This window comes from Streptomyces exfoliatus, from assembly GCF_000725545.1.
Classification (GTDB): domain Bacteria; phylum Actinomycetota; class Actinomycetes; order Streptomycetales; family Streptomycetaceae; genus Streptomyces; species Streptomyces exfoliatus.
In genome coordinates this window covers 1-56,094 of the sequence record NZ_JNZP01000030.1, presented here as the reverse complement: position 1 = coordinate 56,094, position 56,094 = coordinate 1, and the positions used below count along the sequence as shown (strand labels likewise).

Below are 56,094 nucleotides of genomic sequence, written 5' to 3'. Positions count from 1 at the left end.
GCCGACGACGAGGTGGCGCGGAGCGCCTGGCGGGCCGCGGTCCTGCTCGTACCGGAAGGCGAGGAGGCCGCTCTGGCCACGGTGCTCGCGACCCAGCTCGGGCGCGGTGAGCGGGAGACCCGGCTGAGTCTCAGCCGGGCGCTCGTCGCCCTGGGCGACGTCGTCGTCCCCGCTCTGCGGGCCGCGGCGACGGACCCCGACCCGCGGGTGCGCACGCACGCCCTCGCCACCGAACAACTGCTGCAGGAGCCCGACATGGGCTTCGAGTCCGCGATCGAGGAGGCGAAGCGCGTCGTGGCCCTCGACGGGTGGGGTCAGGAGGGAAAATAGAGCGTGTTGATCGGTGAGGTGGCGCGGCGGTCCGGGGTCAGTGCCCGCATGCTCCGGCATTACGAGTCGCTCGGTCTGGTGCGGCCGTCGGGCCGTACGGGCTCGGGCTACCGGGAGTACTCCGGCGCGGACATCCGGCGGATCTTCCACATCGAGAGCCTGCGGTCACTGGGGCTCTCGCTGCGGGAGATCGGGCGCGCGCTCGACGATCCCGGCTTCACGCCCTCGGCGCTCGTCGCCGACCTCATCCGCCAGACCCGTGAACGCCTCGCGGCCGAGACGGAGTTGCTCACCCGGCTGCGCCGGATCGACGCGGCGGACCCCACCGGCTGGGAGGACGTCCTGCAGGTCGTCTCGTTCCTCCACGCGCTCCGCTCGACGAGCGCCGACGCCCGCCAGCGCGCGGCGCTCTCCTCGGTCGACGAGGTTCCGGTGCCCGTGGAGGCCCTGGCGGAGGCCGTACTGAGCGAGACGGACACGAACGTCGCCGGAGCCCTGCGGTGGGCGCTCGCCCGATCGGGCGAGGACGCCACGGCCCTGCTCGCCGAGGGCCTCGGCTCCCCGGTGGCGGCGGTGCGGCAGCGTGCCGTCGTGTCCCTCGCCGAGTTGCCCGGCGCCGAGGCCACCGCCCGGCTGCGGGAGGCCCTCGCGCACCCCGACGTCGTGGTCCGCGGGCATGCGGCGCTCGCGCTCGGAGCGCGGGGAGCGGCCGACGGGCTGCCGACGCTCGTCGACATGATCGTGGCGGGAAGGAACGACACCGACGCGGCCGACGCGCTGGCCTCGCTCGCGAGCGACCCGGCGACGGCGGAACGGATCGCCGCCCGGCTCGTCGGCCTCCTCGCCGAGGACACCACGGAGGCACCCGCACGCGTGCGGCTGACCCAGGCCCTGGCGGACATCCCGGGGCCCACCGCGTCACGGGCCCTCGTGGAGCTGTCGCGGGACCCCGACCGTGCCGTCGCGGTGACCGCCGTCTATCTCGTTCGGCTGCGCGAGGCACGGTGACGAGGCACGGTGACGGAGCGGGGCCCGCCCGCTCAGCCGGCGTGGAGGGTCCGGAAGCGGTCGGGGTCGGCGGGGTCGCGGTCGACGACGTGGACCGGCGCCCACGCCCACTGCCAGGCGCTGATCCCCGGCGTGCGGGAGAACCGGATCTGCCCGCGGGTGCCTTCCACCACGACGCCCGGCCAGGACACGGCGGTGCCCGCCCCTCGCGTGCGCAGGACGTCGGCGAGGACGACGACCGTGTCGTACCCCTCGAAGGCGACGAACGAGGGCGCCTCGCCCAGCCTTTCGCGCAGGACCGTCTCGACGTGCGCGCCGAGTGGCCCGAGGTGCTCGGGCCGGTAACGCAGGAACGGGATCGCGGCGCCGTCGTCGCCCAGTGCCGCCGCCCATTCGTGGAACTCCGGCTGCCCGGCCGGAGCACCGATCAGGACGTCGGAGAGTCGCGGGTCGTGGCGGACGGCCTTGACGACCGGTACGGCGGGCTCCGGGTGGCCGACCAGGAGCAGGAGGGCCGTCGCGCGGTGGTCGACGAGTGCGTCGCACACGGCCGCGGGAGAGAGCGCGCGCATGTCGAGTCCGATGACGGTGCCGCCGCGTGGGGCGAGGTGGTCCCGCAGGATGCGGGTCCCGGACGCCCAGTAGACGCTGGGCTCGGCTGCCACGGCGATGCGCCGGTGACCGGCGCCGAGGAGGAAGTCCGCGTAGATCCGCCAGCCGTGGGACTGCGCCGGCGCGATGCGCGCGACCTGGTCCGTCGGCTGCTCGGTGAGCGCGTCGAGGACCGCCGACGAGCAGAGGTACGGCAGGCCGAGGGCGTCGGCCCTGGCGGCGGCGGCACGGGCGACGACGCTGTGGTACTCCCCCGCCACGGCGGCGACGCCCAGGCGGGCCAGTTCGTCCACGGCCGCCGCGGCCTTCTCCGGATCGGCCGCGGTGTCCCGTACCACCAGCTCAAGCGGTCTTCCGGCGACCCCGCCGGTGGCGTTGACCTCGCGAACGGCCAGTTCGAGCCCGGCGAGCAGGTGCCGGCCCGCCTCGGCCCAGCCGGGCCGGGTCAGCGGAACGAGAGCGCCGATCCGGACGGCCGGCTCCTCGGCCCGCTCCGCTTCACCCGGCGATGACGGCGTGCGCACGCGTCGCCCCTCAGGCCTCGGCGTCCTGCGGGTACCAGCGCAGCTCGACGGTGTTGCCGTCGGGGTCCTTGACGTAGACCGACTGCGCCGAACCACGGGCGCCCCAGCGCGGTACGGGGCCCTCGACGACGTCGAACGTCCCGGAGGCGATGACCTCCTGCCAGTCCAAGGGGTCGACGACGAGGCAGATGTGGTCGACGTTCGACTCGCCGCGCGGGCGGGAGAAGAGGTCGATGACGGTGCTCTCGTCGATGCGCACCGACGGGAAGGGCACCTTGCCGGCCCGCCACTCCTCGACGCGCTCGGGTGCCAGGCCGAGGGGGCCCGTGTAGAAGTCGAGCGCCCTGTCGACGTCGGTGACGTTCAGCACCAGGTGGTCGAAGGCGGTGACGCGCATGGTGGGTCCTCCCCGGTTCTCGGACAAGCGGCCTCGGAGACCGCCGCGGCCATTCTGACCTGCGGGACTGACACCTGGTCAAGTGGGTTGTCCACCCGTGCGGGGAAGGGGAGTTCGACCGGGCTCCCGTGCTGGGTCCCCGTCTGAGCCGAGCGCGCCCGATCCGGCGCGTCGCGGGCGGGCCGGTCCTACGCCAGGCGGCGGTAGCCACCCCGGAAGTAGGCGAGCGACCAGCCGTCCTCCGAGGGCAGGCCCGCCGTCAGGACCCGGCCGATCACGAGCGTGTGGTCGCCGGCCACGACACGGTTCTCGGTGCGGCACTCCAGGGTCGCGAGCGCCCCGCCCATCAGCGGCGCCCCGCTCTCCTCGCCCCGCGTGTACGGGAGGTCGGCGAAGAGGAGCCGGTCGGAGACGCGGCCCTTCGTCGCGAAGCGGCCCGCGACGTGCCACTGGCTCTCGGCGAGGACCGAGACCCCCCAGACCGGGAGCTCGGTGAGCAGGCCGTCCATGCGGGAGCCGGTGCGGAGGCTGACCAGGACGAGCGGCGGGTCCAGGGAGACCGAGAGGAAGGAGGTGGCCGTCATGCCGACGTCCTCGCCGTCCGGGCCGTCGGTGGGGTTGTGCGCGGTCACCAGGACCACCCCCGCGGCGAGGCGGGACATCGCCGCCCGGAACTCGTCGTGGCTCACCCCCTCGCCAGGGGGGATGGCGAGGTCGGTGACGGTGGGCACGGTGGGGGTCTTCTGCAGCACGCTCGCACGCTAGCCCGAGGCCGGTCGGCGCCGCATCGGGCCCACGGACCAGGAGGCCTCCCACGACAGACCTAGGTCTTCCGTCCACACGACCCCCGCCGCCATACGCAATTAGTTGAATAAGTGTCTGGGGGGCTATGGTCGTGCCGCAGTCGTCGTCCCCGTCCTCGGCGTCCACCGAAACAGAGGCCATGCCATGCCCGGCGCACAGGTTCCCTTCTCGCGGTACGTGGCCCTCGGCGACAGTCAGACCGAAGGCGTCGGCGACGGCGACGACGTGGCGGGGCTCCGCGGCTGGGCCGACCGCCTCGCCGAGCACCTGGCACGCCACAACCCCGGCCTGCGGTACGCCAATCTCGCCGTCAGGGGCCGGCTGGCCGGGCAGGTCCACGCAGGGCAGCTCGGTCCCGCGCTCGCCCTGCGGCCGGACCTGGCGACGGTGGTGGCCGGCGTCAACGACCTGCTGCGGCCCCGCTTCGACGCCGACGAGGTCGCCGGCCACCTGGAGGCGATGTTCGCCGCGCTCACCGCACAGGGCACGCGCGTCGCCACCCTCACCTTCCCGGACGTCGCCCGCATCACCCCGCTGGCCCGGCCGGTCAGCCACCGCGTCACCGCCCTCAACCACCGCATCCGCGAGGCCGCGCACCGGCACGGCGTCGCCGTCGCCGAGACCGGCCACCACGCCGTCGTCACCGATCCCCGCCTGTGGAGCGCTGACCGCCTGCACGCCGGCCCCCTCGGCCACGAGCGCATCGCCGCCGCCGTCGCCCAGGCGCTCGCCCTGCCCGGCAGCGACGACGCCTGGACCCGTCCCCTGCCCACCCCCGCGCCGCCGCGGCCCGTCGGCCTGCGAGCCGGCGCCGTCGAACTGCGCTGGGCCGCCGACTTCCTCGGGCCCTGGATCACCCGCCGCCTGCGCGGCCACTCCTCGGGCGACGACCGCACCGCCAAGCGCCCGGACCTCGCACCCCTGGAGCTCGCGCCCCCGTGGCGGGAGCCCGCCCAGGAGGCGTGACTCCGGCGCGTTCCCACCGCGCCGCGACTCCCTCCCGACGCCCGGCTCTTGGCATGCTGAGGGCCGACGGCCCCGACCGCGGGTGTCGGTGGCCGCGCTTCACCCGGACGAGGAGGGTGCACAGTGAGCGACAACCCACAGCCCGGAGGAGAGTCCGCCGCGGCGGTCTTCGACGAGGTCGGCGCGCGCTACGAGGAGGTGTTCGCGGACATCCCCGGCCAGCTCGCCGCCCTCGACTGGCTCAAGGAGCGCCTCACGCCCGGTGCGCGCGTCCTGGACGTGGGCAGCGGTACGGGACGCCCGACGGCCGAGGTCCTGACGCGGGCCGGCTTCGGGGTGACCGGGATCGACGTGTCGGGCGAGATGGTACGACTGGCCGGGGAGCGGGTGCCCGGGGCCGCCTTCGAGCAGGCCGACGTGCGGACCTACCGGCCCCCCGCCGGGGGGTACGACGCGGTGTGCGCCTTCTTCCCGCTGCTGGTGATGGACCAGCCCGACGTCGCGGACTCGCTGGCACGGATGGCCTCGTGGGTCGCACCGGGCGGGTCGTTCGTCATGGCCACCGTGCCGGGTGACATCCGGCTCCTCGGCATCGAGTGGATGGGGCACGAGGTCAGGGTGAGCAGTCTGGCGACCGAGGACCAGCTGCGCGTCCTCGAAGACGCGGGACTGGAGGTGGTCCACCACTCCACCGCCCTGTACCGGCCGCACGGGCCGGCAGCCGAACCCGAGCAGCACCTGTACGTCCACGCCCACCGCCCGCTCATGGCCTAGGAACCCCCGCCCGCCCTCGTACGCAGCGCCTCCACCGCGCTCAGCATCAGGTCGAGGGCGAAGGGATAGCCGCTGTCGCGCATGTCGGCGGCGAGCAGGGGGAAGGTGGCGGCGATGTGCGGATGGGTGTCGGCGGGCAGCTTGCCGTACACCGCGTGCCAGACCGCGGCATCCTTCTCCCGGGCGGCGGGCGGCAGGGAGAGCGCGGCGGCGTCCTGGGCGGCGAAGGCGAGGGCCTGGTCGACGAAGGCGTGGTAGATCCGCACGGCGAGCGCGTCGGGGAAGCCGGCGGTACGGAGGATGCCGAGGATCCGCTCCACGGCCCGGGTCTCGTGGAGGCGCCCGGTGGTGCGGTACGCCCCGAGGACGGCGGCCTGCGGATGGGAGAGGTAGCAGGCGTGGATCCGCAGCCCCATCGAGCGGAGGTCGCTGCGCCAGTCGCCCGTCGCCGTCCAGCCGTCCTGCGCCTTTCCGATCAGCTCGTCCGCGATCGCGAGGAGGAGGGCGTCCGTGTTGCGGAAGTAGCGGTAGAGCGCGCTCGGGTCCGCGCCGAGCGCGGCGCCGAGCCTCCGTACCGAAAGGGCTTCGGCGCCGTGCTGGGCGACCAGGCGGAGCGCCGTGTCGACGATCAGCTGCTCCGAGAGCACGGCGCCCCGCTTGGTGGGGCGGCGGCGCTGCCGGCTTCCTTCGGGTACCACGCGCTCTGACATGGCCGGGACCTTACGTCAACGCCATTGACGTGTAAACGGCCTTGCCGCTTCCATAGCGCCCAACCACCCCTCCGCCTCACGTTCTGGAGCATGCGCATGGCCAAGGCCGATCTGGTCTTCACCCGCGGTCCCGTCTTCACGGTGGACCCTGCCCGTACCCGGGCGAGCTCGCTCGCCGTCGTCGGCGACCGGATCGCCGCCGTCGGTCACGACGAGGTCCGCGAGCTCATCGGCCCGGACACCGAGGTCGTCGACCTGACGGGGAAGCTGCTGATCCCCGGTTTCCAGGACGCCCACGTCCACGCGGTGTTCGCCGGGACGGAGCTGGCCCAGTGCGACCTGTCGGGGACCGTCAGCGTCGACGAGTACCTCCGTCTGGTCCGTGCCTACGCGGACGCGAACCCGGACCGTGAGTGGATCTCCGGCGGCGGCTGGTCGATGGAGAGCTTCGAGGGCGGTCTGCCGACCCGGCAGCTGCTCGACGCGATCGTGCCGGACCGGCCGGTCCTGCTGGTGAACCGTGACCACCACGGCGCCTGGGCCAACACGCGGGCGCTCGAACTCGCGGGGCTCACCGCCGACACCCCCGACCCCGCCGACGGCCGCATCGAGCGGGAGGCGGACGGCACCCCCAGCGGCATGCTGCAGGAGGGCGCCTCCGGCCTCGTCGGCCACCTGGTGCCGCCGAGCTCGGACGCGGACCGCCTCGCCGGACTCCACCGCGCCCAGTCGCTGCTGCACTCCCTCGGTGTCACCGGCTGGCAGGACGCGATGCTCGGCGAGTTCCACGGGCAGCCCGACCCCTCGGACGCCTATCTGACGGCCGCGCTCGACGGCACGCTCACCGCCCGGGTGACCGGAGCCCTCTGGTGGGACCGGGAGCGCGGCTCCGAGCAGATCCCGGAGCTGGTCGCGCGGCGCGAGAAGCTGAACGCCGGCCGGTTCCGCGCGACCTCCGTGAAGATCATGCAGGACGGCGTCGCGGAGAACTTCACCGCCGCGATGACCACTCCGTACCTGGACGGCTGCGGCTGCGCCACCGCCAACTCCGGTCTGAGTTTCGTCGATCCCCAGGCGCTGCGCGGGTACGTGACCGAGCTCGACGCCCTGGACTTCCAGGTCCACTTCCACGCCCTGGGCGACCGGGCCGTGCGGGAGGCGCTCGACGCGATCGAAGCCTCGGTCGGCGTCAACGGCCGACGCGGCAACCGCCACCACCTCGCCCACCTCCAGGTCGTGCACCCCGAGGACCTCGCCCGCTTCGCCGCGCTCGGCGCCATCGCGAACATCCAGCCCCTGTGGGCGGCCCACGAGCCGCAGATGGACGAGCTGACGATCCCGTTCCTCGGCTCGGAGCGCTCCGCCTGGCAGTACCCCTTCGGCGATCTCGTCCGCGCCGGGGCCACGCTCGCGGCCGGCAGCGACTGGCCCGTCAGCAGCCCCGACCCGATCGCGGGCATTCACGTGGCCGTGAACCGCCGGGACCCGGAGTCCGCCGACGCGCCGGTCTTCTACCCCGAGCAGCGGCTCGACCTCCCGACCGCGCTGGCCGCCTACACCGCCGGCACCGCCCATGTGAACGGTCACGACGACGCGGGCAGCCTGCGCCCCGGCAACCTCGCCGACCTCGTGGTCCTGGACCGCGACATCCTCACGGGTCCGCCGGAGGAGATCGGGCAGGCCCGCGTGGAGCGGACCTACGTCGGCGGCAGGCTCGTGCACGCGAGCTGACGGGCCCTGGGGTCTTTCGTTCGGATCAGGCCAGACGCCGCGGCCCCGGCCATGATCCGCCGGACACGACCTGGTCGTGCCTCCGCACCGAGGACGCCCGTACGTCGAGGCGGGTAGGGACGAGCGTCCCGGACGGCTCGCGGCTGCCGTGTTCCAGGACCTTCACCAGGTGGTCGATGCCGGCCTCCGCGATCGCCTCGGGCCGCAGGCTCAGCGTGGTCACGGGCGGCTCGGTGTGCTCGGCCGTGGCGTCCTCGCTCACACAGACGAGGAGCAGGTCGCCGGGTACGTCGTAGCCGTGACGGCGCGCCGCCTCCAGGACGAGGGGCGGGCTCGCCTCGGCGACGACGAGCAGGGCGTCGGGTCGGTCACCGCCGCCCGGCCGGTCTCCGCCGGCCGCCGGATCACCGTCGGCCACCGGGCCTCCCGCCAGGGCGGTCTCGACGGCGCGGACCACCGGTCCGTTGCCGGGTTCCCCTGCCCGTACGACCCGCTCCGGCAGGCCGTGCTCCGCGCACCACTCCCGGTGGGCGGCGAAGACCTCGGCATGGAAGCGGGTGGTGCTGTCGGGCACGACGAGGACGGGCCTGCGGGCACCCTGCTCCCGGAAGTGGTCCAGGACGGAGCGCACGGCGGAGTCGATGTCGACGTCCACCCAGTGCGCCCCCTGCCGCCCCTCCACGGAGCGGTCGCTGAACACCGGGATCCCCGCGGCGAGGACGTCGTCGACGATCCGGTCGTCGGCACCGGGGTCGGTGACGACCACGGCGTCGAGCGGCAGGTCGGCCCACTCGCTCTGCAGGGACCCGGAGGGCAGCAGGACCAGGGCGTAGCCGCGTCGCAGCGCGGTCGCCGCCGTGGCCCCGGTCAGCCGGGCGAAGTACGGAGATTCCAGGAAGACCGAGGGGGCATCGGCCGCCTCCCCGACCACGTAACCGATCAACTTGGCTCGGCCCGCGCGTAGTTGACGCGCGGTGGCATTGGGGCGGTAGCCCATTCTGCGCGCGGTCTCGCGGGCCTTCTCCCGTACGGCGGGAGAGAGCCTTCCGGTGTCGTTGAGAGCCGCCGAGACGGTCGTCTTGGACAGGCCCGCCTCGCGGGCGACGTCGACTAGTCGGACGCGCGGGGTGGGTTCCGAGCGCTGCCCGCCGTGCCGTGATCCAGAGGTCATGAACCGATGGTGCCATCGTCCTGACCTTTGCAAAACCGTTCCCGCAGGACCTTGTGCGGGAACGTTCCCGCATCAATACTCGCTCCATCCCCCCAGCGCCCGTCACTACACCCGTAAAGGGGTGGGTCTGCATGCGCATGTCGAGAACCATCGCGCTCCTCACCTGTACCGCCGCCCTCGCCGCCACCACGGCCGCCTGCTCCGGCGCCACGAAGCCCACGGCCGCCCCCGGCGGCGGGCCCGGCTACGAGGTCACCCCGACCTCGCCGCCCGCGAAGGGCACCCTGGACTCGTTCACGTGGTCCCTGTACGCCGAGCCGTACACGCTCGACTACGCCCTCGCGTACGACTACCCGCCGAACACCGTGCTCGCGAACGTCTGCGAGCAGCTCTTCCGGGTCACGCCCGACATGAGGATCGAGCCGGGACTGGCCGTCTCGTACAAGCAGCCCGATCCGCGCACGCTGATCTACACCCTGCGCTCCGGCGTGAGGTTCCACGACGGCACGACCATGACCGCCGACGACGTGGTGGCCTCCCTCAAGCGCCACATGGACCCCGAGACCGGCTCGCCGTGGGGCTCGGCCTTCAAGAACGTCGACACGATCGAGAAGAGCGGACCGCTGGAGGTGACCATCCGCCTCGGCAAGGAGGACGTCCTCCTGCACGAGCTGATGGCCGCCTCCCCCGGCACCGTCGAGAGCGCCGCCTACCTGGCCAGGGCCGGCAAGGACTACGGCACCCCCAAGGGCGGTGTCAACTGCACCGGCCCCTTCGCCCTCGACTCGTGGGACCGGGGCGCGGGCATCACGCTCAAGAAACACGGCGCCTACTGGGACAAGAAGCTCTCCCCCAAGTCCCGGTCCGTGAAGTTCACCTTCATCGAGGACTCGGCGGCCCGCACCAACGCGTTCCTCTCGGGCACCGCCGACGGCGGCTACATGATCCCGTCGAACTCGTTCGACAAGCTGCGCTCCAGCGGCAAGGGCTCGCTCGTCTTCGGCCCGAACACGGCCGCGTCGAACATCGCCGTGCTCGAGTTCCGCGGCCCGCTCGGCAACCTCAAGGTCCGCCAGGCCCTCTCCATGGCCCTCGACCGCAAGAACATCATCAAGGCCGCGGCCGGTGGTGTCGGCGTCCCCGCCAAGGCCCCCGCCGCGCGCGGTGCCTGGGCGCTGGCCCCGGAGAAGACCGCCGCGCTCTACGACACGCTGCCCGAGCCCGCGTACGACGTCGAGGCCGCGAAGAAGCTCGTCCGGGAGGCCGGGGTCGCCGGACGCACCATCACCCTGGCGACCAGCACGCTCGCACCCGAGATCAGCGTCGTCGCCAACGCCGTCCAGGACGCCGGCCGCCGGATCGGCCTCGACGTCCGGCTCAAGTCCGTCGCCCCCGAGGCGTACAGCAACATCTTCGTCGACCCGGACGCCCGCGCCGGGCTCGACCTGGTCATCACCCAGGGCTACGACAACACGCCGGACCCGCTGGAGTTCTACCAGTACCTGCGCACCGGGGACTTCGGCAACTACGGCAAGTGGTCGAACGCCGAGTTCGACGTCGCGTTCGACCGCGCCAACGCGGAGCCCGACCCGGCCAAGCGCGCCGACAGGACCGCGGAGCTCCAGAAGATCGCGATGCGCGAGCTGCCGATCCTCCCCGTCTACGAGGCGCCCTACTCGGTCTTCCTCGGCAAGCGCATCACCGGTGCCCCCACCGGCATCGCCCAGCTGTACTACCCGTGGGCCGCGACGATCGGGGCCGCGCAGTAATGACCCGCTACCTCGTCGGCCGGCTCCTCGGGCTGGTGGCAGTGCTGTTCGTGACCTCGGTCGTGGTCTTCGGCGCCCTCCACCTGGCCCCCGGCGACCCGGTGACCTTCCTGCTCCACGGCCGCCCCGCGACGCCCGAGGCCGTGGCGGCCCTGCGCACCCAGCACCACCTGGACGACCCGCTGGCCGTCCAGTACGCGAAGTGGCTCGGCGGCTTCCTCAGGGGCGACTTCGGCTCCTCCGCCCAGTTCCACCAGGACGTGGCCGGCCTCATCGCCTCCCGGCTGCCCGGCACGGCGCTGCTCGTCGCCTACGCGGCCCTGCTCGTCGCCCTCATCGGCGTGGGGTCCGGGATCCTCGCCGCGCTGCGCCCCGGTCCCGTGGACCGGACGGTGCTCATCGGCACCGGTGTCGCCACGGCGACCCCGTCCTTCGTGACGGCCATCGCGCTCGTCTCGCTCTTCTCGGTGCAGCTGGGCTGGTTCCCCGGCCCCGGCGGCACCCCGGTGGGCCTCTCCCAGCAGCTGTACCACCTGACCCTGCCGGCGTTCGCCCTCGCGATGACCTTCGCGGGACTCCTCGCCCGGGTCACCCGCTCGGCGATGCTCGACGAACTGGGCCGGGAACACGTCGAGGTGGCGCGGGCCCGCGGCGTCGCGGAGCGGACCGTCGTCCGCCGGCACGTGCTGCGCAACGCCCTGGGTCCTGTCGTCACCGTCGGCGGCACCATGCTCGCCGGACTCCTCATCAGCACGTCGATCGTCGAGACCGCCTTCGACGTGCCCGGCCTCGGCTCCCTGCTCGTGGCGTCCGTCACCGCCCAGGACTTCGCCGTCGTACAGGCGATCACCCTGCTCAGCGTGGCCGCGTTCGTCCTCGTCAACCTCGCCGTCGACCTGCTCGCCCCCCTCATCGACCCCCGTCTCTCGCTCCACGGGGAAGGCTCCTCATGACCACCACCACGTCCCCGGCCCCGTACCGCAGGCCCGGCCTGCGCCGGCTGCGGGTCCTCGGCCAGGGCCCGATGTTCGCCGTCTCGGTCGCGGTGCTCGCCGCCCTCGTCCTGGTCGCCCTCCTCGCCCCCGTACTCGCCCCGTACGACCCCGAGGCCCTCGACCTCGCGTCGAGCCTCGTCGGGACCGGCGCCGACCATCTCCTCGGCACCGACCAGTCCGGGCGGGACGTCCTGTCCCGACTGCTCCACGGCGCACGCACCGGACTCCTCGGACCGCTGCTCGTCGTCACCGTCTCCACCCTCCTCGGCACCCTGATCGGCGTCGTGGCGGCCTGGCGGGGCGGCTGGGCGGACACGGTCCTGTCCCGCTCGATGGACATGGTCTTCGCCATCCCCGGTCTGCTCCTCGCCATCCTGCTCGTGACCGTCGTCGGCTCGGGGATGACCGCGCCGGTGATCGCCATGGCGGTGGCGTACACCCCGTACGTCGGCCGGCTCGTCCGCGGCATCGCCCGCCAGGAGAAGGCCCGCCCGTACATCGAGGCGTACCGCGTGCAGGGCTGGTCAGGCTGGACCGTCTCCGTGCGCCACCTCCTGCCGAACATCGCCCCCACGGTCCTCGCCCAGTCCGCGATGAACTTCGGGTACGCGCTGATGGACCTGGCCGCTCTCTCCTACCTCGGCTTCGGCGTGCAGCCCCCGACGGCCGACTGGGGCGCCATGATCAACGAGGGGCAGTCGGCCGTCCAGCAGGGGGCGATGCTGCCCGCCCTCGCGCCGTCCGCGTGCATCGTGCTCGCCGTGGTGGCGTTCGGCATCGTCGGCGAGGGACTCGCCGACCGGATCGCGAAGCGTGAGCGGTGAACGGCATGAAGGAACAGAGGGACACCACTCCCGTACTGGACATCGACGGGCTCGACGTCCGGCTCCCCGAGGACCGTGCGGGCCGGCCGATCCTCGACGGGATCGGCCTGCGGGTACGGGCCGGGGAGAGCGTCGGCCTGGTCGGCGAGTCCGGCTCCGGGAAGTCCGTGGCCTGCCGGAGCGTCCTCGGGCTCCTGCCGGCGGGCGCGCGCACCAGCGGCCAGGTCCGGGTCGGGGGCCGGGACGTGCTCGCCATGAACCGTACGGAACTGGCCGCCCTGCGGGCCCGGCAGGTCGCGATGGTCTACCAGGACCCCCGGGCCTCCGTGAACCCGCTGCGCCGCGTGGGGGACTTCCTCACCGAGGGGCTGCGCGCGTCCGGCACACCGGCCGGCGCGGCGACCGCGCGGGCCCTGGAACTCCTCGACGCGGTCGGCATCCGCGACCCGCGAGGCGCTCTGCGCCGCCGTCCGCACGAGTTCTCCGGCGGCATGCTCCAACGCGTCGTCATCGCCGCCGCGCTGGCGGCCGAACCCGCGCTGATCGTCGCCGACGAGCCGACCACCGCCCTGGACGTCACGACCCAGGCGGAGATCGTCGCGCTCCTCGGCCGGCTGCGCGCCGAGCGCGGGACGGGGCTGCTCTTCGTCACCCACGACCTCGAACTCGCCGCCTCGGTCTGCGACCGGGTGTACGTGATGTACGCGGGCAGGATCGTGGAGACACGCGGCACCGACGAGCTGTTCGACCGGCCGCGCCACCCGTACACGGCGGGCCTGCTCGCCTGTACGCCGAGCATCGCGGCGGGCGCGCCCTCGCCCCGGCCCATCCCCGGGCGTCCCGTCTCCCTGGCCGAGTCCCCGCCGGGGTGCGCCTTCGTCGCGCGCTGCGCCCACGCGGTGCCGCGCTGCTCGGAGGAGAAGCCCGTTCTGACCCGGCACGGCGACGGACTCGCCGCCTGCCACCGCGCCGCCGAAGGGATCACGCTGTGACCGTCTCAGCGAAGGAGCGCACCGCCGTCGGAGGCCCGGTCGTCCCGGGCCTGGTCGTCGAGGGCCTGCGCAAACGGTACGGGGACCACACGGCGGTCGACGGCGTGTCCTTCTCCTTGGCGCCCGGGGCCTCCCTGGCGATCGTCGGGGAGTCGGGCTGCGGCAAGACCACCACGGTCCGGATGCTCGTCGGCCTGGAACGCCCGGACGGCGGGACCGTCCGCCTGGACGGCCGGGACCGTTCCGCCCTGCCCCGGGGCAGGGCGGAACGGCTGGCCAGGGCCCGGGAGATCCAGATGGTCTTCCAGGATCCGTACCTCTCGCTCGACCCCCGGGTGACCGTCTCGGGATGTCTGGACGGGGTCCTGCGTCTCCACAGCGGCCTCGGCCCCGCCGGCCGCCGGGCCAGGGTCGCCGAACTCCTGGACCAGGTCGGCCTCGGCGCGCGCGAGGCCTCCGCCCTCCCCCGCGGCCTCTCGGGCGGCCAGCGGCAGCGGGTGGCCATCGCCCGGGCCCTCGCCGTGGAGCCCAGGGTCCTCGTCCTCGACGAGGCCGTCGCCGCGCTCGACGTGTCGATCCAGGCGCAGATCCTCGAACTCCTCGGCGCGATCCGCCGGGAGCCGGGCATCGGCTACCTGTTCGTCACGCACGACCTGGCGGTGGTCCGGCACATCGCCGACGAGGTCCTCGTCCTCAAGTCCGGCCAGGTCGTGGAGACCGGCCCGGCGGCCCGGGTCCTGGACGCCCCGCAACACCCGTACACCCGCCTGCTCCTGGACTCGGTCCCCCATCGGGGCCGCCCGCTGCCGGGCCGGTGACCGACGTCAGATGTCGCCCCGTACGAGCGCGTGCAGGTGCTCGTCGTGCCATCCGTCCGCGTGCAGCAACGCGCTGCGCATCGTGCCTTCGAGGGAGAACCCGGCCTTCTCCGCCACCCGGCAGGACGCCGGGTTGGACACCGAGTGGCACAGCCGCAGGCGGTGCAGGCCGAGGTCGTGCAGGGCCCACTCGCTGACGCGTCTCGTGGCCTCGACCGCCACACCGGCACCGCGTGCCGAGGGGAGGATCCAGTAGACGACCTCGGCGCTGCCACCGCCGAGGTCGATGTCGCCCCAGCCGATCAGTCCCATCGCCTCCTCGCCCGGCCGCGCGATGGCCCAGATCGCGCTGACCTCGGCACGCCAGCGCTCGTGCATGCGCGCGATCCGCTGCCGGGCCTCCTCGGGTGTCGCCACGAGCAGGCGGTTCCAGTGGCGCACCGCGGGGTCCCGGCCGCCGGCCACCAGCACCTCGGCGTCGGACATCCGCCAGGGACGCAGTTCCAGGCCGCTCGGGAGGCCGAGAACCGGCTGGTCCCACGCGGCCATCCGACCCGCGGGAACGACGGCCGGTATGCCTGAGCTGGAGATCATCCCGGCATCCTGCCACAACGCCCGGAGGGGGCGTCCGGTACGGGCCGACGGCCGCGCGCCCCGCCGCCGTACACTCCTGCCGGGCCGGGCAGGTCCGTTCGAACACGGGGGAAACGTGATCGCGTTACCGCGACAGGAAGTCCGAGAGCCGCAGGAGAGCGGCCACATGGTGGTCTGCGGCGACGACGGGCTCACGCAGCGGCTGGCCACCGAACTGCGGTACGTCTACCACCAGCGGATCGTCGTCGTCGCTCCCGGCGACCAGGAGGAAGCGACCGAGACGGGCGCCGTACCGTCCCGGGTGGCACGGCTGCTGCGCCGCTCCGGTGGTCCCGTCGCCCAGGACACCCGCTGGGGACCCGTACCGCCCTCGTGGCACATCGCGTCACACGCCCCCACCGAGGCGGCGCTGCTGCGGGCGGGCGTGGAGCGGGCGGCGGCTCTGGCGCTGCTGTACGAGGACGACGAGACCAACCTGCGCGCCGCGCTCGCGGCCCGCAGGCTCAACCCCGGTCTGCGGCTCGTGGTCCGCATGTACAACCGCAAGCTCGGGCAGCACCTGGAGGAACTCCTCGACCAGGCCGCCCTCCTGAGCGCGCCCGGCACCGACCGGGCCCTCCTCGACGCCTCCACCACCGTCCTGTCCGACGCGGACACCGCGGCCCCCGCGCTGGCCGCCTCCGCCGTCGCAGGGACGAGCAAGGTCGTCCAGGCCGACGGCGTCCTCCTGCGCGCCGCCGAACGCACCCCGCCCGGACGCGGCGAGACACCGGACCCGGGCCTGTGCACCCTGGCGCTCCTGTCGTCCACCACCGCCGACCCGGCGGGTGCCGAGGGCTCCGACGCCAGCGGCAGCCACGGTCCTCTGCTCCTGCCCGACGACCGGGCCGTGGCGAGCGCCGCCGGACGCGGCAGCGTCGTCCTGGAGACCGTCAGGTACGCCGGTCCCGCCCTGTCCGCCCGACGCCTCGCCCGGCGCGGGGCGCCGCTTCGCGCGCTCTTCTCCAGCCGCCTGCGCTGGGCGCTCGCCTGCATCGTCGCCTCCGTCCTCGGCCTCACGCTCACCACCATGCTGCTGACCGAAGCAGACCTCCTGCACGCCGCGTACGTCACGCTCCTCGACCTCTTCTCCATCAACGATCCCGCGATCGGCGCGCCGGTCACCCACCAGATCCTCCAGCTCCTGACCGGTCTCGTCGGCCTCGCCCTGCTGCCGCTCCTGGTCGCGGGAGCACTGGAGGCGCTCGGCACCTTCCGCGCCGCGGGGGCCCTGCGCCGCCCGCCCCGGGGCCTGGCCGGCCACGTCGTGCTGCTCGGCCTCGGCAAGATCGGCAGCCGTGTCCTCGCCCGGCTGCGAGAGCTCGACATCCCCGTCGTCTGCGTCGAGGAGGACGCCGACGCCCGCGGCATCCCGCTCGCCCGCAGCCTCGGCATTCCCGTCGTCCTCGGTGACGTCACCGAGGCCGGCGTCCTGGAGGCCGCCAAGATCCACCGGGCGCACGCCCTGCTCGCCCTCACCAGCTCCGACACCACCAACCTGGAGGCCACGCTCTACGGCCGTACGGTCAAGCCCGACCTGCGCGTCGCCCTGCGGCTGTACGACGACGACTTCGCCACCGTCGTCTACCGCACCCTGCGCACCGCCCACCCCGAGGCCCTCACCCGCAGCCGCAGCGTCACCCACCTCGCCGCGCCCGCGTTCGCCGGAGCGATGATGGGCCGCCAGATCCTCGGCGCCATCCCGGTCGAACGCAAGGTCCTGCTGTTCGCCGCCCTGTCCGTCGCCGACCACCCCCCGTTCGAGGGCCGGACCGTCTCCGAGGCGTTCCGCCCGGGAGCGTGGCGGGTCCTCGCGCTCGACACGGCGTCCCCCGCCGCGCGCCGCCCCGACCTCGCCTCCGCGCACCAGGACGGGGAGCGGCCGCAGCTGCTCTGGGACCTCCACCCCGGCTACGTGCTGCGGCCGGAGGACCGTGTGGTCATCGCCGCCACACGCGGTGGCCTCGCCGAACTCCTCGGCGGACGTCGGACGGAGGCCGGCCAGTGACCGCTGACCGCCGACCGCCGGGGATCCGGCGTCACCGGCCGCCGAACACCGCCTCGACGAGCCGCTCCTGCGTCTTCTGGAACGCCTCGGCCAGGGACAGCGCGGCGTCGTCCACGTAGTTGAGCGCGGCGGTCAGGGTCCTGCGGCCGTCGGGCGTGCTGTACATGAGCGCCGCGTGGCCGCTGTGGCCGCCGTTGTGGAAGAGGACGGTCTCACCGCCGTCGCCCACCTCCTGCACGCGCAGCCCGAGGCCGAAGCCGCTCGAGGCGTGCGGCGTGCGCATCTCGGCGAGGAGAGGGGCCGGCAGGAGCCTGCCGGACGCGAGCGCGGAGATGAACGTGTGGAGGTCCTCGGTGGTGGAGATCATGTCGCCGCCCGCGGAGATCCAGGAGGGGTTGTGGCAGGTGACGTCGACCGTCTCCTCGCGGCCCGCGTCCTCGTACCGGTAGTAGGCGCGGGCGTGCGGTGCGGGGACCTCCGGCGAGGTGCCCGGCACCACGGTGCCCGACAGGCCGAGCGGCTCCAGGATCCGCCGCCGCGTCTCCTCGGCGCACGAGCGGCCGGTGACCTTCTCGACCAGCAGCCTGGCGAGTACGTAGTTGGTGTTGGAGTAGCTCCAGCCGGAACCCGGTTCGAACCGCGCCGGCCTGGACAGCGAGAGCCGTACGAGCTCCTCGTCCCGGTAGGTGTGGAACCGCTTGTCGACCCACTCCTTGCCCGCGATCGTGGAGGGGATCCCCGGCACGATCGTCCCGTCCGCCTCGTACTCGCCGGTGTGGTTGAACACCCCGCTGGTGTGCTGCAGCAGCATCCGCACGGTGATCCGCCGGTCGAGCGCGAACTCGGGCAGGTAATCGGCCACCGGGGTGTCGAGGCCGATCCTCCCCTCGGCCACCAGTTGCAGCACGAGGGTCGCGGTGAAGGTCTTGGTGTTGCTGCCGATCCGGAAGTGACCGTCGGTGGGCGGCTCCGCGGTCCCGCCCAGCTCGCTCACCCCGGCGCTGCCGACCCACCGGCCCCGCTCGTCCTGCACGCGCAGCTGTACTCCCATGACTCCGGAGTCGACGATGTCCTGGAGGGCCTTCCGCAGCTCCGGACGCCCGTTTCCGGCAGCGGAGTCGGTGGTGGTGGTGTGGAGGGACTCGGTCATGGTCGTTCCTCGCCTCGTGAGGGTGGGTGTGCGGCGCGCTGCGGCCGTACGAGGAGCGTGCACCCTGACCCAAGGTCAACCTCAAGCCCCGTTCCGGGAGAAGGGGTGACGTGCCGGAAGAGGGGCGCGCTACCCTCGCCGCGTGATCACCCGCGACCCGTACCCGAAGGCGGCCGACCTGCCCGCCCGTGCCCTGACCGCCCTCGATACGGAAGGGTGTTGATCCCATGGCGGGCGGACTCACGATCGGTCAGGCGGCCGCGTTCGTCGGCGTCACCGTCAAGACGGTGCGGCACTACCACCGGCTCGGCCTGCTCGCCGAGCCGGAACGCGACGGCTCCGGCTACCGGCGTTACGGGTCGGGCGACCTGCTCCGGCTGATCCAGGTCCGGACGCTGGCCGGGGCGGGCGTGCCGCTGGCGGAGATCGGTGATCTGCTCGACGCCGACCCCGAGCGGTTCGCCGCCGCCCTCGACGACGTCCACCGTCGGCTCACCGAACGGATCGAGGACCTGGTCGCGCGCCGCGACACCCTGCACCGGCTCGCCCACGGCGACCGGGTCCTGCTGCCCGACCGGGCCTGCGCCGTCCTGGAGCGGCTCGCCGGTCTCGGCTTCACCTCCGACTACGTGGCCGGTCAGCGAGAGGCCCTGGTGCTGGCCCGGGCGCTGGTTCCGGAGATCTTCGACAGCTTCCTGACCCGGCTCGAGCACCTCCTCGACGATCCCGAGCACGTCGAACTGACCAAGCGCGGCTGGGAGGCCGCTTCCTGGGATCCGGACGATCCGCGGATCGACGAGCTGGCGTCCGCGCTGTCCGAGAAGCTGCTGGCGGACCGCGCGCTGCTCGCCAGGCCCACCGGGTTTCCGAGCCGGTCCGACGCGGCCTCCCGGTACGGGCTCGTCAACCACCACCGGGAGGACGAGGCACCGGCCGTCGCCCGGCTGAACACCCTGATCGAGGCGAACCTGCGCGCGGCCGGCATCTTCGTCCCGCGTCAGTGACGGCATCCCGCCTGGGGGACGGCCGCGGGGCGGGCCCCCGGTGGTCGGGGACGGCCGCGGGGCGGGCCCGGTGGTCGGGCCCGCCGCGCTGTTCCGTCATTCAGTCGCAGCAGTCACAGCAGCACTTGCACGGGTTGCAGCAGCCTCCGCCACCGCCGCCGCAGCCGTCACCCGAGCCGCCGCCGGAACCGCCGGAGCCGCCGGAGCCGCCGGACCCCTGACCGCCGCCCGAACCGCCCCATGACCCGCCGGAGTTGCCGCCCGAGTTGCCGCCGCCCTGGCCGCCCCAGCCGTCACGCCCGGAACCGCCCTGGTTCGAGCCGCCGCCGGTGCCGCTGCTGGACCCGCCGTCACCGAACTCCAGGGGTTCCCCTTCGTCGGCGTCGCAGTTGCAGCAGTTGAAGCACAACCGGCAGTCCCTGCACAGCCGGCGCCACTCGCCACACCGCCGGCACTGCCCCTCCTGCGGCCGGTCCTGCGCCCTCGCCGCGCCCTCGGGAGCCACGCCCCCGAGCGCCCCGACGCCGCAGGACGGGCCCGTGGCGGTGCCGGTGTCCGCGGGCGTCTCCGTCGCCGTACGACGCCCCAGCCAGGGCAGTACCCGCAGGGTGCGCGCCTGCGGACGGTGGCGGTGCTGCGCGTGCCGGGGGTCGAAGACCCGGTCGACGGCACGTTCCAGCTCGACACCCAGGAGCGCCCGCACCAGGCTGTCGTCGACGAACTCGGCGTCGGACAGGGCAAGTCGGATGCCGTGCACGGCGTCGTCGCAGAGCCGGCGCACCTCGGCGCGGTCCGCACCGGTCACGGCGACCGGGTTCCACGCGCCGGACGCCTTGTCCGCGTCCAGGTCCTCCACCGCGTCCAGCAGGTGCGCCAGGCGGCCGAACAGTCGGCCCGCCTCCGTCAGCGGTTCGGTGTTGCCGGGGCGGCCGGCGAGCACGGCGGTGTACGCGAAGGCGGCGGCGGTCGCCGTCTCCGTCGGCTCCGTGACCGTCAGGAGCGAGCCGCCGGGACCGGTCGACCGCTCGATCTCCGGCTGGCGTTCGACCGCGTCGAGCAGCAACGCGGTGTCGAAGCCCAGCCGTTCGCCGCCCACCGCGCCCGCGCGGTCCCAGCCCTGGGCGATCCGGCGGGCCGCGAGGGTCACCGGGCGACGCCCGAGCAGACCGTCACCGTCGGCCACATGGTCGCGGATCTTCGCCGCGGCCAGCACCAGCGACACCGTCGCCGCCAGCCGCGCCCCTTCGCCCTGCGCCACGTCCGCGGATCGCATCCCGCGCAGCGGACACGGCCCGGCGCCCCGACGCCAGTCGCCGCTGCGCTCCGACTGCGCTTCGGTCAGGACCGAGACGATCAGACCGTCGTAGTTGGTGGCCACCCTCGCGAACTGCCCGTACTCACTGCGCAACGACAGGCACAACCCGCACAGGTGCGCCATCCACTCGGTACGCAGGCCCTCGCCCAGGCGATGCCTGCACGGCCTGATGATTCCGAACACCGAAGTTCTCCCCCGTAGATACAGCTGCCCGCATATGCGGCCGACATCCTAAGCCGTCCCAGGGGCCGTCGCGCCGTGGCCGTCGAGGACGGCGTGGAGCGCGCGAGCCGACATGTGACTCAGGTCACATTCTTTTCCTGTCAGGAATCGGGGTGCTGTTCCGCTCAACCACCGAGAGCAAGCGAACCGACAGACCGACAGGAGCAGCACATGAAGCACCGCATCGTCGTCCTCGGCGCCGGCTATGCCGGGGCCTACGCGGCCGGCACCCTCGCCCGCCGGCTGTCCCCGGAGGACACCGAGATCACCGTGGTCAACGCCGAGCCCGACTTCGTCCAGCGGCTGCGGCTCCACCAGCTCGCGGCCGGCCAGGAGATCGAGGCTCCGCGACTCACCGAGGTCTTCGCGGGCACGGAGGTACGACTCCGCCTGGCCCGTGTCACCGCCATCGACCCCGACCGCCGGATCGTCGCCCTGGCCGGCGCCGACGGAGACGGCGAGCTCGACTACGACACGCTGCTCTACGCCCTCGGCAGCCACGTGGCCCACAGCGGCGTACCCGGTGCGGCCGAGCACGCCTTCGACGTCACCGGCCGGCCCTCGGCGCTGCGCCTGCGCGAACGACTGGACAGCCTGGAGAGCCCGGACAGGCAGGGCGGGCCGGGAGAGGGCCGCAGCGTGGTGGTGGTCGGCGACGGGCTGACCGGCATCGAGACCGCCACCGAGATCGCCGAATCCCGGCCCGGCCTGTCGGTCACGCTGATCGCCCGGGGCGAGCTGGGCGCCCCGCTCTCCCCCGGAGCCCGCGCCCACCTGCGTCGGGCCTGCGACCGGCTGGGCGTCACCGTCGTCGAGCACACCACCGTCGAGGCCGTGGAGGCGACGCGGGTGCGGTGTGCCGACGGCACCGTCCTGACGTCCGACGCGACCGTGTGGACGGCCGGGTTCGCGGTCGCGCCGCTCGCCGCCGCCGCCGGTCTCGAAGTCACCGGGAACGGCCGGATCGTCGTCGACGACACCATGCGGTCGGTCTCCCACCCGAACGTCTACGCCGCCGGGGACAGCGCCCACGCGGTCGGCGACAACGGGAGGCCGCTGCCGATGTCCTGCGCCTCGGCCGGATACACCGGCAGGCAGGCCACGGCCGCGATCGTGGGACGCCTGACCGGCCGCGAGATCCCGAAGAGCAAGCTGGAGTACGTGGGCAACCACATCAGTCTCGGGCGGCGGGACGGGATCCTGCAGATGGTCGACGGCGAAGCGCGGGCGAAGCCGAAGTTCATGGGCGGCCGGAAGGCCGCCCGGATCAAGGCGGGCATCCTCGGCATGTCGCTGTGGGCCACCTCCCACCCCACCTTCGGTCTGCCCAAGCGCAGGAACCGCCTGGCCACCGCCCCAAAGGCCGCTGCGGAGAGGGCCGTTGTCTAGGGTGGTCCGCATGGACAGCAGGACCGACGACGACCGCTTCGACACCCGCCTGTTCGAGGCCGGCCGGAACCGGCTGGCCTCACTGGCCTACCGTCTCCTCGGCTCGGCCGCCGACGCCGAGGACGCCGTGCAGGACGCCTTCCTGCACTGGCAGGCCGCCGACCGGCGGCTGATCAGGGCACCGGAGGCATGGCTGACCAAGGTCGTCACCAACCTCTGCCTCGACCGGCTGCGCTCGGCACAGGTCCGCCGCGAGCGCGCCGTCGGGGCCTGGCTGCCCGAACCGCTCCTCGACGGCGATCCGATGCTCGGCCCCGCCGGCACCTTCGAGCAGCGCGAATCCGTCTCCCTTGCCGTGCTGACCCTCATGGAGCGTCTGTCGCCCGTGGAGCGTGCCGTCTACGTCCTGCGCGAGGCGTTCTCCTACAGCCACGCCGAGATCGCCGAGATCCTCGACGTCTCCGAGTCCGCGAGCCAGCAGCACCTCCACCGGGCCCGACGTCACGTCACCACCGAGCGCCGCCGCGGCGGCGGCGAACTCGACCCTGCGGCCGCCCGCAGGATCGTCGAGGAGTTCCTCGCCGCGGCCTCCTCGGGCCGCACCGAACGGCTGGTGGCGATGCTCACCGACGACGTGACCGCGATCTCCGACGGCGCCGGTCTCGCCGAGAAGCTGCTGCGGTTCGACACTCCGCAGCGTGTCGCCTCCATCGCGCGGGCCGGCTTCAAGTCCACCCCCGCGAAGCGGCGGCTGGCCGGGGGCGCGCTCGCCGTCCACTACCAGCTCGTCAACGACGCCCCCGCCCTCCTCTTCGTGCTCGACGACCAGGTCGTCGGCTGCGTGACGTTCGACATCGTCGACGGCAGGATCGCGACCGTGCGCGGCATCGCCGCCCCCGCCCGCCTCGTACGCCTCGCCGAGGCGTGGCGGCGGCACGAACCGGAGACGCCGCTCGTCGCCGAGTGGTGACCCGCCGACGCCCGGCCGGCCCGCTCGACGGCCCGGCCGGGCCGGGGTCAGGCCAGCCGTGCTGCGCCGAAGGAGACGTCGAAGCGGTCGCACCAGATGCTGACGCTGGTGAGGCCGGCGAGGTCGACGCCGGCGGGCACGGCGTAGTTCTGATCGCCCTTGTTGCCCTTCAGCTTGCCCAGGCTGACGTACGTCCCGTCGTCGAAGACGTGCCAGCCCGCCCTGCCCTCCTTGACCGGGGCGTCGGTCAGCCAGACCCGCAGGTCGGGCCCGCTGCTGGTGTCCAGGTTCTCCAGGCGCACCACGCGCGAGCCGTCGGGCAGCCGGACGAGCTTCACCGTGCCGGTGGTGGTGTGCTCGTGGCTGACGAAGGTGCCCTGCGCCTCGGTGGTGGGGCCGGCCGGCGGCACGGTGGCCGGTGCCCCGCTCGGATGCAGAGAGGACGGCGCCGCAGAGGACGGCGCCGGGGACGCGGTCGCGGACGGCAGCGCCTCGTTCACGGTCTCGTCCACCCACAGGGCCCAGGGCTTGAACCACACGAGACCGGCCACCACGACGGCCAGGACCAGCACCGCCGCCCCGGTCCACCACCGCTTGCGCACGACACGCACCACGCCGTTCCTCCTCCACCCGCTGTCTCTTCCGCCGCCATCCAACGCGATCGGGTGTCCGCGCGCGAGACCCGGCACGATGACAGAAGTCTCACGGCCCGGCGTGGACCGCGCCGTGGCGGGGGTCCGGGCCGTAGCGTCCCCGCCGGGCGAGATGGCGACGGCCCTGGCCCCGGCGCTCGCCGACGTCAAGGCCCAGGGGCTGCTGACGGACGAGGAGTTCGCGGCCGACAAGGCACGCGTACTGCACTCCTGACGGCCTCGGACGGGACCGGGGAACCCGAACCCGGGTCCCCCGGTCCCCGGTCCCTGGTCAGCGGCCCCCCGGAGAGTCCCTCATACCGGGGGCGCCGCGCTCTCCGAGGGAGCCTCCTCGTCGGACGTCGCCGCCCCTCCCGCGCCCAGGAACTCCACCACCGCGAGCGCGAGGAGCAGCGCGAGGGCCAGGCCGACGACCACCCAGCCGGTGGGGTAGGACCACAGGAGGTAGACGACCAGCGCCACCACGACCAGCGCCCACACGATCCAGGTGCGGTACCGGCGGACGAACGGACCCACCGGCCCCGTGCGCAGGCCGGCGCGGTCGGCGGTGGAGCGGACGGCGCCGATGCCCGAGGTCCACAGGCCCCTGACGAGACCGGCGCGCCGGCCAGGACCGGTGAGCCAGGCCGCGAGGGCGACGACGACTCCCAGGGCGACGACCATTCTGACCATGGTCTGCAGCAGATGGGTCATGGTGTCGTAGACCGCTCCGGCGGCCTCCGGGGAGACTCCCGCGGGCAGGGCGTCGAGGTAGATCACCCGGAAGATCCGCAGCCCGATGCCGAGCAGTCCCGTCGTGACGGCCACCGCGAGGGCTCCCGTCACGAGGGCCCTACGACGCCGCTGCGAGAGGAGGACACCGCCGGCCACCAGGAGGACGGCGAGCACCGGCAGCCAGTTGCCGAGGATCTGCAGGAGCCGTACGTAGGTCTTGACCTTGCCGATGTCGTCGGACCGTACGAGCGTGAAGTCGGTGTGGATCTCCGGGATCCGTCCGGCGACCTGCATCCCCTCGTCCACGAGACGCTGCTTCACGAGCTCGACGACGGGACCGAGGTCGAGGGTGACCGTGTCGTTCTCCAGGCGCACGGCGCCGCCGCCGCTCCCGGTGAGGGCCTTGTTCACGGAGGCGTGGATCTTGCGGTTGGCCTCCGTCCAGATGGTCTCGAAGGCGTCCGAGGCGGCGATGGCCCGCGCCTTGTCGTGGACGAAGCTGCGGACCGCGCCTTCCAGGGAGTCGCCCAGTTTCCCCAGCGCCTTCTCCAGGCGCGGCCGTTCCTCCGGGGCGGCGTCGGACAGCAGGGCCGACAGGTCGAGGCGCGTCATGAGCGCGTCGGTGACCCTGTTGGCGACGGCGTCCTGGACGTCGGGGTCCGAGGCCAGCGGGGCCACGGTCGCCACGTAGCGGTCGGTGTCGCCCACCTCGTCCGCCGCCCAGGCGGAGACGACGCTGAGCGGCGCGAGCACACAGCCGAGGATGATCAGCACGGCGGCCAGGAGGGACTTCATGCGGTGCTTCGGCGGCCGCGTCCGTTCCGCTTCGAGGGTCGCCACCCGGCCGCGGAGTTCCTGGAGCTCGTCCCGCTCACCGTCCCGCGCGGCCGATCCTTCGTCCGACACCGGAGCCTCCTCGTTCGGAATGATCGCTCTCGTGTCCCAGCCGACCCGCATTCGTCCGCGTGCGCGAGCAGGGTGACCCTTTAGAGGGACCTCGTTCCCGGCCGCGTCGGCGCACGGCCCGTCAGGTCGTCGGACTCCGCTCGACGCCCCCGTCTCCGCCGTCGCTCCCGTCTCCGCCGTCGCTCCCGTCACGGGGAACAGTGCGCCCGACCCTTCCCACGTACCTGTTCAGCGGCGGCTCGTCGGCGAGCACCGCGCCGATGGTCACCGCGAACGTGATGGCGCCGCACACGGCGATCAGCCAGGACAGCACGACGAGAACGAGGCCGAGGGATCCGTACTCCTCCAGAGCCCTGTTGAGCGCCGTCGGCATGTAGATCCGGGCGGTCAGGCCGAGCACGCTGGTGGCGGTGGCGGCGAGCACCGCGCCCGGCAGCAGCGCGGGCCAGGGGACTCGTTTGGCCAGGAGAAGGCGCTGGGTCCAGAGCCACACGCCCGTACCCAGCAGGAAGTAGAGCGCCGTGCCGACAAAGAGGCCGGCGCCGAAGCCGTTCCGGATCGGGCCCTGCAGCACGACGACCACCAGCATCGCCAGGAGCCACACGACCCAGCGCCAGGCCGCGATGGTCGACTTGGCCCTGGGCAGCCCCCACGCCCGCTCGCAGACCCGGGACATGGCCCGGCTGAAGCTCGTGGCCGACACCAGCGCCACCACCGCGCCGACGATGCCGGTCGTCTCCCGCAGAGCCTCGTCGGCCGAGCCGTACAGCACCTGCTGCAGTTCGTGGTCGGACTCCCCGCTGAGGCCGAACATGGCGCGCAGCGATTCCCGGAGCTGGTCGCGCACGCCGATCGGGGCGAAGGCCGCGAGGGCGAAGAGCAGGGGGACGGACGCGAGGAAGGCCTGCGCGGCGAGCCTGGTCCCCGCGTCGAGGAGGTTAGAGGACAGCAGCCGGGCCGTGAGCTCGGTGAGGACGGGGAAGCGTCGCTCGGCACCGGTACGCAGGTGCTGCAGCCGCTTCTTCCACTCCATGCAGTCCGTCGCCGCCTCCGCCGTCGGGCCCCGGCCAGGCCCGTTTCGTGAAGTATCGACGTCTCGACACGTTGTCGCGATTCGGAGGGACGTGCCTCACGGCTGGGACCGGATCACCGCGACGCAGCACAGTGCCGCGAGCGCCAGACTCGCCGCCGCCGGGCCCGCGAGGGCCGCCGCGGCGGAGGCGGGAAGGACGCGGTCGGTCGGGGGCACGGCGTCCTCCGGGTCGAAGACCATCGTGAGGTGTTGGCCAGGACGGGCGTCGGCGCCGCAGCCGCGCCAGGCCTCGGTCGGGACCGGGGTGCCGTCGAGGAGTCGTACCGAGCAGGAGTTCTTGACGTAGTTCCGTCCTTCGTAGCGGTGGACGTGGACCTCGGTCACCACCACCGTGCGGCTCTCGCCGCGCGCCGCCAGGACGGCCTGCGCGGTCTGGCCCGGTATCCACCAGGCGAGGACGCCGCCGAGGAGGGCGACCGCGCCAACCAGGACGCGTCCCGCGTTCGTCGCGAAGAGGTACCCGGCGGAGGCCAGGGCCACGACGACCCCGACCACCGTGCCGACGGTGCCGAAACCGGTCAGCACACCCGCCACCGCGGCGCCCGCGACCAGACCGGCCGTCACGACACCCACGACGACGCCCTCCACCACCAGCCGGGCGGGCGGCCGTCCGGAGAAGTTCGCCGGGCCCCACAGGAAAGCCCCGTCGTAGGACATGCCGCTCCCTTCGCCGTTCAGGTCTCGGTCGTCACCCGCACCGTCTTGACCTCGGTGTCGACCGCGTCCGGTACGACCATGCCGGCGTCGGCGCCGCCGCGGAGGTACTCCAGCACCTCGGCGTTGAGCTTCTCCCCGGGGAGGGCCGCCGGGATGCATCTCCGTGACCCACGCGTGCCCGTCACAACGGGAGAATCCCCAGGGGCCGACGCGAGGGCCCGCGCGGCGCCGGTGGCGCCGCGCGGGCTCGTCCTGCTGTCGAGCGCCGTCAGTGCTGGTCGGCCACGAAGGAGGCCATCCAGGTGAGCGCGGAGTTCCAGTTGATGGTGAGTTCGTTGGTCGACCAGGACTGGATGTCGTCGATGAAGCAGAACTGCCCGACGCAGCCCTGGAGTTTGCTCTGCGCGAGCGGGTCCTGGATGCTCGAGTTCGGGCCGCCGGACAGAGAGCCGACGGGCGGGCGGGGCAGCTTCGGGTCGAGCTGGCGGGCGTACCAGCGGCTGTGCTGGTTCTCCGCGCTGACCTCGCCGTAGCCGGTGACGTACGAGATGTTCAGGGCGTTGCGGCCCAGAATGTAGTCCATGCTCTGGACGGCCCCGTCGCGGTACTTCGCGCTGCCGGTGATGTCGTAGGCGGTGGCCAGGACGACGGCGTTGTTGAGCGTCTGATGGGTGGAGCCCCAGTCGTACTTATGGCCCGCGGGGGCGTACGGCATGCCGTACGGGTGGGCCTTCAGCGTGGCCAGGTAGCGGTCGGCTCCCTCGCGTACGGACTGGCGGACCTTGTCGCGGCCGGGCAGCCGGTTCGGGACGGTGGCGAGGTCGAGCCGGGCGGGGACGGCCGTGCCGGCCCAGTCGAAGCTGATCGGCTTGAAGATGTCGGCGCTGTGGACCGGGGACTTCAGGATGTGGTCCTCGAACTCCTTGGCACCCGTGGTCAGGTACAGCTCGGTCGCCGCCCAGTAGAACTCGTCGCTGACCTCACGGTCGGCGTAGGTGCCGCCGCCGATGCCGTCGCTCTCGGAGGCGAGGACGTCGGGGTGGGCGAGGGCCGAGGCCCAGGCCTTGCGGGCCGCGGCGAGCGCGGTGGCGGCGAACCGGGTGTCGTACGGCTTGTACAAGCGGGCCGCCTGGGCGGCTGTCGCGGCGAGGTTCAGGGTGGCCGCGGTGGTCGGCGGGTGCAGTTCGCGCTTCTGCGGGTCGGCGGAGGGCATCAGCGGCAGGCCGGTCCACTGCTCGTCGTGGATCTTGTGGTGGGCCATGCCGGCGAGGGGCTTGCCGTCCGGCACCTGCATCTTGAGCAGGAACTCCAGCTCCCAGCGGGCCTCGTCGAGGATGTCGGGGATCTTGTTGCCGCTCTCGGGGATGTTCAGCGAGCCGTCCCCCAGTTTCTCGGCCTGCCCGGTGCGGGCGAACTTGGCGCGCTCGTAGGTGCTGAGGAGCTGCCAGACGGAGATGCCGCCGTTGACGACGTACTTGCCGTGGTCGCCGGCGTCGTACCAGCCGCCGGTGACGTCGAGCGTGTAGTCGCAGACGCCGGGCTGGCAGGGCACGTTCCCGTCGCCCTGGTTGGGGGCGATGTCGACGTGACCGGCCTCGCGGCCGTACCCGGGCCGCAGGTCGTCGCGGATCGGGTTCCCGCTGCGCTGGGTGTAGTAGAACTTCGCGGCGTCCAGGCGGAGTTTCTCGTAGGCGGCGGTGCCGATGTCGAAGGGCCTGCTGGTCTCGCCGTCGGCGACCAGGGTGAGGCCCGTCCCCGCGGTGCGGTGGTCGCTGAAGTGGATCGAGTGGACGTTCTGCCCGGAGGAGGGGTCCACGCCGCGGGGGACGCTCCAGCCGCGGGCGACGACGGCGCCGGAGGCGTTCTTCAGCTGCCACGGCTGCCGCACGGTCGCGTCGGTGACGAGGGTGGCGTTCTTGGGCCCGCCGGGCAGGTAGCCGACCTGGTTGACCCGGACCCGGGGGCCGGTGTCGGGCTCGTACCGCTCCGGCGGCACCCCGCCCAGGAGTGACACGTCGTCCAGACAGAAGCGCCAGGGGTCGGCGGCGCCGCCGAGCTGGAAGGCGACCTGCGCCTGGGAGGTGTCGACGGGGGAGGCGAAGGTGTAGGTGTACGTGTTCCCGGAGACGCTCAGTTGCGGTGTGACCTCGTGGTAGGCGTCGTACGGCGAGACCTGGAGGCCCACGACGGCACGGACCGAGTTGCCCTCGGGCGTGCCCGTCGCGCTGAAGCTGAACCGGTAGGTCTCCCCCTTGACGAGCGTCAGGTCGTTCTGGCCGACGCCGGCGTCCCACCGGTTCACCGTGCCGCCCGGCACGTCGGCGCAGACCCTGCCGTCGGAAAGCCCCAGGGTGACGTTGTCCGACCACCATCCGTCGGTGGTCGTGTCGAAGGTGCCGTTCCTGATCTGCTCGACCTCGTCCGCGCCGGCAGGGGCGACGGGCACCGCGGTCAGTCCCGCCGCCATCAGGGCGGTCAGGGAGAGCAGGGCCGTTCTGCGTCTGTTCACGTCTGGGCTCCTCGGTGGGGGCGAGCGGCTCGCCGACATGGGAGCGCTCCCATGCCGGCGGTGGCCATATTCGCGGCACCGGTGCGGTGCCGTCAACGGCCCGGACAGGATGCGATGACCGAGGCGCCACCTCGCCGCGGAACACGCCCGGAACGGACCCCGCCGCGATGGGTTGTCAGGTACACCCTCAGCTCCTACAGTGCACCGAGCCAGGGGTGGGAGCGCTCCCAAAAGGCCTGTCGACGTTCCTGGCCCGCTGCACCGCTCACCGCGCGCCCTTTCGGTCACCCCGTCCAGGGCCCGCCCGGAGCCCTTGCCTCACCTCTTACCTCACGCCTTACCTCACCACTTCGATCACTTCGTCCATCACTTCTTCGATCACCTCTTGAGAGAGGCCCGACATGCGAGCGTCACCGAACCGGCTCAGCACCCCGCGCGGCATGCTCGCCGCGCTGCTCGTCGCCCTCGCCACCGTCGCGGCACTCATGACCGCCGCGCCGGCGGCTCGGGCCGACACGCTGATCTGCGAGCAGTACGGCTCGACCACGATCCAGGGCCGGTACGTGGTCCAGAACAACCGCTGGGGCACCGGTGCCGCCCAGTGCGTCACCGCCACCGACACCGGCTTCCGGGTGACGCGGGCCGACGGCGCCGTGCCCACCAACGGCGCCCCGAAGTCGTACCCCTCGGTCTTCAACGGCTGCCACTACACCAACTGCTCACCGGGGACCAAGCTCCCCGCCCAGGTCAGCGGCATTGCCACGGCACCCAGCAGCATCTCGTACGGCTACGTCGGCGACGCGACGTACAACGCCTCGTACGACATCTGGCTCGACCCCACGCCCAGGACCGACGGGGTCAACCGGACCGAGATCATGATCTGGTTCAACAAGGTCGGCCCCATCCAGCCGATCGGCTCACAGGTCGGCACCGCCACCGTCGGCGGGCGCGGCTGGCAGGTGTGGACGGGCAGCAACGGCTCCAACGACGTCATCTCCTTCGTCGCCCCGTCGGCCATCGCCGGCTGGGACTTCGACGTCATGGACTTCGTCCGGGAGACCGTCGCGCGCGGCATGGCCCAGAACAACTGGTACCTGACGAGCGTTCAGGCCGGCTTCGAGCCGTGGCAGAACGGCGCCGGGCTCACCGTGAACTCCTTCTCCTCCGCCGTGAACCTCGGGGCCCCCGGCACGGGCGAGCCGGGCCCCGGCGAACCCGGCCCGGCGACGGCCTGCAAGGTGACGTACGCGCCGAACGTCTGGACCGGCGGTTTCACGGCCGAAGTCACCGTCGCCAACACCGGTTCGGCCCCGGTGGACAACTGGACGCTGTCCTTCGTCCTGCCCTCCGGGCAGCGCATCACCCAGGCGTGGAACGCCACCGTCCCCACGGCCTCCGGGACCGTGACGGCGACCGGGCTCGCGCACAACGCGCGGATCGCGGCCGGCGCCAGTCAGACGTTCGGCTTCCAGGGCACGTACAGCGGCGCGTTCGCCGCGCCCTCCGGGTTCAGCCTGAACGGCACCGCCTGCGCGTGACGTGATCCGCGGCCGGTCGGCGCCGCGCCTCCCCAGATCGCCTCGCCCCTCCGGCGGAGCCCGTCCCCGGAAGGGCGAGGCGCACCACCGCACGACACACAAGAAACCGCACCGCACCGCAAGAGGAGAACACCGACCTCGGAGCACTCCCCACCCACCCACACACAGGAGACACAATGGCTGGACGCAAGAGACGACTTGCCTCCCTGGCCGCGGTACTCGCGACCCTGCTCGGTGGAATCGGCCTGACGTTACTGGGCCAGGGCAGCGCGCAGGCGCACGGCGTCACGATGACGCCCGGGTCCCGCACGTACCTCTGCTGGCTGGACGCCAAGACCAGCACCGGCGCTCTGGACCCGACGAACCCGGCGTGCAAGGCGGCGCTCAGCGAGAGCGGCCCGAACTCGCTGTACAACTGGTTCGCCGTACTCGACTCCAACGCGGGCGGACGCGGAGCCGGTTACGTCCCCGACGGAAAGCTGTGCAGCGCCGGTGACCGGTCGCCGTACAACTTCACCGGCTACAACGCCGTCCGCTCGGACTGGCCCCGTACGCACCTGACGTCCGGGAACACGATCCAGGTCAAGCACAGCAACTGGGCCGCGCACCCCGGCTCCTTCCGGGTGTACCTCTCCAAGCCCGGCTACTCGCCCAGCACCGAACTGGGCTGGGACGACCTGGAACTCATCCAGACCGTCACCGACCCACCGCAGTCGGGGTCGCCCGGCACGGACGGCGGCTACTACCACTGGGATCTGAACCTGCCCGCGGGCCGTTCGGGTGACGCGGTGATGTTCATCCAGTGGGTGCGCTCGGACAGCCAGGAGAACTTCTTCTCCTGCTCCGACATCGTCTTCGACGGCGGCAACGGCGAAGTGACCGGCATCCGCGGCTCGGGCGGCACGCCGACCCCTACCCCCACCCCGACCCCCACTCCTACTCCCACGCCGACCGACCCGCACACCGGGTGCATGGCCGTCTACAGCGTGACCAACTCCTGGAGCGGCGGCTTCCAGGGTTCCGTCGAGGTCATGAACCACGGCACGACAGCGCGTGACGGCTGGGCGGTGAAGTGGACGCCCGGCGCGGGCACTCGGATCAGCAGCCTCTGGAACGGCGGGCTGAGCACCGGATCCGACGGCACGGTCACGGTCAAGAACGTCGACTACAACCGGACCATCCCGCCGGACGGCAGCGTCACCTTCGGGTTCACCGCGACATCGACCGGCAACAACCATCCGGTCGGCTCCGTCGTCTGCGTCAACCCGTAGAACCATCGGAGCGAGGCGCCGGTTCCCGTCGGGGGGAACCGGCGCTGCCCGCCTCGTGGCGCGGAGAGCCGCCCGACCGTCACGCCGGGACGACCTGCGGAAACTCCCTGCGGGAGCGCTCCCATTCTGGAATCGTGACACGAATGAAGACTGAGACGAAGCCTGAGGCGAAGACCGAGTCGTTCGTCCGTCGCTACCGGCCGTCGGACCGGGCGGCTCTCGCCGACATCTGCGTCAGGACGGCCCACGAGGGGGGCGACTCCTCCGACCTGTACGCCGATCCCGAACTGATGCCCTCGATCTTCGCCTACCCCTACGTGGAGTTGGAGCCGGAGTTCGCCTTCGTCCTGGACGACGGCGCGGGCCGGGCGGTCGGATACGTCCTGGGGGCCGCCGACACGGACAGGTTCGCGCTGCGGTTCCGTACCGAATGGCTGCCCAAGGTCGCGGCGCGCCATCCGGAACCCGCCCGTGAACCCGCCACTCCGACCGAGGAGATGGCCAGGCTGCTGCACACGCCGGAGCGCATGGTCCGCGACGAACTCGCCGCGTACCCGGCGCACTTGCACATCGACCTGCTGCCGTCATGGCAGGGGCGAGGGTACGGGCGCGCCCTGATCCGCACGCTGCTCGCGGAGCTGCGGGCCGCGGGCGTGCCCGCCGTCCATTTGTGCATGGTGCAGGCGAACACGAAGGCCCGCGCGTTCTACGACCGGCTGGGATTCGCACCCCTCGCGGTCCCCGACCCCGGACCCGTCTGGTACCTGGGCCGGCCGACGGAGGCCGACCCACTGCTCGGCGCCTGACGGAGGCGAAGACGACGACACACGGCTGTCGGTGCCCTCGGGTAGGTTCCCGTCCGTTCGGCCCGACGGGTGGGCCGCCGAGCCGAGGGACTCCCCGCAGTGAGCATCCACCTCCACTTCCGCGCCGTGGCCGAGTCCGGGATACGGGATGACCACACCTGGCTCGCCGCGTTCATGTCCGATGCCTGGGAAGACCACGGCGACGAGTACGCGGCGGGCGTCACCTGGTCGATCAACAAGGGCTGGGACTCGGTCAACGACCTCTACGCGGCGGCCGATGCGCTCGGTACGGACGCCGGCGAGCCCTGGACACTGCCCATCTACGGCGGCCGCCCCGTGCCACACGGCACTGACGCCGACCCGTCGGATCCCCCGCTGATGCTGCTGGAGCCGGCCGGGGTGTCAGAGGCGGCGCGCTTCCTCGCGGCTGTCTCCTTCGACGAGCTGTGGAGCATCACCGGCCCCAGGTTCAGCGCCCGCGGCTGGAGCAGGGAGGAACTCCTCGCCCACCACAGGAACCTCCGGGGCTTCTACGGACGGGCGGCGTCGGCGGGCCACGCCGTGGCCAAAGCGGTGTGGGCCTGAGCCGCGGCCCCCGGACGGCCCCCTGCGGCCACCCGGGGTGCGGCGGGCCCCGCCCGGCCGCACCCTGAACCCATGACCGACCGCACCACGCCGACGGGACCACCCCCGGGGCCGCAGTGGGGACAACCGATCCAGGGCTCCACGGGCGGCCGGCGCCGTTCCGTGCTCACCCACTCTCTCGCGGCCCTCGGCGGGCTCGCGGTGGGCGTCCTCCTCGGCATCGTGGGCACCGGCAACGGCAGCGACAGCGCCGGCTCGCAGCCGCCCGCCTCCCCGACCACCACCGAGTCCCCTGCGGAGCTCCCGCCGCCCGCCCGTACGACCCCCGAGGCGGCCGGAACGGCGAAGACGGCCGTACGAGAGATCCCGGGAGACGGCACCTTCCTGGTGGGCCAGGAGGTCCGGCCGGGAACGTACCGCAGCACCGGCCCCACCGATTCGTCCTGCTACTGGGCCCGCCTCAAGGGCACCACGGGCGACTCCGGCGAGATCATCGCCAACGGGGCGAGCAAGGGGCCGTCCACCGTCACCGTCCTCGACACCGACAAGGCGTTCCAGACCTCCGGCTGCCAGACCTGGAAGCACATCGGCTGACGCCCCACCGACCGATTCCCCCCGCAGGCCCAACGGGTTTCGTCATCAGACAGGATCACTCCGGCCCAGGGCCGGTCAGCGGGGCCCGACAGCCCGGGAGCGGCGGTGGGCCGCGACTCGTTCTCGGGTGGCGCATCGGCGGGAGCAGTAGCGGCGTTCCGGGCCGCTGCCCGGGGTGATGAAGACGTTCCCGCAGCTGGGTGACGCGCAGATCCGGCCGGGCGGGCGTTGACGGTCCCAGACGAGGACGGTCAGCGCCATGCAGGACGAGGCGAGGAGCCACTCGTCCCAGGGGGCGTCGTCGTCGCTGTCGAGGTGGGGGTGCCAGGGCGTTCCGCCGCCGTGCGACGTGAGGCGGAGCGGTCCCGTGTGGTCCCGGAGGAGGCGGTTGAGGGTGGTCGCGGCGCCGTCGGCGTCCTCGGCGGCGAAGACCTCTCGCAGGAGCGAGGCGGCGGTACGCATCGCGGCGACATCGGTGGTGGTGAGCTCGACGGGGTCCGGCTCACCGTAGGCGCGGAGCACGTCGGCGACGTCGGCCGGGGCGGGGCGGTCGTCGGCGAGTGCGTTGACGAGGGCGGCGGTCCGCCGCGCCGTGGTCAGCACGGAGTACTGGGAGGATCCGTGGTCGCTGGGGGAAGGCACCCGGCGAATGTAGCATCTTGCTCACTTTTGAGTTACCTCCGTAACGTCTCGCTGATGAGAAAGCGTTACCCGCTCCGCCTCTATCTCGCCGGAGCCACGGCAGCCCGCGCCGGGGACGAGATGTCGGGCCCGGCGCTGCTCCTTGCGGGGTTCGCCCTGACAGGGTCGACCGTCGAGGCGTCGGCGCTGCTCGCGGGGATCACGGTCTCCGCCGCGGTCGGAGGGCCGGTGCTCGGGGCGCTCCTCGACAGAGCGGGCCGGCCGGGAAGCCTGCTGGCCGCCGCCCTCGTCCTGTACGCGGCAGGGCTGGGGGCGATCGTCCTGGGGCTCGACCGCCTGCCGTTCGCGGTCACGCTCCTGATCGCGGTGGTGACGGGACTGTCGGGACCGGCCCTGTCGGGCGGGTGGTCGGCCCGGCTCACCGATGTGGCGCGGGGGGACCGTCTGCCCCGGGCGAACGCGCTCGACACCATGACGTTCGGGGTGGCGGGTCTGGCCGGTCCGGCTCTCGCCGGCACAGTGGCGGAGGTGCTGGGAGCCCCGGCGGCCGTGGTGGTCTCCGCGATGCTCATCGCCTCGGCGCTGCCGTTCGCGTGGCTGCTGCCCGCTCGTCCCGCTCTGGCGCGGCGCGCGCGGACGACCTCGGTGATCAGCGACCTCGCCGCCGGAATGCGGTTCATCGCCGGACGGCCGGCGTTGGCCCGGGCGACCGTCGCCTCGGTCGTCTCCTGCGTCGCCCAGGGCATGCTGACGGTGTGCCTCCCCGTTCTGGGAGTACGTGTCCTGGGCGGCGCCGGCCTCGGCGCGGTGCTGCTCTCCTGCGCGGCGGTCTCCGCCCTGGTGGCCACCGCCGTACTCGCCCGGTTCGCGCGTTCGGTCTCCCCCGACACGATCATCTGGGCCAGCGTCCTCGTCCAGGCCGCCGCGGTGGCCCTGGCCGCGTGGGACCGGCCCGTGGTGCTCGTCGTGGCCGTACTCCTGGCGGGGATCGGTGAAGGCCCCCAGCTGGCCGCCCTGTTCGCGGTCCGCCACCGGGAGGCCCCGGAACACCTGCGCGGCCAGATCTTCACCACCGGCGCCAGCTTGAAGATCTCGGGGTTCGCCCTGGGGGCGACGGTCGCGGGACCGGTCGCGGCCTGGTCCCTTCCCGGCACGCTGGCACTCGCGGCGAGCGTGGCGGTCCTCGCGGCCCTGGCCTTCTTCGCGATCCCGGACTCATCCGTCCGGAGTCGCGACCGGGAGTCCTCGCGTCGCCAGGCTTCCTGACTCGGCGCCGAAGCGGTGCCGATGAGTTCTCCGTCCTGGACGGGTCCACCGGTCGACACGACCGGTCGACCTTCCCCGACGACATGCCCTGGGGACAGCGCGTCGCCCACATCCGGGACCCCGACGGCAACCCGGTGAACCTCACACAGCCGATTCCGGCTCGTTGACGCCGCCCCCGCTCCCCCGACCCCCGATCCCCCGATCCTCTCTCCGCCCTCTACTCCGCCGCTCGCTCCGCCGCTCGCGGGCGGAGCGCCAGGGCCAGCAGCGGACCCGCGGCCAGCAGGGCGGCGAGGGCCGCGTAACCGGTGGTGAGGGTCGCGAAGGTGGCGACGCCGGCGACGAGGAGGGGGCCGCCCGCGTCGCCGAGTTCGCGGCCGAGTTCGGCCGAGCCCATGGTCTGGCCCATCCGTTCCTCCGGCGTGGAGGCCGCGAGGGCCGCGAAGCCGAGCGGGGTGATCAGTCCGGTGCCGGTGCCGATGAGGGCGGCGGCCAGGAGGACCCCGGCCAGGCCGGGGAACATCGCGGCGGCGAGACCCGCCGCGGTGACGAACAGGCCGGTGAGCAGTCCCGTACGGGTGGTCAGGCGTCCGGCGTCCAGGGCGCGGCCCGCCGTGGGCTGGACGACGGCGGCGGTCGCGGCGAGGACGGAGACGGCGGCACCGGTGGCCACGGTGCCGAGGCCGGCGGCGGCTCCCGACACGGGCAGGAAGCCGACGCCCACGGAGAGCGCGGCGGTGGCGGCGGCGAGGGCGGCGGTCGGGGCGAGGAAGGAGCGGTCCGCCAGGCGGCGTGCGAGGTCGGCGACCGTCTGCCGCTTGCGGGGCAGCGGCGGCACGACGGGCACGGCGAGTGCCGCCCACACGGCGACGGCGGCCGCGCACAGGGCCATGACCGTGAACAGCAGGCGCAGGCCGCCCGCCCAGACGAGGACGCCGCCGAGGAGCGGGCCGAGGGTGTAGCCGATGGACTTGTAGAAGCCGTAACTGCCGAAGGCGCGGCCCCGCTTGGCCGCCGGGTTGAGGCGGGCGACGAGCGCGGAGGCCGAGGGCGAGAACGCGGAGGCGGCGGCGCCCTGGCCGAGACGGGCCGCCCACAGCCAGCCGGGGCTGTCGGCGATCGCGTACAGCGTGGACGCGGCGGCGAAGGCGATCAGGCCTCCGAGCAGGACCGGCTTGCCGCCGATCCGGTCGGCGAGCGAGCCGAAGACGGGCTTGAGCAGGACCTCGGCGCCGTCGTACAGGGCGAGCAGTCCTCCGAGGACGAGGAGGGAGGTGACGGCGTCCTCGGAGAAGCCGCCGAGGTTGGCGGCGATGCCGTGGGCGCCGAAGGCGGTGGTGAACCCTGCGGCGTACAACGGCCACATGGCCGAGCGCGGGGCGGCCGGGGCTATGGGCGCGGTGCTCATGGCGTCTCCTCGTCACTCGTGGGGAGCGCGTGGAGGGCGGCGAAGACGCGCTCGGCGTAGTCCTCGCAGACGGCCGCGCACCACTTGAGCCGTATCGCCGCCTCGGCGGCCTCGGGGGCGCCGAAGACGTCCCGGGCGGTCAGGTCCCGGTGCCGGCGCCGCAGCCGTGCCAGGCTCTGTTCCTCTTCCTCCAGCTCGGCCAGGGTGAACGTGGCGATGCGGATCTCCTTGGCGATCTCCGCCTCGAACTTCCCGCAGTCCGCGAGGAACTCGGCCCAGTCCGCCGAGCGGGCGGCGGCGAACATCTCCCGGAACCGGGCCGCGTCCTCGGCGGTACGGCCGGAGGCCTGGAGCGTCAGGCCCTGGCCGCCGGCGCCGTCGGTGAGTTCGAGGGCGCGCCGTACGCCGTCCGCGAAGACCGGCACCTCCGGTACGGCCCAGATGCCCTGCCCCAGCGAGAGGGCTCCGATCCTGCGCAACTCCCGCCATACGGCCACTCGGTGGCGGGACGGGTCCGCGGGCAGTCTGATCACGAGGATCAGCCACCGTGTGGCCTGCCCGACATCTGTCACTCGGTCGAATGTAGCAGGCGTCACATCACCGGAAGAGGCGCCGCATCGTCGTACGCGGCGAACAGCCCGCTCGACACGGAGCGCCTCGCGAGCGGTCTCGGACTCGACGGGCCGTCGGGCGGGGCGTGACCGACCGGGTGTCGTGCCGTACCCGTGAGCACCTCGACCGTAAGGTCGGCGGCAGTCGTGGTGTACGCGCCGCCGGACGAGTGCCGCGGCACGAGGAAGAGGGAGAGACCGGCATGGCGATCCAGCGCATGGACAACGTCGGCATCGTGGTCGACGACATGGAGGCCGCCATCGCGTTCTTCCTGGAACTGGGTATGGAGCTGGAGGGCAGGACGCAGGTCGAGGGCCTCGTCGCCGACCGGTGCACGGGACTCGACGGCGTCCGCTGCGACATCGCGATGGTCCGGACCCCGGACGGTCACAGCCGGCTCGAGCTGGCGAAGTACCGCAGCCCCGAGGCGATCAGTGCCGGGCCGCGCGACCGGCCGCACAACATCCTGGGGACGCACCGGGTCATGTTCGCCGTCGACGACATCGAGGACACCGTCGCCCGGCTGCGCCCTCACGGGGCCGAACTCCTGGGCGAGATCGCCCGGTTCGAGGACAGCTTCCTCCTCTGCTACGTGCGCGGCCCGGAGGGCATCATCGTCGGTCTCGCGGAGGAGCTGCGCTGAGAACGAGGAGCCGAACGTGCGGCTCGCCGGGGCGCCCCTGGCGAGGCGCCCTCCGACCTTCATGTGGTGCTCGTCACAACCGCTTGAACCTCACATGGGTGTGAGCTCTTAGCGTGGGGTCATGACGAACACGGAACACCCCCTCTCCCTCTACGGTTTCCTGCGCCCCAGGGCGGAGCACGCGGACGAGGTCCGGCGCGCCCTCTCCTCCTTCGTGGAGCCCACCCGCCGGGAGCCCGGAAACCTGCAGTACCACCTCCACGAGCACGAGGACGGCCGCTTCTTCCTCTACGAGGTCTGGCGCTCCCAGGAAGACCTGGACCGGCACAACGCGACACCCCCGCTGCGCGCCTTCCTGGAGAACCTGTCGACCTACCTGGAGGAAGCCCCGGAGGGCTACTTCGACACGATGCTCAGCCCGTACCCCGAGACCGAGCCGGTTCCCGACTGAGGGAGCCGCACGGCTCTCCTTCCTCCCGTCAGGGCCGGACGAGAGGACTCACTTACGGCCGGGACACCGTGGCGATACGCGTCGGAAACCGACCGTCCCTATTTCTGTCGAACGACAGGAATTCGCAGGAGCACCTCTCGCGACAGGGGACAGCCATGACCGTGACCACCGACCCCACTCCCCCGGCGACCCCACCGCCCGGCCCCACGGAAGGCGGTTCGCTCGCCGCCTTCGGTTACGACCAGCAGCTGCGGCGCCGGATGGGGCGGTACGCGTCCTTCGCCGCCGGGTTCTCCTTCATCTCCGTCCTGACCACGGTCTTCCAGTTCTTCGCCCTCGGCTACTCCTTCGGCGGGCCGCTCTTCTTCTGGACCTGGCCCGCCGTTCTCGCCGGGCAGCTGCTCGTCGCCGCCTGCTTCGCCGAACTCGCCGCGCGGCTGCCCATCGCCGGGGCTATCTACCAGTGGGCGAGCAGGCTCGGCACGCCGGGCTTCGGCTGGTACGCGGGCTGGATCATGGTGACCGGGCGGATCGTGGTGGTGGCGGCCGCGGCCCTCGCACTCCAGGTCGTGTTGCCCGCCGTCTGGTCCGGGTTCCAGCTCCTGGGCGGCGACCCGTCTCCCACGTCGACCAGCGGCGCCGCCAACGCCGCCGTCCTGGGCCTGATCCTCCTCGCCTTCACCACGCTGCTCAACGTCCTCGACAACCGCGCCCTGTCGGCGGTCAACACGATCGGCGTCACGGCCGAGATCGCGGGCGTCGCCCTGATCGTCACCCTCCTCGCCACCCACGCCGAGCGGGACCCCGGCATCACCCTGCACACCGGCGGCGAGGGCGGTCCGATCACGGCGCTCCTGGTGGGCTCGTTCACCGCCGCGTACGTCCTCATCGGGTTCGAGAGCGCGAGCGAGATGAGCGAGGAGACCGTCAACCCCCGCCGCACGGCGCCGCGCACGACGCTGAGCGCGCTGACCACCTCGGGAGTCTGCGGCGGACTGCTGCTCCTCGGCGGGCTGCTCGCCGCCCCCAGCCTCACCGACGGCAGGCTGGCGACGGAGGGCCTGGGGTACGTGCTCACCAGCACCCTCGGCGACGGCCTCGGCAGGGTTCTGCTCGCCGACGTGGCGGTGGCGATCTGCGCGGCCACGCTGGCGATCCAGACCTCGGCGACCCGCATGCTCTTCTCCATAGCCCGCGACGGCGCCCTGCCGCGCTCGGCGCGGCTGGCGAGGGTCCCCCAGCGCACCGGGATGCCCGGCACCGCCGCCGTGGTGGCCGGCGTCGGCGCGGGTCTGCTGCTCCTGCTCAACCTCGCCTCGCCGCAGGCGTTCGTCGCCATCGGCACCAGTTGCATCGCGATGGTGTACCTGGCGTACGCGATGGTCACGGGGCCCATGCTGGTCAGGCGGCTCCGGGGCCAGTGGCCGCCGCCGGCCGACGGCACGCGCGACGAGCTCGGCAGGCCGCTGTTCTCCCTCGGCCGCTGGGGGCTTCCGGTCAACGTCCTCGCGGTCGGCTACGGCCTCTTCATGACCGTCAATCTCGCGTGGCCGCGGGCCGAGGTGTACGACCCGGAAGGCGGCCACTGGTACTTCCGGTGGTTCACCGTCCTGATCGTCGGCGGAACCGTGGCGACGGGCGCCGCCTACCGCCGGTACCGCCGCGGCAGGAGCGTCGAGGCCTGAACCCGCGCCGCCGGTGACGTCCGGTCAGTTGCCCGCCGCGAGGAGACTCTGCCCCTCGCGGCGCAGCCGTGACACGGACCGCTGCGCCACGCCCGCCACCCGGAGCGCAGCGTCGGCGGTCGCCGTCGCGAGGGTCGACGGGTCGCGGCCGGGCTCTGCCCGCCGGATGAGGATCACGCTCTCGGTGAGACCGAAGACGAGGTCCGCGCGGAGGACCAGGTCCTCGGGGCCGAGCCCCGCTCCCGACTCCGTGGCGGCCAGCAACTCGGCGTAACAGGACTTGAGTTCCGCCCGTACCCGGTGGAAGACGGCGAAGCCCTCCGTCCGCACCTCCGGCAGCAGGTAGAGCGCCCCGAGGTTGTGCGGACCGCCGCACAACAGGGTGGCGTCGGAGTGGCACAGCGCCCACAGGCGCGCCTCCGGCGCCGCCTCCGTTCGCGCCACGAGCAGACGTGCCGTGTCGAGCGAGGGGCGAACCGTTCCTTCCAGCAGCTCCGCGAGGATCGCCTCCTTGCCGTCGAAGTAGTGGTAGAGGGACGCCTGCCGCATCCCCGCGCCCTCGGCGATGGTCCGCGTCGAGGTGGCCGTGTAGCCGCGGGTGGTGAACAGCTCGGCCGCGGCGGCCAGGACTTCCTCGCGCGGTGCGAGGCCGCTGACGGGGCGCTCCTGGGCCCGGGGGCGACCGACTCTTCTGCTGGCAGACGTACTCACTCCGCGATCCTCGCACAGGGCCGGAGCCCCCTTTCCGACGGAACCCCGGGGTGAGTTTCCGGTAACGGGACGGACATCGGCGGGCAACGGCGGGGAATCGCCCGCCACCTAATTTCTGTCGAGCGACAGAAATCAGGGATCCGGACCGGAGGTTGATCCATGGCGACACCGTCAGCGACCGCGTCGGCGTACGGCGCGCGCGACCACGCCCGCGCCCAGGAGGGCGGTGAGGTCGAGGCCATGCCGACCGTCCCCGCGAGCGACTGGCCGACGCCGCCCGTCGGCGTCGCCGCCGAGGACGTCGTGTGGGCAGAGACCGTGGCGGGCGGCGGCTACACCCACAAGGTCCTCGCCCGCGGCACCGAGCTGCGGCTTACCGACGTCACCGGCGACGCCTGCGCCCATCTGCTCCTCCACGCGGCCGGCCGCCCCTGGGAGCGGCTGAACGTCGCCGACACCGTCAAGGTGCTGTGGAACGCGTACCTCGGCGAGGGGCACCTGCTCCTCTCCGACCAGGGCCGGGTCCTCGCCTCCGTCGTCGAGGACACCTCCGGCCGGCACGACGCGCTGACCGGCACCTCCACCCTCGTACGCAACACCGCGCGGTACGGGGACGGGACCCCGCAGTCCGCCTCGCCGGCGGGGCGTGAACTGTTCAAGCTCGCCGCCCTCAAGAACGGCCTCACCCCGCGCGACCTCCCCCCGTCCGTCTCCTTCTTCCAGGGCGTACGGATCGCCGACGACGGCACCACGAGGTTCACCGGATCCGCGGGGCCCGGCACGACCGTCACGCTGCGCGCCGAACAGGACGTCACCGTCCTCGTCGCCAACGTCCCGCACCCCCTGGACCCTCGTCCGGAGTACACCTGCGGACCCCTCCAGGTACTGGCGTACCGGGCCCGCCCGACCGCCCCGGTCGACGCCCTGTGGAACGCCACCCCCGAAGCCCGCCGCGCCTTCCTCAACACCGTCGACCACCTCACCGCCCGGGGGCTCGCATGACCACCGCCGCACATCCGGGCCGCGTCGTCTCCGACGACACCGTCCCCGCCCGCGCCGCCTGGTCCGGGATCGTCCGCAAGGGCCAGCTGCTGACCGTCACCGACCTGTACGGCAACCAGGCCGCCGACTTCCTCCTCTACGACGCGCACGACACCTCCGTGCGCTACAGCACCCCCGACACCGTCCAGGCGCAGGGCGGCGTCTTCCTGACCACCGGCTCGGTGCTGCTCTCCTGCGAGCACACTCCGCTGATGACGGTCGTCGAGGACACCTGCGGACGGCACGACACCCTCGGCGGCGCCTGCTCCAAGGAGTCCAACACCCTCCGCTACGGCCACCACACCTGGTCGCAGCACGCCTGCGTGGAGAACTTCCTCGCCGAGGGCGCGCGGCACGGGCTCGGCAAGCGTGACCTGGTCTCCAACATCAACTGGTTCATGAACGTGCCGGTGGAGCAGGACGGCACCCTCGGCATCGTCGACGGCATCTCCGCCCCGGGCCTGAAGGTCGTCCTGCGCGCCGAGACGGACGTCCTCGCCCTGCTGTCCAACTGCCCCCAGATCAACAACCCCTGCAACGGATTCGACCCCACGGCCGTGCGGATGACGATCACCGAGCCCGTCACCGGTCCGATGACCGGGCCGATCACCGGGCCGATCACCGAGCCGGACGAGGGCTACGAGAGCGACGAGGACCGATCACGATGACGTTCGACACCCTGCTGGTCGCCAACCGCGGCGAGATCGCGGCCCGCGTCATCCGCACCGCCCGCGCGCTCGGCCTGCGCACCGTGGCGGTGTACTCCGATCCGGACCGCGGCACCGAGCACGTCCGGCTGGCCGACGAGGCCGTCCGGCTCGGCCCCGCACCCGCCAAGGAGTCGTATCTCGACGCCGACCTGGTCCTGCGAGCCGCCAGGGACACCGGCGCCGGCGCGATACACCCCGGTTACGGCTTCCTGTCCGAGGACGCCGGCTTCGCCCGCCGCTGCGCCGACGCCGGCATCGTCTTCGTCGGGCCCACCCCCGCACAGCTGGAGCTGTTCGGCGCCAAACACACCGCCCGGGCCGCCGCCGAGGCAGCCGGTGTGCCGCTCGCCCCCGGCACCGGGCTCCTCCCCGACCTGGCAGCGGCCCTGGCGGCGGCCGAGGAGATCGGCTATCCGGTGATGCTCAAGGCGACCGGCGGCGGTGGCGGCATCGGCATGAGCGCCTGCCGCGACGCGGCCGGCCTCGCCGACGCCTGGGAGCGGGTGCAGCGCGTGGCCGCGGCCTCCTTCTCTTCCGCCGGCGTCTTCCTGGAGCGCCTCGTGGAGCGGGCCCGCCACGTCGAGGTGCAGGTCTTCGGCGACGGGCTGGGCAAGGTCGTCACCCTCGGCGACCGCGACTGCTCGCTCCAGCGCCGCAACCAGAAGGTCCTGGAGGAGGCCCCCGCTCCCGGCCTCCCGGACCGGGTCCGCCGCGAACTCGCCACGGCGGCACGGGATCTGTGCGCGTCGGTGGACTACCGCTCCGCCGGGACCGTCGAGTTCGTGTACGACGCCGCCCGTGAGGAGGCGTACTTCCTGGAGGTCAACACCCGCCTTCAGGTCGAGCACCCGGTCACCGAGGCGATCTACGGCGTCGACCTCGTCGCCTGGATGCTGCGCCTCGCGCAGGGCGACACAGCGGTCGTCACCGAGCCCCCCGCCCCCACCGGCCACGCCGTCGAAGCGCGCGTCTACGCGGAGGACCCGTCCCGCGACCACCGCCCGAGCGCGGGCCTGCTGACCCGCGTCGCCTTCCCCGACGGCGTCCGGGTGGACACCTGGGTGGAGACCGGCACCGAGGTCACCACCGCCTACGACCCGATGCTCGCCAAGGTCGTCGCGCACGGCGCCGACCGTGCCGAGGCACTCGACCGGCTCGACGCGGCGCTCGCCGCGACCCGCGTCGACGGCATCGAGACCAACCTCGGTCTCGTACGCACCGCGCTCAGGGACGCCGACGTCCGCGCCGCCGCCCACTCCACCGCCTCGCTCACCACCCTCACCGACCCGACCCCGCGCATCGAGGTCGTCACGCCGGGCACCCTGACCACCGTGCAGGACTGGCCCGGACGCACCGGCTACTGGCAGGTCGGTGTACCCCCGGGCGGGCCGATGGACGACCTGTCCTTCCGGCTCGGCAACACCGCGCTCGGCAACGACGAGGGCGCGCCGGGCCTGGAGTGCACCCTCCAGGGCCCCTCCCTGAGGTTCACCCGTCCGACGACGGTCTGCGTCACCGGCGCCCCGGCCCGCGTGACGCTCGACGGCGGCCCCGTGCCGCAGTGGGAGCCGGTCACCGTGGGATCCGGGCAGACCCTCGCCGTCGGCGCGCCCGAGGAACGGGGCCTGCGCACGTACGTCCTGTTCGCGGGCGGCCTGGACGTGCCGGAGTTCCTGGGCAGCGCGGCCACCTTCACCCTGGGCCGGTTCGGCGGCCACGGCGGCCGGGCCCTGCGCGCGGGCGACGTCCTGCACGGCGGCGAGGCACGTACGGAGACCTCCGTCGTCCCCGTCGACACGCGCCCTGCCTTCACGGGCGAGTGGCGGGTCGGCGCGGTCGAAGGCCCGCATGCCGCGCCCGAGTTCTTCACCGAGGGCGACATCCGCGACTTCTACGCCGCCGGCTGGAAGGTGCACTTCAACTCGGCGCGGACCGGTGTCCGTCTGGTCGGCCCCAAGCCGCGCTGGGCGAGGACGGACGGCGGCGAGGCGGGGCTTCACCCGTCCAACATCCACGACACGCCGTACTCCGTCGGCGCCGTCGACTACACCGGCGACATGCCGGTCCTCCTCGGCCCCGACGGCCCCTCCCTCGGCGGCTTCGTCTGCCCGGCGACGGTCGTCACGGGGCAGCGCTGGAAGCTGGGCCAGCTGCGTCCCGGCGACACCGTCCGGTTCGTGCCCGTGACGACGGAGACGGCCGCCCGCCTGCGGAAGGAACCCGCCGCAGTGCCGCGCGCCGACCGCGACGCCGTCGTCGACGGCGGGATCCTCGGCGGCCTGGCGGAGACCGCCGCCCGCCCCTCTGTCACGTACCGGCGCAGCGGCGACGACAACCTCCTCGTCGAGTACGGCCCCATGCAGCTCGATCTGGCGCTGCGGATGCGCGTCCACGCCCTCGCGGAGGCCCTGGCCGAGCGCGGGCTCCCCGGGGTCGTCGATCTCACCCCGGGCATCCGCTCGCTCCAGATCCGGACGGATCCCGACGTGCTGCCGCAGCCCGAACTCCTCGACGCCGTACGGCGGATCGAGGAGACGCTCCCCGCCACCGACGAGCTGGTGGTGCCCAGCCGGATCGTGCACCTGCCGCTGTCCTGGGACGATCCGGCGACCCGCGAGGCCATCGCCCGCTATGTCGCGGGCGTGCGCGACGACGCCCCGTGGTGCCCGTCGAACATCGAGTTCATCCGTCGCGTCAACGGACTGGAGACCGCCGATGACGTGTACCGCACGGTCTTCGACGCCGAGTACCTGGTTCTGGGCCTGGGCGACGTCTACCTGGGCGCGCCCGTCGCCACTCCCCTGGACCCGCGGCACCGGCTCGTCACGACCAAGTACAACCCGGCCCGCACCTGGACCGCGGAGAACTCGGTCGGCATCGGCGGGGCGTACCTGTGCGTCTACGGCATGGAGGGCCCCGGCGGGTACCAGTTCGTCGGCCGCACCACGCAGGTGTGGTCGGGCTGGCAGCAGCGCGGCGCCTTCGAGCCGGGCAGACCGTGGCTGATGCGCTTCTTCGACCGGATCAGGTGGTACCCGGTCGGCGCCGACGAACTCCTGGAGCTGCGCGCAGACATCACCTCCGGCCGCTTCGTACCGAAGACCGAGGAGGGCACCTTCTCGCTCGCCGCGTACCAGGCCTTCCTCTCCGAGAACGCCGCGTCGATCGCGGCCTTCCGGGACCGGCAGAGCACGGCCTTCGGCGCCGAGCGCGACGCCTGGGAGGCGGCCGGCGAGTTCGCCCGCGCCGAGGCGGCCTCCGAGGTCGCCCCGCCCGCCGCCGACATCGAGGTGCCCGAAGGCGGCCGACTGGTCGAGGCCGAGTTCACGGCCTGCGTCTGGCAGGTGAACGTCGAGGCAGGCGACCGGGTGTCGGCCGGTCAGCAGCTGGTCGCCCTCGAGGCGATGAAGATGGAGGCGCCGGTACCGGCCCCCGCCGACGGGATCGTCGCGGAGGTCCTGGTCAAACCGGGCAGCCAGGTGGAGGCGGGCACCGCACTCGTCGTCCTCGCTCCCGTCGCGGCCGTGGAGGTGGCGGCGTGAGCACCGCGGTGGAACGGGTACGGGCCGCCTACGCCCGCATCGCGCGGGTGGACCGGCCGGAGGTGTGGATCGATCTGCGCCCCCGAGCGGTCGCGGAGGCGGACGCCGCCGCGGTCGACGCGCGCACCGCCGCGGGCGAACGGCTGCCGCTGGCCGGGACGGTGTTCGCGGTCAAGGGCAACATCGACGTGGCCGGGCTCCCGACCACCGCGGGCTGCCCCTCGTACGCGTACCGGCCGGAGGCGGACGCCCCTGCGGTGGCGCGCCTGCGGGCGGCGGGCGCCGTGGCGCTCGGCACGACGAACCTCGACCAGTTCGCGACCGGCCTGGTCGGCACGCGCAGCCGTACGGCGCGGTCCGGGGCGCCGTCGACCCGGCGTACGTCGCGGGCGGCTCCTCCTCCGGCTCGGCCGTCGCGGTCGCCCTCGGCATCGTGGACTTCGCCCTCGGCACGGACACCGCGGGCTCGGGCCGGGTCCCGGCGGCCTTCAACGGCATCGTCGGGCTCAAGCCGACCCGCGGCCTGGTCCCGACGGAAGGCGTCGTCCCGGCCTGCGCCTCGCTGGACTGCGTCACGGTCTTCGCCCGTACGCTCCCTGAGGCCGAGCGCGCCCTGTCCTTCATGGCGGTGCCACCGGCGCGCGGGCTGCCCCCACTGGACCAGCGCCGCCCGGGCCCGTGGCGCGTCGCCGTCCCCGCGCGCGAGCAGCTCGGCGAGCTGGACGCGGGCTGGGCGGAGGCGTTCGACACGGCGGCGGCCCGGCTCGCGGACGCGGGCGCGGCACTCCAGCCGGTGGACCTGGCGCCGTTCACCGAGGCAGCCGCCCTGTTGTACGAGGGCGCGTTCGTCGCCGAGCGCCACACGGCCGTGGGCGCCTTCGTCGACGCACACGCGGGTACGGCGGACCTCGATCCCACGGTGGCCGGGATCATCTCCGGGGCACGGGACATCCCCGCCCACCGGCTCTTCGCGGACCAGGAGCGGCTCGCGCACCTGCGCACCACGGCCATGGCTTCGCTGGGCGACGCGGACGCGCTGCTGCTCCCGACGACACCCGGGCATCCGACCCTCGCGGAGGTCGCGGCCGACCCGCTGGGCGCCAACGCCCGGCTCGGGCGCTTCACCAACTCCACGAACCTGTTCGACCTGGCGGCGGTCGCCGTCCCCGCGGGCGAGGTGAACGGGCTGCCGTTCGGCGTCATGCTGATCGGCCCGGCGTTCACCGACGAACGGCTCGCCCGCGTCGCCGGCCTGCTCACCACCGCGCCCCTGCCCCTCGCCGTGGTCGGCGCCCACCTCTCCGGGCAACCGCTGAACGGTCAACTGCTCTCCCTGGGCGGCCGGTTCGAACGCGCCACGACGACTGCGGCCGCCTACCGGTTGTACGCCCTGGACACGACGCCTCCCAAACCCGGTCTGGTCCGGACGCGCGAGGGCGGCGCCGCCATCGAGGCCGAGGTGTGGCGACTGCCCGTCGAGGGGCTCGGCGCGCTCCTGGCGGCCCTCCCCCGCCCGATGACCCTCGGCACGGTGGAACTCGCCGACGGAACCTTCGTGACCGGCTTCCTCTGCGAGCCCGAGGCGCTGTCGGACGCCCGCGAGATCACCGCGTACGGCGGCTGGCGCGCGGCCCTCTCCGCCCGCTCGCGCGCGGAGGACGGTGGAGACGCGGACCGCGGGTCGCACGGGTAGGCGCCGGCACACGTCGGGGCGCGATGCGCCGATCAGGCACGCGTACGTCGGCGCTCGACGACCCGGGAGGAAAGCCGATCACCCTCCTGGCCGCCGCCGCGGTCCCCGGCTTCTGGGTCGGAGCCGCCCACTGGGCGAAGGTCATCGTCGAACTCGACAAGCGTGGCTACGACAAGATCCGCGCCGTCGAGAACCTCCTCACCTCGCTCGCCGACGACGCGGAGCGCACCCGCAAGATGCTCCAGCTAGGGCGACGGCCCCATCGTCCTCGTCGGCCACTCCTACGGCGGCGCCGCCATCACCGAGGCAGGCGACCTGCCGAACGTGAAGGCCCTCGTCCACATCGCCGCCTTCGCGCCCGACGCGGGCGAGAGCCCCGGCCGGATCAGCCAGGAACACCCACCCACCGCCTTCGAGAACATCGCCCCCGACTCCGACGGCTACCTCTGGGTCAAACAGGACAAGTTCCACGAGAGCTTCGCCCAGGACCCTCCACCTTCGGCGACAGCGTCACCGCGCCGGCCTGGCGCGACGAGCCCGTCTGGTACCAGGTCTCCACCCGGGACCGCATGATCCACCCCGACAACGGGCGTCGCATGGCCCAGCGCATGAACCCGCGCAAGACCATCGAACTCGACGCCTCCCACGCCTCACTGGCCTCACAGCCCCAGGCCGTCGTCGACCTCATCGAAGAGGCCGCGAACGCCACCGGCGCCTGACCTCTCGGCGCCGCGAGCATGTACCAGTAGGGCGGCCCAGCGCCGGAATCAAGCCCTTCCGCGTGCGCGGGGCATGGACCGGCGGGCACGCGGGCACCGATGCCCGCGTGCCCATCACAGACGAGACACATCAGTTCACCGCCCTGTCGGTACGGCTGACCGGCTTCGACGGCGCGACCCTGGAGGCCACCGGCCTGACCGACACGTACCGGTCGGTCGCCGAGGAGCAGCTCGGCGCGGAGCGGTTCGCACGGCTGCTGCGGGAGCGGCGGGAACCGGACGACACCCTCGACGACGAGCTGAGGAAGGCTGCCCGGGAACTGACGTACCTCTGGTACACGGGCAGTTGGCCGGGCTCCCCTCCGATCACGGTGTCTCCGCATGCCTACGCCGAGGCACTGGTGTGGAAGGCGGCCGGCCTCAAGGCCCCGGCCACGGATCCCGGAGGGTACGGAAGCTGGGCCGTGGCCCGCGACCGGTCAGGGCCGGGCGACGCAATCGACGCAATCGACGGGCTGGACGGGCTCGCGGGCAGCGAAGGGCTCGGGGGGCGCGGCCGGTGACGCGGTACGACGTGGTCGTCGTCGGCGCCGGCGTCGCGGGCTCGATCGTCGCGCAGCGGCTCGGCCGGCACGGCCGGCGGGTCCTGGTCCTGGAGGCGGGCGCGGCGGGCCGTGACTCCCGCGAACCGGCCGACACCGCGGACCCCGACGCCCGCGAACCGGCCGCCGCCGCGCGCCCGGGACCCCGAACGCCCTCCGCCGAGATCCCGGCCTTCCCCTCCCGGACCCATCCGGCGGCCGCGTGGCCGGAGGTGACGGACCTCGTCGGCACGGACGGGAGTCCCGGCTTCCAGGTGTCCGGCCACCTGCGGCAGGACGGCCCGCTCCCGTACGCCAGCGGATACGTCCGCGCCAACGGCGGCACCGGCAACGTCTGGACCGGCCTCGCGCCGCGCATGCTCCCGGAGGACTTCGACACCGAGTCGCTCGGGTACGGCCGGCGTTGGCCGCTGACCTACGACGAACTGGAACCCCACTACGCGGAGGCAGAAGCGGAGTTGGGGGTGGCGGCCGACGTCGACGAACAGCGCGAGCACGTCGGGCTGACCTTTCCCGACGGCTACGTGTTCCCGATGCGGCCCCTGCCCGCCGCCCGTCTGGACAGCGTCCTCGCCGCCCGTCTCGACGGGCGGAGCGTCAAGGACCCCGTCGCCCTGAGCGAGGTCGAGCTGCGGGTGGTCGGCACGCCGCACGCGCGCAACGGCGTCCCCGACCCCCGGTACGACGGCGGCCGGGGGTACGTTCCGCTCGGGCGGGACGGGCGGCCGGACCCGGACAGCCGGTGCGTGGGCAACGCGAGCTGCATCCCGCACTGCCCCTCGTACGCGAAGTACACCCCGCTCAAGACCCAGGGCCGCTGGAGCACGGCCGTCACGCTGCGGGACCGGTCCGTGGTGAGCCGTGTCCTCGTCGACGGGCGGGGACGCGCCACAGGCGTGGAGTACCGCTCGTACGACGGAGTCGTGTCGGTCGCGCACGCCGATGTCGTCGTGCTCGCCGCACACGCCGTGGAGAACGCCCGGCTGCTGCTCCTCTCCGGGCTCGCCGACCGCAGCGGCCAGGTGGGCCGCAACCTGATGGACCATCCGGTGCTGCTGACCTGGGGCCTGCTGCCCGAGGACGCCGGGCCGTACCGCGGCCCGGGCTCGGTCTCCGGCCTCGAAGGCTTCCGCACCGGCGCGGCCCGCCGGTCACGGGCGCCGTTCCGCGTCGAGTTCGGGGCGTGGGGCTGGATCTGGGCGAAGGGTCCCGTCGGCACGGACGTGGATTACTTCCTCACCGAGCGGGGCCTTTTCGGAGCGGAGTTGAGGCAGGCGGTAGGGGACCGGATCCGCCGCCAGTTCACCCTCCAGTTCGAGATGGAGCAGGGTGCCGATCCCGCGAACCGGGTCACGCTCCATCCGAGCGAACGTGACGCGCTGGGCCTTCCCCTTCCGCTCGTCACCTACGACCTCGACGAGCACGTGAAGAAGGGGATGGCGACCGCCCGCGCGGTCTCGGACCAGATCTTCGCGATGCTCGGCGCCGAGGACCACACGGACTACTCGCCGGCGGCGGCCTGGCCGGGCCGCTTCGAGCACCACGGCCGCACGTACGGCTACCGCGGCGCCGGCCACGCCGCCGGCACCCACATCATGGGTGACTCGCCCGCCACGTCGGTGGTGGACGCCTGGCAGCGCTGCTGGGACCACCCGGGCCTCTACGCGGTCGGCTGCGGAAGCATGCCCTCGGTGGCCACCTCCAACCCGACCCTGACGATGGCCGCGCTCGCCCTGCGCAGCGCCGAGCGGATCGAGGCGGACCTGACGGCCCGGGACCGCCCGGCATCCCTGGCGTAACCCCGGCATCACCCGCGATCAGCAGGACACCACCGTCCCGAGGAGACTCGACATGACCGCACACCTGCCCCTGCCCCCCGTACCCGACCCCTTCCGACTCCCCTTTCATTACGGGGCGTTGCACCAGGTCGGAGTCGACTGGCTGGTGGACCCCGATCCGGTCCGCGCACTGCTCGCCAAGCAGCACCCGCACCTGACGGCGGCCGCGTTCGAGGACGGCCGGGCACTGGTCTCGCTCAACTACCAGCTGTACTTCGCGCAGTACGCGTTCGGCGGCGGCGTCACCCAGGAGATCGAGCTCAACATCATCGCCTTCCCCACCACCGAGGGCGACCGCCTGCCGCGACTGAGCTACGCCCAGTACGCGCAGGGCTGGGATCAGACGAAGCTGCTCGGCATCGCCCGCGTCCACGTCGTGTGCGACAACCCGTTCGCCATCAGGGCCGGGCGCGAGCTCTACGCGGAACCCAAGCACCCGGGCTGGTTCGAGGCCGGACTGCCGTCCCTGAACGGGCCCGCGGGCGAGACCTGGACCGTACGGTGCAAGTCGGCCACGATCGGCCCGGACGACACCTTGGAGAAGGACCCGAGCCCGTTGCTCGACCTCACGGCGGAGCTCGACGGCCTCACCCCGGTCGCCGCCAACTCCGCCCCGATCACCGGCTACGGCACCGACCAGGAGGGGCGCCTGCTCGCCGGCCCCATGAACGTCTACCAGCCGTACCGCTGGTACGACCTGGCGGCCCCCGAACACGCCGGGCGCACGCGGCTGACGTTCCACGCCCCGGGCGGCCTCGGCGACGACCTCCGCGCTCTCCTCGACGACGAGCCACCGGCCGTGGGCGCCTGGACGTTCCAGTCTCCCCCGGTGGCCGCCCACAACCGCCCGTACTACCTGCCGACGGAGCCGCGCCTGTGACAGCGGGCTCACTCGAACATGACGGGCAGCACCAGGCCGACTCGGGCACCCCGCTCAGGGGGCCGCCCGACGGCACGGTGGTGATCACCATCAGATCCGGGTCCTGGGCGAGGATCCGCCCGTGCGGATCCTGCAGTGCGAGGCCCGGGCCCGCGCCCAGCTCCTCGGCCAACCCCCGCCGGTATTCGAGGTAGAAGCTCAGCGCCTCCGCCCCCCCCGGTCGGCGCGGTACAGGGCGAGCGCGAGCAGCCCGCTGAAGCGCTCGCTCAGCGGGCGGCGGTGGAGGATCGACCTCTATACCCGTTCAGAGGACCTGGGGGTGTCAGCAACCCCGGAAGACCATGGCGAGAGCACCGGCGCGGGTCCCTGGGGGGCTTGGAGTGACCCGGCCGCTGGCCCCAGGGCGCGCGGCCAGGCTCTTTCGCGGCGGCATCCTGCCCACGGGACGCCCGATTCCCCGGTTCCACTGAATTCGTACAACCATCCGCACGCTCAAGGAGTCATGTAAGACGAGCGCGCCATAGGCGTGTTCGTTCCACTCCCAGGGGGACCCACATGACTCGCCACATATCCTTGCGTGCCCGCGTGCTTCCGGTCGCGGCTGCCGCCGGCATGCTCGTGCCCGTCGTCGCGGGCGCGGCGCCTGCTTCCGCCGCTACCGCGCCGCAGGTCAGCTGTACGTCGGGCCAAGCCGGGCTCGCCGCCAAGCTGCAGAGGGACATCACCGCCGCCCTCGCCACGCGCACCGGTACCGTCGCCGTCGGCCTGCGCGACCGCACCACGAACACCACCTGCACCCTGCGCGCCACGTCCTCGTACGACTCGGCCAGCGTCGTGAAGGTGACCGTCCTCGCCACGCTCCTCTGGGACGCCAAGAAGACCAATCGGTATCTGACCTCCCGCGAGTCCAGCCTCGCGACCGCCATGATCACCAAGTCCGACAACGCGGCCACCACCTCCCTGTGGAACCAGCTCGGTGTCACCAAGGTGAAGGGTTTCCTGGCGGCCGCCGGCATGACGCGGACGGTACCGGGGTCCGGCGGCTACTGGGGGCTCACCCAGATCAACGTCACCGACGAGCAGCGGCTGCTCTCGCTGATCACCGCCAGGAATTCCGTCCTGAGTGACAACTCCCGCGCCTACATCCTCAAGCTCATGGGGAACGTCGTCACCTCGCAGAAATGGGGGACCCCGGCCGGCGCGCCCTCCACGGTGTCCGTGCACGTCAAGAACGGCTGGCTGCAGCGCGCCACGCGCGGCTGGCGCGTGCACAGCATCGGCACGTTCAAGGGCGGCGGCCACGACTACACCATCACCGTGCTCACCGACGGCAACAGCTCGATGAGCTACGGCGTGAACACGATCCAGGCCGTGGCCAAGGTGATCCACCGGGATCTGATCCCGACCGCGACCGCCGCGTCCCGTTACACACCGACCACCACGCCCAAGGAGGCGTACGTCGCGGTGCCCCGGGGCTGACGCCCTGATCGCGCGCGGGAACGGCTGCCGGCGATCGATCCGCCGGCAGCCGCCGCGGCATTCCGCCAGGTTCCCGTCGAAGACGGCGACCGCGTTCGCCACCAGAAGCCGTACGGGCTCGTCGGCGAGGTGCTCACCGAGGAGCGGACCGGCCGCGCGTACGCAAGTGAAGAGACGTCCTGGTGCATGGGGACGTAGAACTCCTCGCCTTCGGCAAACGAGTAGATCCGGCCGGTCTGGGAATCGAGGGCGACCGTGGCGTACTGAGGCTCCCCGAGGATCTCCCACCGCTCGGTTCCTTCGGGAAGGGCGGCGCCGTCGGCGCCGAAGGCAGCCTGGAGGGACAGCCGGCGCGCGTTCCGGTCAGGAGCACCAAGGTCAAGTTGAGTGGAGAACAGCTCGCCCGACGGCAGTCCCACGGTGGCCAAGTAGACAGGTGATGAATGCTTGCGGGCCGGGGGTGGCGGGACCTGGGAGGCCGTGGCGTACCGGCGATCCGGCATCCTACGGATCATGACCTACTGGGATCCGATACCGTCTGTCCGCGTCCTGGTGGGCGCGCCCCATCCGCTGTGGCAGGACGGGCTTGTGAGGCACGACTGGTCCGGGCCCGCGCCCGATGGCTGGGAAAACAGGGACTGGCGGAACGTCCCGGGCCCCTTCTACACGGCCGGAACCGACAACTGCTTCACCGGCAGGCAGTGCGCGCCGGAGCATGTCGCGTACGAGGACGAGTACTGCACCGAGTTCGTCTATCGTCAGCCGGTCGAGGTCGCTGGTGTGCACGAGTTGACCTGCGCCGGAGAGTGCGACCCCTTCGGGGCGTACGGAGGGGACGGCGACCGTCACTGGACCCCAGAGCTGGTCCGGGACTGGTGGAGTGAGCGCCGCAGAGCTCGGGAGTGGGCCATCAGGGTGGGGTGGGGCGAGTGGGCGACCTCCGAGCGCGAGCAGTTCCGGGACGCTGCCGCCGGGGCACGGGCGTACCTCGCCCACCTGGACCGCGGCCTTGGGGAGTACCTTCGCGACTCCATGTTCTGGCTGTTCGAAGGCCGCCCAGCGGCCCCAGGTGAGCTCCTGCCCGAGCTCGACGCGTAAGGCTCGACGCGTGGGTACGGAGGCGCAGGCCGCGCCGGTCCGGGAAACCCCGGCCCGTCTCAGGCGCCGGACCGGTAGCCGTCACGCCCAGGGCGCCCCGCGAGGTGTCGGATCCATCCCACGACGTGGCGCCGCGCTTCGCGTTCCGGGCGGGTCATCGGCCGTATGTGCCGCGACAGAGGTCGGCCGCCCCCATCGGCGCGCCGATCCGACCGGCCTCGCGGCAGAGCGACCGCATGTCGGGTGCCTGACCAGCCGAGGGCAGCTGCCGACGAGCGGCGGGCCGCTGCTCCTTCGGGGACCGAACCTTCGGCGACTGAACCTTCGGAGTCGCCCTCCTGGTGGCGCTCTTCGACGGCGGGCTCTTCCTCTTCACCTTCACCTTGGGGGCGGCGGGGCGCCCACGACGCTGCGTACGGCGGTCTGACTGGGCGGTGTCCGGATGTACACGGGGGCGCTCCGCAGGGACGGCGGCCGCGGGAGTCGCGGATTTCACGCGTTCGGGGCCGCGTGTGAGCGCGGGGCGGGGGTCGGTAGGGGTGAGTTCCTCGCGTGGGGCGGCCTGGGTGGGTTCCGGCCAGGTGGGGAGTGGGGCCGGGGGGCGGTCGGCGGCGGGCGCGAGTCCTGCGGGC

General features: G+C 73.0%; 53 protein-coding genes and 2 pseudogenes (1 of these 55 only partly in view). 36 read left to right on the top strand and 19 right to left on the bottom strand.

Annotated features, from left to right (window positions below; genetic code table 11):
* Positions 1-330, top strand: partial view of a HEAT repeat domain-containing protein gene (locus IO20_RS0129565; RefSeq protein ID WP_030555362.1) — the 3' portion only. It extends 342 nt beyond the left edge of the window; the window shows 330 of its 672 coding nt (coding positions 343-672); the start codon falls outside the window, past its left edge; it ends in the stop codon at positions 328-330.
* 3 nt (positions 331-333) lie between these two features.
* Positions 334-1,338, top strand: a complete 1,005-nt coding sequence (locus IO20_RS0129560; protein WP_030555361.1) for a MerR family transcriptional regulator — start codon at positions 334-336, stop codon at positions 1,336-1,338.
* A gap of 32 nt (positions 1,339-1,370) precedes the next feature.
* Here IO20_RS0129560 and IO20_RS0129555 read toward each other — a convergent pair whose 3' ends face one another.
* From IO20_RS0129555 to IO20_RS0129545, 3 genes are all read right to left on the bottom strand, one after another.
* Positions 1,371-2,474, bottom strand: a complete 1,104-nt coding sequence (locus tag IO20_RS0129555; protein ID WP_030555359.1) for an ABC transporter substrate-binding protein — start codon at positions 2,472-2,474, stop codon at positions 1,371-1,373.
* 10 nt (positions 2,475-2,484) lie between these two features.
* A complete protein-coding gene (locus IO20_RS0129550; protein ID WP_030555357.1) occupies positions 2,485-2,871 on the bottom strand; it encodes a VOC family protein in 387 nt (128 codons plus the stop codon).
* 188 nt (positions 2,872-3,059) lie between these two features.
* A complete protein-coding gene (locus tag IO20_RS0129545; RefSeq protein ID WP_030555354.1) occupies positions 3,060-3,623 on the bottom strand; it encodes a flavin reductase family protein in 564 nt (187 codons plus the stop codon).
* A 196-nt stretch (positions 3,624-3,819) separates the two neighbouring features.
* On the opposite strand from IO20_RS0129545, the gene IO20_RS0129540 reads away from it, so the two are divergent.
* Both IO20_RS0129540 and IO20_RS0129535 read left to right on the top strand, forming a co-directional pair.
* Positions 3,820-4,641 carry an SGNH/GDSL hydrolase family protein gene (locus IO20_RS0129540; RefSeq protein WP_030555352.1) on the top strand — a complete coding sequence of 274 codons (822 nt, stop codon included), beginning with the start codon at positions 3,820-3,822 and terminating at the stop codon, positions 4,639-4,641.
* Between the two features lie 123 nt (positions 4,642-4,764).
* Positions 4,765-5,415, top strand: a complete 651-nt coding sequence (locus IO20_RS0129535) for a class I SAM-dependent methyltransferase (protein ID WP_030555350.1) — start codon at positions 4,765-4,767, stop codon at positions 5,413-5,415.
* Here the strand turns inward: IO20_RS0129535 and IO20_RS0129530 are convergent.
* Positions 5,412-6,125 (bottom strand): TetR/AcrR family transcriptional regulator, encoded by a 714-nt coding sequence (locus IO20_RS0129530; protein WP_030555348.1) that lies wholly within the window; start codon positions 6,123-6,125, stop codon positions 5,412-5,414. The two genes, IO20_RS0129535 and IO20_RS0129530, sit on opposite strands and share 4 nt — an antisense overlap.
* Positions 6,126-6,221: 96 nt before the next feature.
* Here IO20_RS0129530 and IO20_RS0129525 point away from each other — a divergent pair, with 96 nt between their 5' ends.
* A complete protein-coding gene (locus tag IO20_RS0129525) occupies positions 6,222-7,856 on the top strand; it encodes an amidohydrolase (RefSeq protein WP_030555346.1) in 1,635 nt (544 codons plus the stop codon).
* A 25-nt stretch (positions 7,857-7,881) separates the two neighbouring features.
* On the opposite strand, the gene IO20_RS0129520 is transcribed toward IO20_RS0129525, so the two are convergent.
* Positions 7,882-9,027, bottom strand: coding sequence for a LacI family DNA-binding transcriptional regulator (locus tag IO20_RS0129520; RefSeq protein ID WP_051874827.1), 1,146 nt, complete (start codon positions 9,025-9,027; stop codon positions 7,882-7,884).
* 131 nt (positions 9,028-9,158) lie between these two features.
* Here IO20_RS0129520 and IO20_RS0129515 point away from each other — a divergent pair, with 131 nt between their 5' ends.
* The 5 genes from IO20_RS0129515 to IO20_RS0129495 are packed head-to-tail and all read left to right on the top strand — an operon-like array spanning position 9,159 to position 14,425.
* Positions 9,159-10,796, top strand: a complete 1,638-nt coding sequence (locus IO20_RS0129515; RefSeq protein ID WP_030555341.1) for an ABC transporter substrate-binding protein — start codon at positions 9,159-9,161, stop codon at positions 10,794-10,796.
* Positions 10,796-11,749: an ABC transporter permease gene (locus tag IO20_RS0129510; RefSeq protein WP_030555340.1), complete on the top strand. Its 954-nt coding sequence runs from the start codon at positions 10,796-10,798 to the stop codon at positions 11,747-11,749. The genes IO20_RS0129515 and IO20_RS0129510 overlap by 1 nt, the downstream gene beginning before the upstream one ends.
* Entirely contained in the window at positions 11,746-12,615 is an 870-nt protein-coding gene (locus IO20_RS0129505; protein WP_030555338.1) for an ABC transporter permease, read from the top strand. The genes IO20_RS0129510 and IO20_RS0129505 overlap by 4 nt, the downstream gene beginning before the upstream one ends.
* A gap of 5 nt (positions 12,616-12,620) precedes the next feature.
* Positions 12,621-13,607, top strand: coding sequence for an ABC transporter ATP-binding protein (locus tag IO20_RS0129500; protein ID WP_030555335.1), 987 nt, complete (start codon positions 12,621-12,623; stop codon positions 13,605-13,607).
* A complete protein-coding gene (locus IO20_RS0129495) occupies positions 13,604-14,425 on the top strand; it encodes an ABC transporter ATP-binding protein (protein ID WP_030555333.1) in 822 nt (273 codons plus the stop codon). The genes IO20_RS0129500 and IO20_RS0129495 overlap by 4 nt, the downstream gene beginning before the upstream one ends.
* A gap of 6 nt (positions 14,426-14,431) precedes the next feature.
* On the opposite strand, the gene IO20_RS0129490 is transcribed toward IO20_RS0129495, so the two are convergent.
* Positions 14,432-15,019 (bottom strand): GNAT family N-acetyltransferase, encoded by a 588-nt coding sequence (locus IO20_RS0129490; protein ID WP_030555332.1) that lies wholly within the window; start codon positions 15,017-15,019, stop codon positions 14,432-14,434.
* A gap of 166 nt (positions 15,020-15,185) precedes the next feature.
* On the opposite strand from IO20_RS0129490, the gene IO20_RS0129485 reads away from it, so the two are divergent.
* Positions 15,186-17,066: an NAD-binding protein gene (locus tag IO20_RS0129485; protein WP_030555330.1), complete on the top strand. Its 1,881-nt coding sequence runs from the start codon at positions 15,186-15,188 to the stop codon at positions 17,064-17,066.
* A 31-nt stretch (positions 17,067-17,097) separates the two neighbouring features.
* On the opposite strand, the gene IO20_RS0129480 is transcribed toward IO20_RS0129485, so the two are convergent.
* Positions 17,098-18,216 carry a serine hydrolase domain-containing protein gene (locus tag IO20_RS0129480; protein WP_030555328.1) on the bottom strand — a complete coding sequence of 373 codons (1,119 nt, stop codon included), beginning with the start codon at positions 18,214-18,216 and terminating at the stop codon, positions 17,098-17,100.
* A 227-nt stretch (positions 18,217-18,443) separates the two neighbouring features.
* On the opposite strand from IO20_RS0129480, the gene IO20_RS0129475 reads away from it, so the two are divergent.
* Complete coding sequence (locus tag IO20_RS0129475; protein WP_030555326.1) at positions 18,444-19,220, top strand: MerR family transcriptional regulator; 777 nt, start codon at positions 18,444-18,446, stop codon at positions 19,218-19,220.
* A gap of 100 nt (positions 19,221-19,320) precedes the next feature.
* Here the strand turns inward: IO20_RS0129475 and IO20_RS37015 are convergent, their stop codons facing one another.
* On the bottom strand, positions 19,321-20,718 hold the full coding sequence (locus tag IO20_RS37015; protein WP_037636538.1) for a DUF5685 family protein: 1,398 nt from the start codon (positions 20,716-20,718) through the stop codon (positions 19,321-19,323).
* A 210-nt stretch (positions 20,719-20,928) separates the two neighbouring features.
* Here IO20_RS37015 and IO20_RS0129465 point away from each other — a divergent pair, with 210 nt between their 5' ends.
* Together IO20_RS0129465 and IO20_RS0129460 are read left to right on the top strand one after the other, a co-directional pair.
* A complete protein-coding gene (locus IO20_RS0129465; RefSeq protein WP_030555322.1) occupies positions 20,929-22,146 on the top strand; it encodes an NAD(P)/FAD-dependent oxidoreductase in 1,218 nt (405 codons plus the stop codon).
* Between the two features lie 10 nt (positions 22,147-22,156).
* Positions 22,157-23,116 carry a sigma-70 family RNA polymerase sigma factor gene (locus tag IO20_RS0129460; protein ID WP_030555321.1) on the top strand — a complete coding sequence of 320 codons (960 nt, stop codon included), beginning with the start codon at positions 22,157-22,159 and terminating at the stop codon, positions 23,114-23,116.
* A 47-nt stretch (positions 23,117-23,163) separates the two neighbouring features.
* Here the strand turns inward: IO20_RS0129460 and IO20_RS0129455 are convergent, their stop codons facing one another.
* The gene (locus tag IO20_RS0129455) at positions 23,164-23,730 is read right to left on the bottom strand and encodes a DM13 domain-containing protein (RefSeq protein WP_051874824.1); all 567 of its coding nucleotides are present in this window, start codon (positions 23,728-23,730) and stop codon (positions 23,164-23,166) included.
* A 76-nt stretch (positions 23,731-23,806) separates the two neighbouring features.
* Between IO20_RS0129455 and IO20_RS41055 the strand changes: the two genes are divergently transcribed.
* Positions 23,807-23,983, top strand: coding sequence for an SHOCT domain-containing protein (locus IO20_RS41055; protein WP_211270438.1), 177 nt, complete (start codon positions 23,807-23,809; stop codon positions 23,981-23,983).
* An 80-nt stretch (positions 23,984-24,063) separates the two neighbouring features.
* Here the strand turns inward: IO20_RS41055 and IO20_RS0129445 are convergent, their stop codons facing one another.
* The 5 genes from IO20_RS0129445 to IO20_RS0129425 all read right to left on the bottom strand — a co-directional run bounded on the left by IO20_RS0129445 (position 24,064) and on the right by IO20_RS0129425 (position 29,648).
* Entirely contained in the window at positions 24,064-25,389 is a 1,326-nt protein-coding gene (locus IO20_RS0129445; RefSeq protein ID WP_051874821.1) for a hypothetical protein, read from the bottom strand.
* Between the two features lie 121 nt (positions 25,390-25,510).
* Positions 25,511-26,422, bottom strand: coding sequence for a YhjD/YihY/BrkB family envelope integrity protein (locus tag IO20_RS0129440; protein ID WP_051874818.1), 912 nt, complete (start codon positions 26,420-26,422; stop codon positions 25,511-25,513).
* A 96-nt stretch (positions 26,423-26,518) separates the two neighbouring features.
* Positions 26,519-27,139 carry a hypothetical protein gene (locus IO20_RS0129435; protein WP_051874816.1) on the bottom strand — a complete coding sequence of 207 codons (621 nt, stop codon included), beginning with the start codon at positions 27,137-27,139 and terminating at the stop codon, positions 26,519-26,521.
* A gap of 17 nt (positions 27,140-27,156) precedes the next feature.
* Positions 27,157-27,324: an arginine 2-monooxygenase gene (locus IO20_RS39025; protein ID WP_397790685.1), complete on the bottom strand. Its 168-nt coding sequence runs from the start codon at positions 27,322-27,324 to the stop codon at positions 27,157-27,159.
* Positions 27,325-27,407: 83 nt separating this feature from the next.
* Positions 27,408-29,648 (bottom strand): glycoside hydrolase family 9 protein, encoded by a 2,241-nt coding sequence (locus tag IO20_RS0129425; RefSeq protein ID WP_030555311.1) that lies wholly within the window; start codon positions 29,646-29,648, stop codon positions 27,408-27,410.
* A gap of 401 nt (positions 29,649-30,049) precedes the next feature.
* Here IO20_RS0129425 and IO20_RS0129420 point away from each other — a divergent pair, with 401 nt between their 5' ends.
* From IO20_RS0129420 to IO20_RS37800, 5 genes are all read left to right on the top strand, one after another.
* Positions 30,050-31,186, top strand: coding sequence for a glycoside hydrolase family 12 protein (locus tag IO20_RS0129420; RefSeq protein WP_030555309.1), 1,137 nt, complete (start codon positions 30,050-30,052; stop codon positions 31,184-31,186).
* Between the two features lie 176 nt (positions 31,187-31,362).
* The gene (locus tag IO20_RS0129415; RefSeq protein WP_030555307.1) at positions 31,363-32,457 is read left to right on the top strand and encodes a lytic polysaccharide monooxygenase; all 1,095 of its coding nucleotides are present in this window, start codon (positions 31,363-31,365) and stop codon (positions 32,455-32,457) included.
* Positions 32,458-32,600: 143 nt separating this feature from the next.
* Positions 32,601-33,263 (top strand): GNAT family N-acetyltransferase, encoded by a 663-nt coding sequence (locus tag IO20_RS0129410; protein WP_051874813.1) that lies wholly within the window; start codon positions 32,601-32,603, stop codon positions 33,261-33,263.
* A 99-nt stretch (positions 33,264-33,362) separates the two neighbouring features.
* Positions 33,363-33,848, top strand: coding sequence for a DUF1877 family protein (locus IO20_RS0129405; RefSeq protein ID WP_030555304.1), 486 nt, complete (start codon positions 33,363-33,365; stop codon positions 33,846-33,848).
* A 72-nt stretch (positions 33,849-33,920) separates the two neighbouring features.
* The gene (locus IO20_RS37800) at positions 33,921-34,442 is read left to right on the top strand and encodes an Rv1352/Rv1906c domain-containing protein (RefSeq protein WP_051874811.1); all 522 of its coding nucleotides are present in this window, start codon (positions 33,921-33,923) and stop codon (positions 34,440-34,442) included.
* Between the two features lie 75 nt (positions 34,443-34,517).
* On the opposite strand, the gene IO20_RS0129395 is transcribed toward IO20_RS37800, so the two are convergent.
* Positions 34,518-35,084, bottom strand: coding sequence for a CGNR zinc finger domain-containing protein (locus IO20_RS0129395; RefSeq protein ID WP_051874808.1), 567 nt, complete (start codon positions 35,082-35,084; stop codon positions 34,518-34,520).
* 54 nt (positions 35,085-35,138) lie between these two features.
* Here IO20_RS0129395 and IO20_RS0129390 point away from each other — a divergent pair, with 54 nt between their 5' ends.
* Positions 35,139-36,350 (top strand): MFS transporter, encoded by a 1,212-nt coding sequence (locus IO20_RS0129390; RefSeq protein ID WP_030555299.1) that lies wholly within the window; start codon positions 35,139-35,141, stop codon positions 36,348-36,350.
* A 74-nt stretch (positions 36,351-36,424) separates the two neighbouring features.
* A pseudogene (locus IO20_RS41645) lies at positions 36,425-36,517 on the top strand (extradiol dioxygenase); the annotation flags it as partial.
* Positions 36,518-36,567: 50 nt separating this feature from the next.
* Here IO20_RS41645 and IO20_RS0129385 read toward each other — a convergent pair.
* The gene (locus tag IO20_RS0129385; protein ID WP_030555298.1) at positions 36,568-37,758 is read right to left on the bottom strand and encodes an MFS transporter; all 1,191 of its coding nucleotides are present in this window, start codon (positions 37,756-37,758) and stop codon (positions 36,568-36,570) included.
* On the bottom strand, positions 37,755-38,330 hold the full coding sequence (locus IO20_RS0129380) for a Chromate resistance protein ChrB (RefSeq protein WP_037636536.1): 576 nt from the start codon (positions 38,328-38,330) through the stop codon (positions 37,755-37,757). The genes IO20_RS0129385 and IO20_RS0129380 overlap by 4 nt, the downstream gene beginning before the upstream one ends.
* A 242-nt stretch (positions 38,331-38,572) precedes the next feature.
* Here IO20_RS0129380 and IO20_RS0129375 point away from each other — a divergent pair, with 242 nt between their 5' ends.
* The 3 genes from IO20_RS0129375 to IO20_RS0129365 all read left to right on the top strand — a co-directional run bounded on the left by IO20_RS0129375 (position 38,573) and on the right by IO20_RS0129365 (position 41,149).
* Complete coding sequence (locus IO20_RS0129375; RefSeq protein WP_030555295.1) at positions 38,573-39,013, top strand: VOC family protein; 441 nt, start codon at positions 38,573-38,575, stop codon at positions 39,011-39,013.
* Between the two features lie 121 nt (positions 39,014-39,134).
* On the top strand, positions 39,135-39,464 hold the full coding sequence (locus IO20_RS0129370; RefSeq protein ID WP_030555294.1) for a putative quinol monooxygenase: 330 nt from the start codon (positions 39,135-39,137) through the stop codon (positions 39,462-39,464).
* 155 nt (positions 39,465-39,619) lie between these two features.
* Positions 39,620-41,149, top strand: a complete 1,530-nt coding sequence (locus IO20_RS0129365) for an amino acid permease (protein ID WP_051874805.1) — start codon at positions 39,620-39,622, stop codon at positions 41,147-41,149.
* Positions 41,150-41,173: 24 nt separating this feature from the next.
* On the opposite strand, the gene IO20_RS0129360 is transcribed toward IO20_RS0129365, so the two are convergent.
* Positions 41,174-41,860, bottom strand: a complete 687-nt coding sequence (locus IO20_RS0129360; RefSeq protein WP_037636534.1) for a TetR/AcrR family transcriptional regulator — start codon at positions 41,858-41,860, stop codon at positions 41,174-41,176.
* Positions 41,861-42,019: 159 nt separating this feature from the next.
* Here IO20_RS0129360 and IO20_RS0129355 point away from each other — a divergent pair, with 159 nt between their 5' ends.
* The 10 genes and pseudogenes from IO20_RS0129355 (at position 42,020) to IO20_RS0129315 (ending at position 54,364) form a co-directional block, all read left to right on the top strand.
* The gene (locus IO20_RS0129355) at positions 42,020-42,862 is read left to right on the top strand and encodes an urea amidolyase associated protein UAAP1 (RefSeq protein WP_030555291.1); all 843 of its coding nucleotides are present in this window, start codon (positions 42,020-42,022) and stop codon (positions 42,860-42,862) included.
* Positions 42,859-43,569, top strand: coding sequence for an urea amidolyase associated protein UAAP2 (locus IO20_RS0129350; RefSeq protein ID WP_078946217.1), 711 nt, complete (start codon positions 42,859-42,861; stop codon positions 43,567-43,569). The genes IO20_RS0129355 and IO20_RS0129350 overlap by 4 nt, the downstream gene beginning before the upstream one ends.
* Complete coding sequence (uca, locus tag IO20_RS0129345) at positions 43,566-47,153, top strand: urea carboxylase (protein WP_030555288.1); 3,588 nt, start codon at positions 43,566-43,568, stop codon at positions 47,151-47,153. Before IO20_RS0129350 ends, uca begins: the two co-directional genes overlap by 4 nt.
* Positions 47,150-48,846 (top strand): annotated as a pseudogene (gene atzF / locus IO20_RS37010) (allophanate hydrolase). The gene uca and the pseudogene atzF overlap by 4 nt, the downstream one beginning before the upstream one ends.
* Before the next feature lie 261 nt (positions 48,847-49,107).
* Complete coding sequence (locus IO20_RS41640) at positions 49,108-49,419, top strand: alpha/beta hydrolase (RefSeq protein WP_342668800.1); 312 nt, start codon at positions 49,108-49,110, stop codon at positions 49,417-49,419.
* Complete coding sequence (locus IO20_RS41635; protein ID WP_245685094.1) at positions 49,416-49,565, top strand: hypothetical protein; 150 nt, start codon at positions 49,416-49,418, stop codon at positions 49,563-49,565. Before IO20_RS41640 ends, IO20_RS41635 begins: the two co-directional genes overlap by 4 nt.
* A gap of 107 nt (positions 49,566-49,672) precedes the next feature.
* Entirely contained in the window at positions 49,673-50,128 is a 456-nt protein-coding gene (locus IO20_RS0129330; RefSeq protein ID WP_063761447.1) for a hypothetical protein, read from the top strand.
* Positions 50,125-51,966 carry a GMC family oxidoreductase gene (locus tag IO20_RS0129325; RefSeq protein ID WP_030555285.1) on the top strand — a complete coding sequence of 614 codons (1,842 nt, stop codon included), beginning with the start codon at positions 50,125-50,127 and terminating at the stop codon, positions 51,964-51,966. Before IO20_RS0129330 ends, IO20_RS0129325 begins: the two co-directional genes overlap by 4 nt.
* A 52-nt stretch (positions 51,967-52,018) precedes the next feature.
* Positions 52,019-52,885, top strand: a complete 867-nt coding sequence (locus tag IO20_RS0129320; protein ID WP_030555283.1) for a hypothetical protein — start codon at positions 52,019-52,021, stop codon at positions 52,883-52,885.
* 555 nt (positions 52,886-53,440) lie between these two features.
* Positions 53,441-54,364 carry a serine hydrolase gene (locus IO20_RS0129315; RefSeq protein ID WP_030555281.1) on the top strand — a complete coding sequence of 308 codons (924 nt, stop codon included), beginning with the start codon at positions 53,441-53,443 and terminating at the stop codon, positions 54,362-54,364.
* On the opposite strand, the gene IO20_RS42425 is transcribed toward IO20_RS0129315, so the two are convergent.
* Positions 54,310-54,867 (bottom strand): SUKH-4 family immunity protein, encoded by a 558-nt coding sequence (locus IO20_RS42425; protein ID WP_030555280.1) that lies wholly within the window; start codon positions 54,865-54,867, stop codon positions 54,310-54,312. The genes IO20_RS0129315 and IO20_RS42425 overlap by 55 nt on opposite strands.
* Positions 54,868-54,877: 10 nt before the next feature.
* Here IO20_RS42425 and IO20_RS39015 point away from each other — a divergent pair, with 10 nt between their 5' ends.
* The gene (locus IO20_RS39015; protein ID WP_078946215.1) at positions 54,878-55,462 is read left to right on the top strand and encodes a hypothetical protein; all 585 of its coding nucleotides are present in this window, start codon (positions 54,878-54,880) and stop codon (positions 55,460-55,462) included.
* Positions 55,463-56,094: the final 632 nt, after the last annotated feature.

Excerpts from the sequence above, each read along its gene's own strand:
- IO20_RS0129550 (WP_030555357.1), bottom strand. The coding sequence starts at position 2,871 with ATGCGCGTCACCGCCTTCGACCACCTGGTGCTGAACGTCACCGACGTC.
- IO20_RS0129540 (WP_030555352.1), top strand. The coding sequence starts at position 3,820 with ATGCCCGGCGCACAGGTTCCCTTCTCGCGGTACGTGGCCCTCGGCGAC.
- IO20_RS0129530 (WP_030555348.1), bottom strand. The coding sequence starts at position 6,125 with ATGTCAGAGCGCGTGGTACCCGAAGGAAGCCGGCAGCGCCGCCGCCCC.
- IO20_RS0129525 (WP_030555346.1), top strand. The coding sequence starts at position 6,222 with ATGGCCAAGGCCGATCTGGTCTTCACCCGCGGTCCCGTCTTCACGGTG.
- IO20_RS0129520 (WP_051874827.1), bottom strand. The coding sequence starts at position 9,027 with ATGACCTCTGGATCACGGCACGGCGGGCAGCGCTCGGAACCCACCCCG.
- IO20_RS0129515 (WP_030555341.1), top strand. The coding sequence starts at position 9,159 with ATGCGCATGTCGAGAACCATCGCGCTCCTCACCTGTACCGCCGCCCTC.
- IO20_RS0129510 (WP_030555340.1), top strand. The coding sequence starts at position 10,796 with ATGACCCGCTACCTCGTCGGCCGGCTCCTCGGGCTGGTGGCAGTGCTG.
- IO20_RS0129505 (WP_030555338.1), top strand. The coding sequence starts at position 11,746 with ATGACCACCACCACGTCCCCGGCCCCGTACCGCAGGCCCGGCCTGCGC.
- IO20_RS0129500 (WP_030555335.1), top strand. The coding sequence starts at position 12,621 with ATGAAGGAACAGAGGGACACCACTCCCGTACTGGACATCGACGGGCTC.
- IO20_RS0129490 (WP_030555332.1), bottom strand. The coding sequence starts at position 15,019 with ATGATCTCCAGCTCAGGCATACCGGCCGTCGTTCCCGCGGGTCGGATG.
- IO20_RS0129485 (WP_030555330.1), top strand. The coding sequence starts at position 15,186 with ATGGTGGTCTGCGGCGACGACGGGCTCACGCAGCGGCTGGCCACCGAA.
- IO20_RS0129480 (WP_030555328.1), bottom strand. The coding sequence starts at position 18,216 with ATGACCGAGTCCCTCCACACCACCACCACCGACTCCGCTGCCGGAAAC.
- IO20_RS0129475 (WP_030555326.1), top strand. The coding sequence starts at position 18,444 with ATGGCGGGCGGACTCACGATCGGTCAGGCGGCCGCGTTCGTCGGCGTC.
- IO20_RS0129465 (WP_030555322.1), top strand. The coding sequence starts at position 20,929 with ATGAAGCACCGCATCGTCGTCCTCGGCGCCGGCTATGCCGGGGCCTAC.
- IO20_RS0129460 (WP_030555321.1), top strand. The coding sequence starts at position 22,157 with ATGGACAGCAGGACCGACGACGACCGCTTCGACACCCGCCTGTTCGAG.
- IO20_RS41055 (WP_211270438.1), top strand. The coding sequence starts at position 23,807 with ATGACAGAAGTCTCACGGCCCGGCGTGGACCGCGCCGTGGCGGGGGTC.
- IO20_RS0129440 (WP_051874818.1), bottom strand. The coding sequence starts at position 26,422 with ATGGAGTGGAAGAAGCGGCTGCAGCACCTGCGTACCGGTGCCGAGCGA.
- IO20_RS0129435 (WP_051874816.1), bottom strand. The coding sequence starts at position 27,139 with ATGTCCTACGACGGGGCTTTCCTGTGGGGCCCGGCGAACTTCTCCGGA.
- IO20_RS0129420 (WP_030555309.1), top strand. The coding sequence starts at position 30,050 with ATGCGAGCGTCACCGAACCGGCTCAGCACCCCGCGCGGCATGCTCGCC.
- IO20_RS0129415 (WP_030555307.1), top strand. The coding sequence starts at position 31,363 with ATGGCTGGACGCAAGAGACGACTTGCCTCCCTGGCCGCGGTACTCGCG.
- IO20_RS0129410 (WP_051874813.1), top strand. The coding sequence starts at position 32,601 with ATGAAGACTGAGACGAAGCCTGAGGCGAAGACCGAGTCGTTCGTCCGT.
- IO20_RS37800 (WP_051874811.1), top strand. The coding sequence starts at position 33,921 with ATGACCGACCGCACCACGCCGACGGGACCACCCCCGGGGCCGCAGTGG.
- IO20_RS0129390 (WP_030555299.1), top strand. The coding sequence starts at position 35,139 with ATGAGAAAGCGTTACCCGCTCCGCCTCTATCTCGCCGGAGCCACGGCA.
- IO20_RS0129385 (WP_030555298.1), bottom strand. The coding sequence starts at position 37,758 with ATGAGCACCGCGCCCATAGCCCCGGCCGCCCCGCGCTCGGCCATGTGG.
- IO20_RS0129375 (WP_030555295.1), top strand. The coding sequence starts at position 38,573 with ATGGCGATCCAGCGCATGGACAACGTCGGCATCGTGGTCGACGACATG.
- IO20_RS0129370 (WP_030555294.1), top strand. The coding sequence starts at position 39,135 with ATGACGAACACGGAACACCCCCTCTCCCTCTACGGTTTCCTGCGCCCC.
- IO20_RS0129365 (WP_051874805.1), top strand. The coding sequence starts at position 39,620 with ATGACCGTGACCACCGACCCCACTCCCCCGGCGACCCCACCGCCCGGC.
- IO20_RS0129355 (WP_030555291.1), top strand. The coding sequence starts at position 42,020 with ATGGCGACACCGTCAGCGACCGCGTCGGCGTACGGCGCGCGCGACCAC.
- IO20_RS0129350 (WP_078946217.1), top strand. The coding sequence starts at position 42,859 with ATGACCACCGCCGCACATCCGGGCCGCGTCGTCTCCGACGACACCGTC.
- uca (WP_030555288.1), top strand. The coding sequence starts at position 43,566 with ATGACGTTCGACACCCTGCTGGTCGCCAACCGCGGCGAGATCGCGGCC.
- IO20_RS41635 (WP_245685094.1), top strand. The coding sequence starts at position 49,416 with ATGATCCACCCCGACAACGGGCGTCGCATGGCCCAGCGCATGAACCCG.
- IO20_RS0129320 (WP_030555283.1), top strand. The coding sequence starts at position 52,019 with ATGACCGCACACCTGCCCCTGCCCCCCGTACCCGACCCCTTCCGACTC.
- IO20_RS0129315 (WP_030555281.1), top strand. The coding sequence starts at position 53,441 with ATGACTCGCCACATATCCTTGCGTGCCCGCGTGCTTCCGGTCGCGGCT.
- IO20_RS42425 (WP_030555280.1), bottom strand. The coding sequence starts at position 54,867 with ATGCCGGATCGCCGGTACGCCACGGCCTCCCAGGTCCCGCCACCCCCG.
- IO20_RS39015 (WP_078946215.1), top strand. The coding sequence starts at position 54,878 with ATGACCTACTGGGATCCGATACCGTCTGTCCGCGTCCTGGTGGGCGCG.